At 66.4% G+C, this 56379-nt stretch carries 55 protein-coding genes (1 of these 55 only partly in view); 32 read left to right on the top strand and 23 right to left on the bottom strand.

The window, feature by feature from the left end:
• The 3 genes in view from uraH (AC3FKG_RS26280) to AC3FKG_RS26270 are tightly spaced (at most 30 nt apart) and all read right to left on the bottom strand, a layout consistent with a single transcriptional unit that may run on beyond the window.
• A protein-coding gene (gene uraH, locus AC3FKG_RS26280) for a hydroxyisourate hydrolase (RefSeq protein ID WP_483710013.1) crosses the window boundary here: on the bottom strand, positions 1–46 show its 5' end (the start). Its footprint begins 290 nt before the window's first position; only the first 46 of its 336 coding nucleotides appear in the window; its start codon is at positions 44–46; the stop codon falls past the left edge of the window.
• A 30-nt stretch (positions 47–76) separates the two neighbouring features.
• Complete coding sequence (uraH, locus tag AC3FKG_RS26275) at positions 77–583, bottom strand: hydroxyisourate hydrolase (protein WP_483710015.1); 507 nt, start codon at positions 581–583, stop codon at positions 77–79.
• A 1-nt stretch (position 584) separates the two neighbouring features.
• Complete coding sequence (locus AC3FKG_RS26270) at positions 585–1925, bottom strand: MFS transporter (RefSeq protein WP_483710017.1); 1341 nt, start codon at positions 1923–1925, stop codon at positions 585–587.
• Positions 1926–2340: 415 nt separating this feature from the next.
• Between AC3FKG_RS26270 and AC3FKG_RS26265 the strand changes: the two genes are divergently transcribed.
• The 9 genes from AC3FKG_RS26265 (at position 2341) to AC3FKG_RS26225 (ending at position 12196) form a co-directional block, all read left to right on the top strand.
• Positions 2341–3288 (top strand): LysR family transcriptional regulator, encoded by a 948-nt coding sequence (locus AC3FKG_RS26265; RefSeq protein ID WP_483710019.1) that lies wholly within the window; start codon positions 2341–2343, stop codon positions 3286–3288.
• A gap of 129 nt (positions 3289–3417) precedes the next feature.
• The gene (gene uraD / locus AC3FKG_RS26260; RefSeq protein ID WP_488744526.1) at positions 3418–3945 is read left to right on the top strand and encodes a 2-oxo-4-hydroxy-4-carboxy-5-ureidoimidazoline decarboxylase; all 528 of its coding nucleotides are present in this window, start codon (positions 3418–3420) and stop codon (positions 3943–3945) included.
• 433 nt (positions 3946–4378) lie between these two features.
• Positions 4379–5593: a DUF4382 domain-containing protein gene (locus tag AC3FKG_RS26255; RefSeq protein WP_483710022.1), complete on the top strand. Its 1215-nt coding sequence runs from the start codon at positions 4379–4381 to the stop codon at positions 5591–5593.
• 138 nt (positions 5594–5731) lie between these two features.
• Positions 5732–6664: a DUF72 domain-containing protein gene (locus AC3FKG_RS26250; RefSeq protein WP_488744525.1), complete on the top strand. Its 933-nt coding sequence runs from the start codon at positions 5732–5734 to the stop codon at positions 6662–6664.
• A gap of 36 nt (positions 6665–6700) precedes the next feature.
• Positions 6701–8119, top strand: coding sequence for an ATP-dependent RNA helicase DbpA (gene dbpA / locus AC3FKG_RS26245; protein WP_488744524.1), 1419 nt, complete (start codon positions 6701–6703; stop codon positions 8117–8119).
• A gap of 149 nt (positions 8120–8268) precedes the next feature.
• Complete coding sequence (locus AC3FKG_RS26240) at positions 8269–8709, top strand: CBS domain-containing protein (protein WP_483710028.1); 441 nt, start codon at positions 8269–8271, stop codon at positions 8707–8709.
• 336 nt (positions 8710–9045) lie between these two features.
• Positions 9046–10536, top strand: coding sequence for an MDR family MFS transporter (locus tag AC3FKG_RS26235; RefSeq protein ID WP_483711575.1), 1491 nt, complete (start codon positions 9046–9048; stop codon positions 10534–10536).
• 91 nt (positions 10537–10627) lie between these two features.
• The gene (locus tag AC3FKG_RS26230) at positions 10628–11269 is read left to right on the top strand and encodes a glutathione peroxidase (RefSeq protein WP_483710030.1); all 642 of its coding nucleotides are present in this window, start codon (positions 10628–10630) and stop codon (positions 11267–11269) included.
• A gap of 135 nt (positions 11270–11404) precedes the next feature.
• Complete coding sequence (locus AC3FKG_RS26225) at positions 11405–12196, top strand: oxygen-binding di-iron domain-containing protein (RefSeq protein WP_483710032.1); 792 nt, start codon at positions 11405–11407, stop codon at positions 12194–12196.
• Here AC3FKG_RS26225 and gstA read toward each other — a convergent pair whose 3' ends face one another.
• From gstA to AC3FKG_RS26195, 6 genes are all read right to left on the bottom strand, one after another.
• Positions 12197–12823, bottom strand: a complete 627-nt coding sequence (gene gstA, locus AC3FKG_RS26220) for a glutathione transferase GstA (protein ID WP_488744523.1) — start codon at positions 12821–12823, stop codon at positions 12197–12199.
• A 122-nt stretch (positions 12824–12945) separates the two neighbouring features.
• Positions 12946–13683, bottom strand: a complete 738-nt coding sequence (locus tag AC3FKG_RS26215; protein ID WP_483710035.1) for an aspartate/glutamate racemase family protein — start codon at positions 13681–13683, stop codon at positions 12946–12948.
• Between the two features lie 35 nt (positions 13684–13718).
• On the bottom strand, positions 13719–15140 hold the full coding sequence (gene hydA / locus AC3FKG_RS26210) for a dihydropyrimidinase (protein WP_483710036.1): 1422 nt from the start codon (positions 15138–15140) through the stop codon (positions 13719–13721).
• Between the two features lie 31 nt (positions 15141–15171).
• Positions 15172–15900 (bottom strand): maleate cis-trans isomerase family protein, encoded by a 729-nt coding sequence (locus AC3FKG_RS26205; protein ID WP_488744522.1) that lies wholly within the window; start codon positions 15898–15900, stop codon positions 15172–15174.
• A 65-nt stretch (positions 15901–15965) separates the two neighbouring features.
• Positions 15966–17162, bottom strand: coding sequence for a serine hydrolase domain-containing protein (locus AC3FKG_RS26200; RefSeq protein ID WP_488744521.1), 1197 nt, complete (start codon positions 17160–17162; stop codon positions 15966–15968).
• Positions 17163–17251: 89 nt separating this feature from the next.
• Positions 17252–18550 (bottom strand): MFS transporter, encoded by a 1299-nt coding sequence (locus AC3FKG_RS26195; RefSeq protein WP_483710042.1) that lies wholly within the window; start codon positions 18548–18550, stop codon positions 17252–17254.
• Between the two features lie 180 nt (positions 18551–18730).
• Between AC3FKG_RS26195 and AC3FKG_RS26190 the strand changes: the two genes are divergently transcribed.
• From AC3FKG_RS26190 to AC3FKG_RS26180, 3 genes are all read left to right on the top strand, one after another.
• Positions 18731–19468 carry a GntR family transcriptional regulator gene (locus AC3FKG_RS26190; RefSeq protein WP_483710044.1) on the top strand — a complete coding sequence of 246 codons (738 nt, stop codon included), beginning with the start codon at positions 18731–18733 and terminating at the stop codon, positions 19466–19468.
• Positions 19465–20307, top strand: a complete 843-nt coding sequence (locus AC3FKG_RS26185; protein WP_483710046.1) for a fumarylacetoacetate hydrolase family protein — start codon at positions 19465–19467, stop codon at positions 20305–20307. The genes AC3FKG_RS26190 and AC3FKG_RS26185 overlap by 4 nt, the downstream gene beginning before the upstream one ends.
• Positions 20308–20659: 352 nt before the next feature.
• Complete coding sequence (locus tag AC3FKG_RS26180; RefSeq protein WP_483710048.1) at positions 20660–21883, top strand: M20 aminoacylase family protein; 1224 nt, start codon at positions 20660–20662, stop codon at positions 21881–21883.
• A gap of 6 nt (positions 21884–21889) precedes the next feature.
• Here the strand turns inward: AC3FKG_RS26180 and AC3FKG_RS26175 are convergent, their stop codons facing one another.
• Positions 21890–22717: an AraC family transcriptional regulator gene (locus AC3FKG_RS26175; RefSeq protein ID WP_483710049.1), complete on the bottom strand. Its 828-nt coding sequence runs from the start codon at positions 22715–22717 to the stop codon at positions 21890–21892.
• 127 nt (positions 22718–22844) lie between these two features.
• On the opposite strand from AC3FKG_RS26175, the gene AC3FKG_RS26170 reads away from it, so the two are divergent.
• From AC3FKG_RS26170 to AC3FKG_RS26160, 3 genes are all read left to right on the top strand, one after another.
• A complete protein-coding gene (locus tag AC3FKG_RS26170) occupies positions 22845–24077 on the top strand; it encodes an MFS transporter (protein ID WP_483710050.1) in 1233 nt (410 codons plus the stop codon).
• A gap of 116 nt (positions 24078–24193) precedes the next feature.
• A complete protein-coding gene (locus tag AC3FKG_RS26165) occupies positions 24194–24706 on the top strand; it encodes a hypothetical protein (protein WP_488744520.1) in 513 nt (170 codons plus the stop codon).
• Position 24707: 1 nt separating this feature from the next.
• Positions 24708–26102, top strand: coding sequence for a GAF domain-containing protein (locus AC3FKG_RS26160; RefSeq protein ID WP_488744519.1), 1395 nt, complete (start codon positions 24708–24710; stop codon positions 26100–26102).
• Here AC3FKG_RS26160 and AC3FKG_RS26155 read toward each other — a convergent pair whose 3' ends face one another.
• Both AC3FKG_RS26155 and AC3FKG_RS26150 read right to left on the bottom strand, forming a co-directional pair.
• Positions 26103–26858 carry a hemerythrin domain-containing protein gene (locus AC3FKG_RS26155; protein ID WP_488744518.1) on the bottom strand — a complete coding sequence of 252 codons (756 nt, stop codon included), beginning with the start codon at positions 26856–26858 and terminating at the stop codon, positions 26103–26105.
• Positions 26859–27041: 183 nt separating this feature from the next.
• On the bottom strand, positions 27042–27398 hold the full coding sequence (locus tag AC3FKG_RS26150; RefSeq protein WP_483711585.1) for a hypothetical protein: 357 nt from the start codon (positions 27396–27398) through the stop codon (positions 27042–27044).
• Between AC3FKG_RS26150 and AC3FKG_RS26145 the strand changes: the two genes are divergently transcribed.
• Both AC3FKG_RS26145 and AC3FKG_RS26140 read left to right on the top strand, forming a co-directional pair.
• On the top strand, positions 27298–27501 hold the full coding sequence (locus tag AC3FKG_RS26145) for a hypothetical protein (RefSeq protein ID WP_483711576.1): 204 nt from the start codon (positions 27298–27300) through the stop codon (positions 27499–27501). The two genes, AC3FKG_RS26150 and AC3FKG_RS26145, sit on opposite strands and share 101 nt — an antisense overlap.
• A gap of 83 nt (positions 27502–27584) precedes the next feature.
• Positions 27585–28568: a Bug family tripartite tricarboxylate transporter substrate binding protein gene (locus AC3FKG_RS26140; RefSeq protein ID WP_488744517.1), complete on the top strand. Its 984-nt coding sequence runs from the start codon at positions 27585–27587 to the stop codon at positions 28566–28568.
• Here the strand turns inward: AC3FKG_RS26140 and AC3FKG_RS26135 are convergent.
• A complete protein-coding gene (locus AC3FKG_RS26135) occupies positions 28555–29259 on the bottom strand; it encodes a response regulator transcription factor (RefSeq protein ID WP_488744516.1) in 705 nt (234 codons plus the stop codon). The two genes, AC3FKG_RS26140 and AC3FKG_RS26135, sit on opposite strands and share 14 nt — an antisense overlap.
• A 212-nt stretch (positions 29260–29471) precedes the next feature.
• Between AC3FKG_RS26135 and AC3FKG_RS26130 the strand changes: the two genes are divergently transcribed.
• Complete coding sequence (locus tag AC3FKG_RS26130; RefSeq protein ID WP_483710058.1) at positions 29472–30179, top strand: response regulator transcription factor; 708 nt, start codon at positions 29472–29474, stop codon at positions 30177–30179.
• Between the two features lie 81 nt (positions 30180–30260).
• Here AC3FKG_RS26130 and AC3FKG_RS26125 read toward each other — a convergent pair whose 3' ends face one another.
• The 4 genes from AC3FKG_RS26125 to minC all read right to left on the bottom strand — a co-directional run bounded on the left by AC3FKG_RS26125 (position 30261) and on the right by minC (position 33604).
• Positions 30261–31349 (bottom strand): porin, encoded by a 1089-nt coding sequence (locus tag AC3FKG_RS26125; RefSeq protein ID WP_483710060.1) that lies wholly within the window; start codon positions 31347–31349, stop codon positions 30261–30263.
• Positions 31350–31641: 292 nt separating this feature from the next.
• On the bottom strand, positions 31642–31896 hold the full coding sequence (minE, locus tag AC3FKG_RS26120; protein WP_006164360.1) for a cell division topological specificity factor MinE: 255 nt from the start codon (positions 31894–31896) through the stop codon (positions 31642–31644).
• A gap of 24 nt (positions 31897–31920) precedes the next feature.
• The gene (gene minD, locus AC3FKG_RS26115) at positions 31921–32736 is read right to left on the bottom strand and encodes a septum site-determining protein MinD (protein WP_483710063.1); all 816 of its coding nucleotides are present in this window, start codon (positions 32734–32736) and stop codon (positions 31921–31923) included.
• Between the two features lie 67 nt (positions 32737–32803).
• Positions 32804–33604, bottom strand: coding sequence for a septum site-determining protein MinC (gene minC / locus AC3FKG_RS26110; RefSeq protein ID WP_483710065.1), 801 nt, complete (start codon positions 33602–33604; stop codon positions 32804–32806).
• 198 nt (positions 33605–33802) lie between these two features.
• Between minC and AC3FKG_RS26105 the strand changes: the two genes are divergently transcribed.
• The 4 genes from AC3FKG_RS26105 (at position 33803) to AC3FKG_RS26090 (ending at position 39204) form a co-directional block, all read left to right on the top strand.
• Complete coding sequence (locus tag AC3FKG_RS26105) at positions 33803–34774, top strand: magnesium and cobalt transport protein CorA (RefSeq protein WP_483710067.1); 972 nt, start codon at positions 33803–33805, stop codon at positions 34772–34774.
• Positions 34775–35006: 232 nt separating this feature from the next.
• Complete coding sequence (locus AC3FKG_RS26100) at positions 35007–35678, top strand: tetratricopeptide repeat protein (protein WP_483711577.1); 672 nt, start codon at positions 35007–35009, stop codon at positions 35676–35678.
• Positions 35675–38296, top strand: coding sequence for a circularly permuted type 2 ATP-grasp protein (locus AC3FKG_RS26095; protein WP_488744515.1), 2622 nt, complete (start codon positions 35675–35677; stop codon positions 38294–38296). Before AC3FKG_RS26100 ends, AC3FKG_RS26095 begins: the two co-directional genes overlap by 4 nt.
• Complete coding sequence (locus AC3FKG_RS26090) at positions 38293–39204, top strand: transglutaminase family protein (RefSeq protein WP_488744514.1); 912 nt, start codon at positions 38293–38295, stop codon at positions 39202–39204. The genes AC3FKG_RS26095 and AC3FKG_RS26090 overlap by 4 nt, the downstream gene beginning before the upstream one ends.
• A 63-nt stretch (positions 39205–39267) precedes the next feature.
• On the opposite strand, the gene gatB is transcribed toward AC3FKG_RS26090, so the two are convergent.
• The 5 genes from gatB to gatC all read right to left on the bottom strand — a co-directional run bounded on the left by gatB (position 39268) and on the right by gatC (position 44232).
• Positions 39268–40725, bottom strand: coding sequence for an Asp-tRNA(Asn)/Glu-tRNA(Gln) amidotransferase subunit GatB (gene gatB, locus AC3FKG_RS26085; protein WP_488744513.1), 1458 nt, complete (start codon positions 40723–40725; stop codon positions 39268–39270).
• Positions 40726–40809: 84 nt separating this feature from the next.
• Entirely contained in the window at positions 40810–41892 is a 1083-nt protein-coding gene (locus AC3FKG_RS26080; protein ID WP_483710072.1) for a dienelactone hydrolase family protein, read from the bottom strand.
• A gap of 9 nt (positions 41893–41901) precedes the next feature.
• Positions 41902–42366 (bottom strand): hypothetical protein, encoded by a 465-nt coding sequence (locus AC3FKG_RS26075; protein ID WP_483710073.1) that lies wholly within the window; start codon positions 42364–42366, stop codon positions 41902–41904.
• A complete protein-coding gene (gene gatA / locus AC3FKG_RS26070; protein WP_483710074.1) occupies positions 42363–43868 on the bottom strand; it encodes an Asp-tRNA(Asn)/Glu-tRNA(Gln) amidotransferase subunit GatA in 1506 nt (501 codons plus the stop codon). Before gatA ends, AC3FKG_RS26075 begins: the two co-directional genes overlap by 4 nt.
• A 64-nt stretch (positions 43869–43932) precedes the next feature.
• The gene (gene gatC, locus AC3FKG_RS26065) at positions 43933–44232 is read right to left on the bottom strand and encodes an Asp-tRNA(Asn)/Glu-tRNA(Gln) amidotransferase subunit GatC (protein WP_483710075.1); all 300 of its coding nucleotides are present in this window, start codon (positions 44230–44232) and stop codon (positions 43933–43935) included.
• A gap of 622 nt (positions 44233–44854) precedes the next feature.
• On the opposite strand from gatC, the gene AC3FKG_RS26060 reads away from it, so the two are divergent.
• The 7 genes from AC3FKG_RS26060 (at position 44855) to xerC (ending at position 52919) form a co-directional block, all read left to right on the top strand.
• On the top strand, positions 44855–45898 hold the full coding sequence (locus AC3FKG_RS26060; RefSeq protein ID WP_483710076.1) for a rod shape-determining protein: 1044 nt from the start codon (positions 44855–44857) through the stop codon (positions 45896–45898).
• A 211-nt stretch (positions 45899–46109) separates the two neighbouring features.
• A complete protein-coding gene (gene mreC / locus AC3FKG_RS26055) occupies positions 46110–47075 on the top strand; it encodes a rod shape-determining protein MreC (RefSeq protein WP_483710077.1) in 966 nt (321 codons plus the stop codon).
• The gene (gene mreD / locus AC3FKG_RS26050; RefSeq protein ID WP_224082885.1) at positions 47075–47587 is read left to right on the top strand and encodes a rod shape-determining protein MreD; all 513 of its coding nucleotides are present in this window, start codon (positions 47075–47077) and stop codon (positions 47585–47587) included. Before mreC ends, mreD begins: the two co-directional genes overlap by 1 nt.
• A gap of 31 nt (positions 47588–47618) precedes the next feature.
• Positions 47619–49928: a penicillin-binding protein 2 gene (gene mrdA / locus AC3FKG_RS26045; protein ID WP_488744512.1), complete on the top strand. Its 2310-nt coding sequence runs from the start codon at positions 47619–47621 to the stop codon at positions 49926–49928.
• A gap of 11 nt (positions 49929–49939) precedes the next feature.
• Entirely contained in the window at positions 49940–51082 is a 1143-nt protein-coding gene (rodA, locus tag AC3FKG_RS26040) for a rod shape-determining protein RodA (protein ID WP_483710079.1), read from the top strand.
• An 83-nt stretch (positions 51083–51165) separates the two neighbouring features.
• The gene (locus tag AC3FKG_RS26035) at positions 51166–51837 is read left to right on the top strand and encodes a DUF484 family protein (protein ID WP_483710080.1); all 672 of its coding nucleotides are present in this window, start codon (positions 51166–51168) and stop codon (positions 51835–51837) included.
• Positions 51838–51872: 35 nt separating this feature from the next.
• Positions 51873–52919, top strand: coding sequence for a tyrosine recombinase XerC (gene xerC, locus AC3FKG_RS26030; protein WP_488744511.1), 1047 nt, complete (start codon positions 51873–51875; stop codon positions 52917–52919).
• A 4-nt stretch (positions 52920–52923) separates the two neighbouring features.
• Here xerC and AC3FKG_RS26025 read toward each other — a convergent pair whose 3' ends face one another.
• On the bottom strand, positions 52924–53883 hold the full coding sequence (locus tag AC3FKG_RS26025; protein ID WP_488744510.1) for a transcriptional regulator GcvA: 960 nt from the start codon (positions 53881–53883) through the stop codon (positions 52924–52926).
• Between the two features lie 203 nt (positions 53884–54086).
• On the opposite strand from AC3FKG_RS26025, the gene AC3FKG_RS26020 reads away from it, so the two are divergent.
• From AC3FKG_RS26020 to lipA, 3 genes are all read left to right on the top strand, one after another.
• Positions 54087–54455, top strand: coding sequence for a DUF2917 domain-containing protein (locus AC3FKG_RS26020; protein WP_483710084.1), 369 nt, complete (start codon positions 54087–54089; stop codon positions 54453–54455).
• Between the two features lie 165 nt (positions 54456–54620).
• Entirely contained in the window at positions 54621–55331 is a 711-nt protein-coding gene (lipB, locus tag AC3FKG_RS26015; protein WP_483710085.1) for a lipoyl(octanoyl) transferase LipB, read from the top strand.
• A 49-nt stretch (positions 55332–55380) separates the two neighbouring features.
• Positions 55381–56376 (top strand): lipoyl synthase, encoded by a 996-nt coding sequence (gene lipA / locus AC3FKG_RS26010; protein WP_483710086.1) that lies wholly within the window; start codon positions 55381–55383, stop codon positions 56374–56376.
• Positions 56377–56379: the final 3 nt, after the last annotated feature.

The following is a 56379-nucleotide window of genomic DNA, read 5'->3' as shown; positions in this document are numbered from 1 at the left end:
GCCTGCCGAGCGATACGTCGAGTACGTGAGTACTGATGCCTGCCATGTCGGTCTCCTTGTCAGCAAACGGGCCGCATCAGCTGCCGCGATAGTAGTTGTAGCTCCACGGCCCGAACAGGACGGGCAGGTGGATGCGCTGGCTCGCGTCCGTCACGCGAAAGCGCAGAGGGATCTTCGACAGGAACAGCGGCTGCGGCAGGTTGGCCTTGCGCGCGGCGAAATATTCGTCCACGTGCAGCAGCAGTTCGTAGGTGCCCGTGCGGTAGGTGTCGCCGATCAGCAGCGGCGGTTCACTGCGGCCGTTGGCGGCCAGCGTGACAGTCTGCATGTGGCGCGGCTGGCCGTTGTCGATGCGGTACATGTCGACGCGCATGCCGGCGGCGGGCGTGCCGTGCCAGGTATCGAGCGCGTGCATGGTCAGGCGCGGACTCAGGCCGCCTTGCTGCACGGGGCCGGTGGTCTGGTTGGGCGCGGTCTCGGCCAGCGCGTTGCCGGCCAGCAGCGCGCCGCCGCCCAGCGTCAGGGATTGCAGCGCGAAGCGGCGGCGGCTGGCGTCGAAGTCGGGATCTTGCTGGTCGCGCATATCAGGCTCCACGCTTGTTGGCGAGCTGGCGGATGCCGAACACCACCAGCACCGCAGCCGCGATTTCGATGACGGCCACCACGTACAGGCCGGTGGTGACCTTGCCCGTGGCGGTCTTGATCAGGCCCATCGCATACGGCGCGCCGAAGCCGGCCAGGTTCGAGACGGAGTTGATCAGTGCCACGCCCACCGCAGCGGCGCTCCCGGCCAGGTAGCGGTTAGGCAGCTGCCAGAAAACGGGAATCGCGCTCATGGTGCCAACCAGCGAGGCCGTCATGGCGAGCAGGGCGATCACCGGCGACAGCGCGTTCATGCCGAGCAGAATCGCGAGCACAGCCATGGCCCCGCCACCAACCAGCGCCGCGGTGCTGAAGTGCCAGCGCACTTCATTGCGGCGATCGGAGTGTGCGCCGTTGGCGATCATGCCGATGGCGCCGCACAGGTAGGCCACCGCGGCAATCCAGCCGACCGCCATCGGTGTGGTGAAGCCCACGTCCTTGATGATGGTCGGGATCCAGAATGTCAGCGTCGAGTTGGCGCACAGCAGGCAGAAGTAGATCGCGATCAGCAGCCACACCTTCGGGTTGGTGAACACGCTGCGCCAGTCGTGGCCGCGTTCGCCCATGGCGGCGTTGTCGCGCTTGAGGGCGTCGAGCACCACGCGTTTTTCATTGTCGGTCAGCCACTTGGCCTGCTCGGGCTTGTCGGTCATGTAGAACCAGGCAAAGATGCCGGCCAGCACGGACGGAATCCCTTCGATGATGAACAGCCACTGCCAGCCGTGCATGCCATGCACGCCGCCCATCGATGTCATGATCCAGCCGGCCAGCGGGCCGCCGAGCACGCCGGCGATGGCCGATGCCGACATGAACGTGCCGAATGCGCGCGCGCGGCGTTCCGACGGATACCAGTAGGTCAGGTAGAGAATCACGCCGGGATAGAAGCCCGCTTCGAACGCGCCGAGCAGGAAGCGCAGCGTGTAGAACTGCAGGGGCGTGGAGACATGGGTCTGCAGCATGCAAATCACGCCCCAGCAGATCGTGATGCGCATGATGGTCTTCTTGGCGCCGATTTTCTGCAGCAGCATGTTGGACGGCACTTCGAACAGGAAGTAGCCGATGAAGAAGATGCCGGCGCCCAGGCCGTACACCGCTTCGCTGAACTGCAGCGAATCGAGCATCTGCAGCTTGGCGAAGCCGATGTTCACGCGGTCCAGCCACGCCAGCACCCACAGCACGCCCAGGAAGGGCAGCAGGCGCCAGGAGACCTTGCGGTAGACGCTGGCTTCAGCGTCGTCCGCTGTGCCGGCGAAGATCGGCACGCCTTGCTTCGTAATGGACATGGTGTCTCCTGTCTCGTCAGTTTGCGTCGTGCGGCCCGGCTGCCTGAGAGGCGATGCGGCGGGCGCCGTCGTTTGGTTGGAAGCAAGTATAGGAACGCGCTGACAGGGGGGAACGGGAGGGCTGGTATAGGCCCTATATCAGCATCGATATGGAGCGCAAGGCCTTGTGCGGCGCGGGTTTGCGGGCGATCCGGCGTCAGGTTGGCGGGATTATGGATTACCCTATGCCGGCCCCGTTCCACGCACGCGCTCACAATCACTGTCGTTCCCGCGAAGGCGGGAACCCAGCGGCTTGTCCTCGGCGAGGACCTTGAAAGTCACTGGGCTCCCGCCTTCGCGGGGACGACAAGCGGCGATAATGCGACGATTGCGTCGCCGGCTGCGCCCGGCTGCCATCCTCGCCCAGGACTCCATCATGATCCGCGCCGACGATCCCTTCGATACCTACCTGCTGCGCGTGCTGTGCATCCTGATTGCCGAGCAGAGCGTCTCGCGCACGGCCATCCGCCTGAACCAGTCGCAGCCGGCGATCAGCTCGGCGCTCAAGCGGCTGCGCGTAATCTTCAACGACCCGCTGCTCACGCGCGAAAAGAACGTGATGGTGCCCACCGAGCGCGCCTTGCAGATCGCGCGCAACGCGCAGGCCGCGCTCAGTGCGCTGGACAACCTGCTGGTGTCGGATGACCGCTTCGATCCCGCCACCACCGAGCAGACCTTCACCGTGGCGATGCCGGACTACCTCGCGCCGCCATTCTTTGCGCACGTGGTGCGCGAATTCCGCCGCGCGGCGCCGCATGCGCGCCTGGTGGCCGTGCCGCTGAGCGCGAGCTTCGACTACGAACAGGCCTTGTCGGAAGGCACGGCGGATATCGTCATCGGCAACTGGCCCAACCCGCCGGAACACCTGCACCTGTCCGTGCTGCTGGAGGACGAGGTGGTCTGCATGGTGGCGCAGGACAGCGTGCACAACCAGCCAGGCAAGTTCACCGCGCAGGCCTATCTCGGTGCAGCGCATATCGTGCCCACGCCCTATTCGCGCGACCAGCGCGGGCTGGTCGATTCGGGACTCAGCACCATGCGCGTGCACCGCGACAACCGCGTGAGCTGCCCGTATTTCAATCTTGCACCGAGTCTGATTCCTGGCACCGATCTGATCCTGACCACGGGGCGCCACTTTGCCAACTATCACGCGCAGCAGGTGCCGGTAGCCGTGCTGAGGCCGCCGATCGAGTTTCCGTTCATGCGCTTCTATCAGCTATGGCATCCGTCGCGCCACCGCTCTGCGGCACATATGTGGCTGCGCGGCATGCTGACGGCAGCCTCGCAAGCGTTGCGCAATCTGCGCGACATGCCGGCAGCGTAGCGGTATCGGATTCTGTTATGCGACCTATAGGGTGGCGGGCCTCGCCGCTGCCCGGAGCGCTTCCTATACTCGGCCCGTATTCAACGTCCATGCCTTGCCGACGCGGCGGGTTTTACGGGAGAGCAGTCCATGTCACAGTCAATCGATCTCGCGCCGGTCAACGCGCTGGACCAGGCCGGCTTCGAGCGCGTGTTCGGCAGCGTGTTCGAGCACTTTCCGCAGGCGGCGGCAGGGGCCTGGGCACAGCGCCCGTTTGCATCGGTGGCGGCGCTGCATGACGCGATGATGGATGTGGTGCGCAAGCTCGACGACAAGGGCCAGCGCGATTTCCTGAACCTGCACCCGCTGCTGTCCGGCGCGAACATCCGCGCGGGCACGATGACGGCGGACTCGAATGCGGAACAGAAGAGTGCGGGGCTCGATGCGATGTCGGCGCAGCAGGAAGCATCGCTCGATAACATGAACCAAGCCTATCTCGCGCGTCATGGTTTTCCGTTCATCGTCTGCGTGCGCCACTACACGCGTGAGGGCATCTTCGCTGCGCTGGAGCGCCGCGTGGACCGCAGCACGCCAGTGGAACTGGACGAGGCGCTGGCGCAGATCGCGGCGATTACACGCGGGCGCCTGAACGCGCGGCTGACGGCCCTGGTGTCCTGATCCCGGCTGCGTGCGCGTGCAGGCCGGCGGCGCACGCCCACTGGCCCCTGCCATCCTTCGACACGATGCGAGATTCGTCGTGCGTCGCTGTCGTGAATGCATGCATTCACGAATCGATCCGATGCTCCCTGGCATCGCGCCGAGTCGCTTCTTGCGTGACGATGCGCTGCCATGCAACCGCCGTTGCCATGCAGTGTCCGTCGTCTGTCCGGCCAAGCCGCGCCGAAGCTTCACGTTGATCGCGGCGCAGCAAATGTTTCGCTGCACTGCGTCGCGCGCGCTCGCACACGTCGTCTTGGCGCAGGCGACGTTTGGCTGATCGAACATGCAGACAAGGCGTCGTTCCTTTACAACCCATTACAAAGACTTACAACGCTTGTGCGGTTTGCAACATATTCTCCGGTTAGCTTCCAACAACAAGCGGAGACATACCGTGTCTGACTTTTCCAAATCCTGTTCTTACAGCGCATTGCGCATCGTCGCACTGGCCGGGGCCCTGGGGCTGGCAGCGTGCGGCGGCGGTGGTGGTGATGATTCAGGTGGTGGTGGCCAGGGAACGCTGAAGGTCTCGATGACCGACGCGCCGGCCTGCGGCTTCGACCATGTCTTCGTGACCGTGAACCGGGTGCGCGTGCATACCAGCGCCAATGCCGATCCGGGCGCCAGCGGCTGGGTCAACATCGACGTAACGCCGGCGCGCAAAATCGACCTGCTGTCGCTGACCAACGGCGTGCTGTCCACACTGGGCCAGACCGCGTTGCCGGCCGGTAACTATCAGCAGATCCGGCTGGTGCTCGACGCGAACAATGGGGCCGGCTCGGCGGCGCTGGCCAACTCCGTCGTACCGACCGGCGCTAGCGAGCAGACGCTGGATACACCGAGCGCGGTGCAATCCGGCATCAAGATCAACCGTCCGTTCACGGTAGCATCGGGCACGCTGACCGACCTGGTGCTGGACTTCGACGCTTGCAAGTCCGTGGTGAAACGTGGCAACGGCAGCTATGGCTTGAAGCCGGTCGTGACGGCAATCCCCATGGTGGTCAGCGGTGCCGTGACCGGCGTGGTGAGTTCGGCCCCGGGCGCCAGCGTCTATGCCGAGCGCAACGGCGTGGTGGTGAAGGCGACGGTGGCGGATGCCAACGGTAACTTCACGCTCTCGCCGATCGAGCAGAGCAGCACTGCCGGTCCGGTCGATGTGGTGGTGGTGCCGGGCTCGGCCAATGGCCGCGGCACGGGCATCGTGCGCAGCGTGCCGGTCGTGGCGGGCGGCAGTACCGCGATCTCGACGGCGGGCTCGCCGATGTCGCTGCCGACGTCGGCGTACCGAAAGGTTTCGGGCACGGTGTCGCCGGCATCTGCCGACGTGACGCTGCGCGCGCTGCAACTGGTCAGCGGCGGCACCTTCGAGATTGCCGCAACCGCGGCCGCCAGCGATACCGGTGCCTACAGCTTCTTCCCAGCTGCGCCGGCGCTGCCGGTGGCGGCCCCGGTGATTGGCACGTACCAGGCTGCGTTGCCGATCCCGCTGCAGCCGGACGGCGCCGCGGGCGGCAAGTACAGCGTGCAGGCCACCAGCGCGGCAGGGGTGGTGAAATCGCAGCCGGTGGATGTCAACACCGCCGACGTGATCCAGGACTTCTCGTTCTGATTGGACCGGTTCAACCGGGGGAGCCGGGAGCGGGCGCTTGCCTGCGCCCGGCTTTGTTTCGACTGGTGCCGCCTTCTCATTTCCGCCGGCTGCGGTTTCCCGCTAGACTTCGATTCTCGCGCCCAGGGAGATCGCGCCATGGCAGCACGCACAATGGGCAAGTCCGCATCCACACCGGCCAAGCCGGTTGCCTCCGCACCGCAGCCCGCCTCGCGGCGCAAGACCGGGGCCGATACCCTGATACGTCTGATACGCGTCGGCATCGGCGGATGGAGCTACGCGCCGTGGCGCGACAATTTCTATCCCGACGGCCTCGCGCAGTCGCGTGAGCTGGAATACGCCAGCCGGCACCTGACGGCCATCGAGATCAACAGCACCTATCACGGCACCCAGAAGCGCGCGTCGTTCGCCAAATGGCGCGACGAAACGCCCGATGATTTCGTGTTCTCGGTGAAGGCCTCGCGCTTTGCCACCAACCGCCGCGTGCTGGCGGAATCGGGCGAATCGATCGCGCGCTTTATCGATTCCGGCATCGCGGAGCTTGGCTCGAAGCTCGGGCCGCTGGTCTGGCAGTTCGCCCCGACCAAGCAGTTCGACGCCGGGGATTTCGAAGCCTTCCTGCAATTGCTGCCGGATTCCGTGGAAGGCGTGAAGCTGCGCCACGTGCTGGAAGTCCGGCATGACAGTTTCGCGGTGCCCGAATACCTGAAGCTCGCGCGCAAATACAAGGCCGCCACGGTCTATACCGACTCGGCGAAGTTTCCATCGATCGCGGACCTGACCACGGATTTTGTCTACGCGCGCCTGATGGAAAGCAGCGAGAAGCTGCCGACCGGCTACGGGCCGAAGGCGCTCGACGCGTGGGCCGGACACGCGCAGACCTGGGCCGCGGGCAAGGCGCCGGCTGAACTGGAGCAGGTGGAAGACAAGCAGCCAGCGGCGAAAAAACGCGAAGTCTTCATCTTCTTCATCAACGGCGCCAAGGAACGCGCCCCGGCGGCCGCGCAGGCATTGCTGTCGCGCCTGGGCTGGGCGCCGCAGGAACCGGTGCCGGTGAAAAAGCGCGCCTGAGGGCGGTCGACCGAAACCCCGTTGCTACAATCCGGCATGAACGAAAACTCCCAAACGCCGCAAGCCGGCGCCCCCGCCGCGGATTTCTCCGCCCTGCCGCTGTCGCCGGCCATGCTTGCCACGCTCGCCCAGCTTGGCTATGACGAGATGACGCCGATCCAGGCCGCCAGCCTGCCGTTGACGCTCGCCGGACACGACCTGATCGCCCAGGCCAAGACCGGCAGCGGCAAGACCGCCGCGTTTGCGTTGGCCCTGCTCCACCGGCTGGACACGCGCCGCTTCGACGTGCAGGCCATGGTGCTGTGTCCCACACGCGAACTGGCCGACCAGGTCACGCAGGAAATCCGCCGCCTGGCGCGCGCCGAAGAGAACATCAAGGTGCTGACGCTGTGCGGTGGCTCGCCAATGCGCCCGCAGGTCGACAGCCTGGTCCATGGCGCGCATGTGGTGGTGGGCACGCCGGGCCGCATCCTCGACCATATCGACCGCGGCAGCCTGGAGCTGTCGGCGATCAACACGCTGGTGCTCGACGAAGCGGACCGCATGCTCGACATGGGCTTCTTCGACGATATCGCTTACGTCGCCAGCCGCTGTCCGAGCGAGCGCCAGACGCTGCTGTTCTCGGCGACTTATCCGCCCGGGATCGACAAGCTGACGCAGAAGTTCCTGCGCAAGCCGCGGGAGGTCAAGCTGGCCGAGCGGCACGACAGCACCAGCATCCGCCAGTATTTCTATGAGGTCGAGGAAGGCGAGCGGCTGAACGCCGTGGGGCGCCTGCTCGACCATTTCCGTCCGGCCAGCACGCTGGCATTCTGCAATACCAAGGCGCGCTGCCGTGATCTGGTGGACCTGCTGCGCGCGCAGGGTTTCCAGGCGCTGGCCTTGCACGGCGACCTGGAGCAGCGCGACCGCGACCAGGTGCTGGTGCAGTTCGCCAACGGCAGCTGCTCGGTGCTGGTGGCCACTGACGTGGCCGCGCGCGGGCTCGATATCGCGCAACTGGGCGCAGTGATCAACGTGGAAGTCACGCCGGACCCCGAAATCCATATCCACCGCGTCGGCCGCACTGGCCGTGCCGGTGAAGAGGGCTGGGCCTTCAGCCTGGTCAGCATGGACGAGATGGGGCGCGTCGGCAACCTGGAGCAGCACCACGGCGGCGAGTTCGAATGGCATCCGCTGGCCGAACTGCAGCCGGCCAGCAATGAACGGCTGCTGCCCTCCATGGTGACCCTGCAGATGCTCGGCGGGCGCAAGGAAAAGATCCGTCCGGGCGATATCCTGGGCGCGCTGACGGGCGAGGCCGGCTTTACCAAGGAGCAGATCGGCAAGATCAACGTGATGGAGATGTCGACCTACATCGCGGTGGATCGCTCCATCGGCAAGGAAGCGGTGCGCCGGCTCAATGCCGGGAAGGTCAAAGGCAAGAAGGTGAAGGTGAGGATGCTGACGGAGTGAGGCCTCCACGGGCGACCGCATAGTTTCCCTCAGATCCCGCTTCGCGAAGATTCGTGTAAGTCACCCTGTCAGGGCGCACTATCCTTTGCTAATCTGATGGACATGGCATCTCTGCCGCAGCGCATGATCGACAGAAGAAGGAGTGGGTGATGACAACCGCACGCCAGGTCGTAGAGTCCAAGCCGACTCAAGCCATCTTCAGCATTCCGCCCACGGCGACGGTATATGCCGCGCTGCAGTTGATGGCGGAAAAGGGCATCGGCGCCGTGCTCGTGATGGAGCACGGCAAGATCGTGGGGATCCTCAGCGAGCGCGACTATGCGCGCAAGGTCATCCTGATGCAGCGTTCGTCACGCGATACGCTGGTGCGCGACATCATGACATCGTCGGTCATCTATGTGAGTGGCGACCAGACCACCGACGAATGCATGGCGCTGATGACCAAGCATCGCATGCGCCACTTGCCGGTGATGAATGGCGAGGATTTGCTCGGCATGCTGTCGATTGGTGACCTGGTGAAGGACATCATCTCCGAGCAGCAATTCATCATCGAGCAGCTCGAGCACTATATCCACGGCGGCAGCCGCTAGCTGCCGGACGCAACCAAGGTGGTGCGCTCTGCGCGCACCACCGTTGCCTCTGCCCGTTCCTGAGCGTTTCAGCCTCGTTGTTGCACGGGCGCCGCACGCCATATGCGAGTCGCGCATATAATTATGCGTTTGCTGAATTCGTGAATCCGGCCATCCACCGCGGCGTCTGAACGCTGCGCGCCTGGACTTCCGGCCGGTGCCAGTCCCCCTGCTTTGTTGACCGCCTGCGGCCATCTCGCCGCGCGCTGCTGTTGTCCGCCCATGTCATCGCTTACCCCGGCCAGTCAGGCCAACGCTTCCATTCCCCTTGCCCCGGCCATTGATCACCACGCCATCATGCGCGTGATCGGCGGCATCGTGCTGTGCATCCTGCTGGCGGCGCTGGACCAGACCGTCGTCATCCCGGCCGTGCCGGCGATCGCCAATGACCTGAACGGTTTCGGGCACCTGTCTTGGATCGTGACGGCGTACCTGATTACCTCGACCGTCGCCACGCCGCTGTACGGCAAGCTGTCCGACAGCTTCGGACGGCGCCGGCTGCTGATGGTGGCGATCACGCTGTTTATCCTGGCCTCGGTCGCGTGCGCCATGGCGCAGTCGCTGGGGCAGCTGATCCTGTTCCGCGCGCTGCAGGGGATCGGCGGCGGCGGACTGATGTCGCTCGCGCAGGCGGCCATTGCCGACGTGGTGGCACCGCGCCAGCGCGGGCGCTACCAGGGTTATCTGGCGACGGTGTGGGCGGTGGCTTCCATCGCCGGGCCGCTGGTGGGCGGCTGGGTGTCCGACAACCTGTCGTGGCGCTGGCTGTTCTGGATCAACCTGCCGCTGGGCGGGCTGGCGATGGTGATGTGCTACCGCGGCCTGGCCATGCTGCCCGTGCGCGGCGGCCGTGCGCGCGTGGACTGGCTCGGGGCGCTGCTGCTGGCCGTGGCCATCGTCGCGTTCCTGCTGGCGATGAGCTGGGGCGGCGACGTGTTCGACTGGCTGTCGCCGCAGCTTGGCCTGCTGGCCTTGCTGACCGTGGGCGCCGTCGCCGCGCTGGCCTGGCAGGAGCGCCGCGCCGCCGATCCGATGCTGCCGCCGCGGCTGTTCGCCAACCGTGCCTATGTGATGGGCGTGGCGGCTTCGGCGCTGGCCGCGCTGAATATCTTCCTGTGTATTTTTGCCCTGCCCCTGCATTTCCAGCTCATGCGCGGCGCCGATGCGTCGATGTCGGGCCTGCTGGTGATGCCGTTCCTGCTGGCCACCGTGGCGGGCAACTTCATCGTGGCGTGGCTGGCGCCGCGCGTGGGCCGCATGCGCGGCATCCTGACGGCCGGTTTCGTGGCTGGCATGCTGGGGCTCGCCGTGCTGGCGCTCTCCACGTCCGCCGTGCCGCTGGCGGTGGTGCTGCTCGCAATGGCCGTGGGCGGCGTCGGACTGGGCATGGTCATGGTCGGTACGCTGATGAGCGTGCAGAACGTGCTGGAGCGCCGCGACACCGGCGCCGGCACCGGCGCCCTGCTGGTGCTGCGCTCGCTCGGCAGCGCGCTGGGCGGCGCGTTGGCCGGCACGCTGCTGACGCTGGAGTTTCGTCACGCCACGGCCGCCGCCGGGCTGACGCAGGCGCTGGACCTGGGTGCGCTGCGACACGGCAGCGAAGCATTCGCGCAGCTCTCGCCGATGGTGCGGCAGGTGCTTGCCGCGGGCGTCGAATCGGGCTTCCAGCTGATCTTCGCCGTGGGCGCCGTGGCCGCGCTGCTGGCACTCGGCATCGTGCGCTGCATGCCGGACCTGGAGCTGCGCGGCAGCGTCACTGAACACGCCGCCACGCTGGCCATGGACTGAGCCGTCGCCGGCGGCAAGGCGGCCAACGGCGTAAACTATGGCGTACCCGATACAGCGAGACACCCCCGCATATAGAGACAGGAGACATCGCATGAACCGCCGTCAGACCGCCCTTGCCGCTGCATTCCTGCACCCTTCCGCACTGGCTGCGGCACTGGCGCTTGCCGCCGCCAGTGCCGCGCTCCTGCCGCACCCGGCGCGTGCCGCTGACAGGTCCGCCGCTATCCCGGCCGCTGCGCCGGCCGGCAACTGCCCGGCCTCGCTCAATTTCCAGTTCCCGCGCCTGCAGGACGAGGCGCCGCAAAACCTCTGCCAGTACGCCGGCAAGGTGGTGCTGGTAGTCAACACCGCGAGCTATTGCGGCTTCACGCCGCAGTACGAAGGGCTCGAAGCGCTCTATTCCAGGTATCGCGACCGCGGGCTGGTGGTGCTGGGATTCCCGTCCAATGACTTCTCGCAGGAGCCGGGGTCGTCCAAGGAGATCGCGGATTTTTGCTACAACACCTACGGCGTCAAGTTCCCGATGCTCGGCAAGTCGCACGTTCGCGGCGGCGATGTCAATCCGATGTACGCGATGCTGGCGAAGGAAACCGGTACCGCGCCGAAATGGAACTTCTACAAGTACCTGATCGACCGCAGGGGCAATGTCGTGGCCAGCTACAACAGCATGACCACGCCCGACGACAAGCAGTTCGTGGCGAAGATCGAGCAGTTGCTGTCCAGCCAGCGCTGAATCGACCGAACCTGTCTTTCGCCTGCGACAGCCCGGCCATGGCCGGGCAGTTTTGCCTGGAGAAATTGACCTGCATCAAGCTCCCATCGCCGCCGGCTGATTAACGTCGCCGCTTTCAGACGGCGGAACCAGACGATGGGCATCACCCTGTACGACGCAGACGGACACACCTGCCTGATGTTTGCCGACCTGGTCGAAGAGGCGCATGGCGAGGTGGTGCAGACCAACCAGTTCCTGGTGGTGGACCACGGCCACGGCGCGCTGATCGATCCGGGCGGCAACATGACCTACAGCGAGCTGTACCTGGCTATCGGCCGCTACTTTCCGCCAAAGCAGCTCGATTACGTGCTGGCTTCGCACGCGGATCCGGATATCGTCGCTTCGGTCGGCCGCTGGCTGACCGGGTCGGACTGCAAGGTGCTGATTTCCCGGGTCTGGGCGCGCTTCCTTCCGCATTTCTGCCAGGCTGGCAAGACCGCTGGCCGCATCGTGACCATCCCCGATGCCGGCGCGCATATCCCGCTGGGCCGGAGTTCGCTGATTGCCCTGCCGGCGCACTTCCTGCATTCCGAGGGCAATTTCCAGTTCTACGATCCGGTCAGCAAGATCCTGTTCTCGGGAGACCTGGGCGCGGCCATGACGAGTGCCGGCGAGGCCGGCACCACCGTCACGGATTTCGATGCCCACGCGCCGCGCATGCTGCCGTTCCACCAGCGCTACATGAGCGGCAACCGCGCCTGCCGGCTATGGGCGGCCATGGCGCGCACGCTCGATATCGAATGGATCGTGCCGCAGCACGGGCCGTCGTTTCGCGGCAAGGCCATGGTGGCGCGCTTCATCGACTGGGTCGAGAACCTGCAGTGCGGGCTGGACCTGCTTACCTCCAATCACTATCGCGTGCCGCCAGCGCGCGCCACGATGGACTGATCAGCCGCGGAGCAGGCCTTCCGCGCGCATGGCTTCCTGCACGGCGGGGCGCGCGGCGACGCGCGCGAGGTATTGCTGCAGCGATGGGTATGCCGTCAGCGGCATCATCAGCATGCGTGCCCAGCCCAGAATCGTGAAGCAGTAGGCATCGGCCACGGTAAAGGTGCTGCCGGTCAGGTACTCGCTGGATTGCAGGTGGCGGTCGAGTTCGGCGAAGCGCAGCTGCAGCCTGGCCTTGCACACCTGCGCGGTGCTGTCGGCGGTTTCCTTGTGCCACAGCCACGGGCTGAACACCTTGTGCAATTCCGTGGAGACCAGCGTGAGCCAACTGATGGCTTCCAGCCGTTCTCGCGTGCCTGCAGCCGGCAGCAGCCTGCTTTCGGGCACCAGATCGGCGACGTACTGCAGCAGCGCGGCCACTTCGCTGTGGCGCGAGCCGTCGTCGAGCTGCAACAGGGGCACGTAGCCGCGGGGATGGATCGCGTAGAAATCGTCGCTGCCGTTCTCGGCTTCCACCAGCTTGTGGTGGACCAGGTCGACCCTGGCGAGCGTGACCGGCAGTCCCGCTTCACGCAGGGCGATGTGGACCGCCATCGAGCAGGCGCCGGGGGAATAGTAGAGCTTCATCAGGGTGTCCTATGTCGCGTTGGGCCACGGCGTGATGCAGTGGCCGTGCACGCAGTCTAGGACTTGCACGGGTGGCAGGCAATGCGCAGGGGCGTGCCCCTGCGCATTCGCACCGGGTGCGCTCAGGCGAGCAATTGCGAGAGCGCTGCCGGCAGGCCGGCATTGGGCTTGCGCGGCGGCCGCGCGAAGCTGCCTTCGCGCGTGGTGCCGGCCTGCAGCGCGACCAGCGATTCGCAATGGCGCACGGCGCTGCTGACGCCATCGACGACCGGCACTGGAATGCGGCCCTTGAGCGAACGCGCCAAGCCAGCGAGCGGCGCGCCGGCGACGATGATGACGTCAGCGCCATCTTCGCGCACGGCCTGCAGGCTGAGTTCTTCCAGCCGCGCGGCATGGTCTTCCTGCACACTGCCGATATCGCGCAGCGGTTCCTGCAGCGAACGAATGCTTGCGAGCCGCGACGAGAGCCCGTTGCTTGCCACGCATTCGCGATACCACGCCTCGATGCGATGCGAAATCGCGATGATCGAGAAGCGTTGGCCCAGCAGGCAGGCGCTGGCCAGTGCGGCCTCGGTCATGCCGACCACGGGCACGTCGAACAGCTCCTTGAGTCCGGCCAGGCCCGGGTCGCCGAAGGCGGCGACGACCAGGCCGTCGAACTTGCCGGCATGCTCGGCGGCGGCGCACGCGGTCGCGTAGCCGCCCACCAGCGCTTCAAAGCGCGTTTCGATATAGGCCACGCCGAACTGCGCAGTGGCCATGGTGATGTTCGTCTCGGGCGCGGCAGTGCGCAGCGCTTCCGCGTGGATCAGGTCGGTGACCGACTCGCTGATGTTGGGGTTGACGATCAGGAGATTCATGATGGGTTTGCGATGGATTCCGCGATGTGTTCGGTTCAGACCTCGGGTTGCCCGGCTTCCAGGAACCTGCCGCGTCCGGCCGCGGGCTCCAGGTACTCGCCGTTGCGCACCAGCATGTCGCCGCGCGAGAAAGCGGTCACGGGCCAGCCCGTCACTTCGATGCCTTCATACGGCGTGTAGTCGACCGCGTGATGCAGCGCGTCGTTGGTGATGCGCACCTTGCGCGCGGGATCCCACAGCACGATGTCCGCATCGGCGCCGACCGCGATGGTGCCCTTGCGCGGATACAGGCCATAGATCTTGGCCGGACGGTACGAAGTCAGCTCGACGAACTGGTGCAGCGACAGCTTGCCGCGCGCCACGCCGTCGAACAGCAGCGGCAGGCGCGTTTCAATACCCGGCACGCCATTGGGAATGTGGTCGAACGCATGCTCGGTGCTGCCGCCCAGCTTCTTGCCTTCCGGATCGTCGTAATTGAACGGCGCATGGTCCGACGAGAACACGCTGAATACGCCGTTGACCAGCGCGCGCCACACGGCGGCCTGGTTCTCCGGATCGCGCGGCGGTGGGCTGCAGACGCACTTGGCGCCTTCATAGCCGTCATCGCCGGGCAGGCCCATGTCGTCGGCGGTGAGGTACAGGTACTGCGGGCAGGTCTCGGCCAGGATCTTCAGTCCACGGCCCTGCGCCCAGCGGATTTGCTCGATCGCTTCCTTGCCCGACACATGCACGATCAGGATCGGCACATCGACCAGTTCGGCGAACGTGATGGCGCGATGCGTGGCCTCGCGCTCGACCGGCGCCGGACGCGCCAGGCCGTGGAAGCGGGGCGCGATGCGGCCTTCGCCGGTGAGCTTGTCGGTCAGCCACGAGATGCAATCAGAGTTCTCGGCATGGACCATCACGAGCGCCTTGTGTTCGCGCGCGACGTCGAGCACCTCCAGCATTTCGCGGTCCGACAGCTTCAGGTCGTCATAGGTCATGTAGACCTTGAACGAGGTGTAGCCCTGGCGGATCAGCGCGGGCAGCTCGTCCTGCAGCACGGCGGGCGTCGGGTCGGCCACGATCAGGTGGAACGCGTAGTCGATCACGGCGCGGCCTTCGGCGCGGCTGTGGTAATCGGCGACGGCTGCCTTGAGCGAATGGCCCTTTTCCTGCGCGGCGAACGGGATCACCGTGGTGGTGCCGCCGCACACGGCCGCGCGCGTGCCGGTGAAGAAGTCATCGGCCATGCGCATGCCGTCGGGCATGGGCTGGTCCAGGTGGCAGTGGCCGTCGACGCCGCCGGGCAGCGCGAGCAGGCCGGTGGCGTCGATTTCGCGGTTGCCTTGCGGCAGGCCCTGGCCGAGCGCGACGATGCGGCCGTCGCGCACGCCGATATCGCACTGGAAGCGGTCGGAAGCGGTGACCACGTCGGCATTGCGGATCACGAGGTCGAGGTTGTTGTCTGCGGGCATGGTCATCACTCCGGTTCGTTGACTCGCTGCCTTACTGGACTTCGCGGAACAGCTGGCCCCAGCCGGTCAGCGCGCGCGTATCCACGCCGGCCAGGCGCAGCGACTTCCACACCACGGTGGAGATGGTGTCGTACACGGGAATGCCGGTCTCGGCTTCCAGCGCTTCCACCAGGTGCGCCGCGCGCAGGTTGGTGCAGAACGTGGTGATGGCCTGCGGCGCGTCCTTGGCGAGTTCGCGCACCATGGTGCGGATAGTGTCCTCTTCGACCTCGGCGAAGCTGTAGTTCACGTGCAGGTCCAGATGGCGCTCGGCCGAGCAATCGAAGCCGCTGCGCTGGTAGTTGGCGACGATGCGTTGCTGAACGTCGTCGAGGTACGGCGTGGCCAGCCCGAAGCGGCGCGCACCGGTCTTTTCCAGGATCTCGTTGAGCGCCAGCACCGACGTGGTGGCGGGAATGCCCGTGGCTTCGGTGATCTGCTTGCACAGTGCCTCGTCCTTGTCGAAGCCGAGCCAGCCCGACGACGTGCCATTCCACGCGATCACGTCGACGCGCGCATCGGCCAGCAGGCGCGCGGCGCCCAGGATCTTCTCGAGGTCGAACTGGCCCAGCGCCTGGTCGCGCAGCGAGATCTCGGTGACGGTGAAGCGAGAGAAATGCGCGCTTACGTTTGGCAGGCCGCTGACCATCGCGCTGGTGATCGGTTCGAGCGCGGTGTTGGAGGACGGCGTCAGCATGCCGAGGCGGATTTGCTTGGTCATTGCAGTAGTTCTCAGGAATGGTGCGGGCGCCGTCGTGCGCGGCGCTCCGTTGTTTATTTTTGGGCTTACTGTTCGGGCTTGTCGTTGAAGGCGAGGGCGGTGCCGGGCACGCGCGGGCTGGTGCGTGCCAATTCGAGCTCCTTGCGCAGCGCTGCCTGTCGCGCGGCATCCGGGTGCACGGCGTTGCCGGCCTGCAGCGCGGGCAGCACGTAGTCGTTCACCATGCGGCGGTACAGGTCGAGGTAGGCTGCGTCGCGCAGGCCGCCTTGCGTGGACATGATGCTGTTCATCACGATGACCGCGTTCTGCTTCGGCAGCACGGTGATGAACTGGCCCTTGTAGCCCATGGCGCTGAATTCGCGCTCGCTCTTCACGATGTTGTTGACCCAGCAGTAGAAGCCATAGTCTGGCGCCGGTCCGGACGGCGTGGTCATGCGTGCGACCCAGGATGCCGGCACGACCTGCTGGCCGTTCCAGCGGCCCTGGTTCAGCATCAGCAGGCCGAGCCTCGCCATGTCGATGGAGCGCAGGCGCAGGCCCCAGCCGCCGGAGACCGCGCCCTTGCCATCGGCACCGTCCCAGCGGTAGTGCTGCATGCCGAGCGGCTTGAACAGGCGTTGCTCGGCATATTGCTGCTCGGGCAGTCCGGTGACCTGGCTGATGGTGGCGCCGACCAGCACGGGATTGACGTCGATGTAGTCGAACTCGGTGCCGGGCGCGACGCGTACGCTGGCGGAGGCCGCGACCTTGAGCCGGTCGGGCACGCCGTAGTAGAGCGTGTCAGTGCCTTCGACGAGCTTGTACGACAGCCCGCTCGACATCGACATCAGGTGGCGCAGCTGGATCGCCTGCTTGTTGGCAAGCGCCGGCGCAAGGTCGGGGCGCGCGGCGGCAAGGCGTGCGGCCGGCGCGTCCTCGGCGTTGAGCTTGCCGTCTCCGACCAGCGTGCCTACCAGCAGGGCGCTGATGAATTTGGTGACGGAATACAACTCATGGTTGTAGTCGCGCGAGAGGCCGTCGCCGTAGCGCTCGAACACGAGCTTGCCGTCCTTGATGACGAGCAGGCTGCGCACGTCGAGCTTGTCGCGGCGGATCCATTCGGACAAGGCCACGAGCTTCGCCGAGTCGACGCCGACAGCCTCGGGTTGCGCGGCCGGAATGCCATCGGCGCTTGCACGGGCGGGTGCCGCCGGGGCGGCGTGGACCTGCAGGGCGCCGACGGCAAGCACGGCGGCGGCCAGCATGCGGGGGATGCGAGTCATGATATGTCTCCTCCTCCTCGCCGCGCCGTCCGTTGGACGGACGCCTGCGCGACGGGTGCGGATATGGCTTTCTTAGGGACCGGTGCGGGTCAGACCGGAATCTTCGTCTCGTAGTCAATCGAGGTGGAGGCCAGCAGCAGGCCCACGCCGGCCGCCGCGAAGAACATCAGTGCCAGGAAGTAGGAGCCCGTGGCCTGCACGATCAGGCCGACGATGATCGGCACGCTGATGCCGGCGATATTGCCGCCCAGGTTCATCAGGCCGCCCAGGAAGCCAATCTTGTTGCGCGTGCCCAGCATCGACGGCACGGACCAGAACAGGCCGCACCAGCGCAGGAAGAACATGGTGGAGGAGAGCAGCGCCACCACGGCCACCGCATTGGCGACATAGGCCACCGAGAAGATCGACACGGTGGCGACCACGGCCGCGATACCGAACAGCGTGCGCATCACCACGTTGGGGCGGCCGCCGGCTTCCTTCCACTTGTCGGCGATCCAGCCACCGACGAGTTCGCCCACGAAGCCGCTCATGAAGATAAGGAAGCTCGCGCCGCCCATCGTCTTCAGGTCAAAGCCGCGTGCCTTGCTCAGGTAGGTCGGCATCCAGGTCAGCAGGCCGTAGAACACGGCGTTGAAGCACATCCAGCTGATGGCCATGCACCACACCGAGCGGTACTTGAAGAAGTCGAGCGAACGGCCGGACAGGTTGGTCGGCTCGGTGCTGTGTTCGCGTGCGTGGGCTTCCTCGATGTGACGTGCTTCGAGTTCATTGACGCCGCTGTGTTCGCGCGGGGAATTGCGGATGTACCACCAGGCCACGAAGCCGGCCAGCACGGTGCCGACGCCGGCGACCACGAACGACATGCGCCACGAGCCGAGTTCGCTGATGAGTCCGGCGATGATGAGCGAGCCGAGCGCCGCGCCCAGCGGCGCGCCGCCGTCCAGCAGCGTGGCACCGCGGCCGCGTTCGTTCTGCGTCATCCAGATGGCATTGAGTTTGCCGCCGGCCGGATAGATCGGCGCTTCTGAGGCGCCCAGCCCGAGTCGGGTCAGCAGCAGCGCGGTGGCGTTGGTACAGACCGCCGCGATGGCCTGGAAGAAACCCCAGAACACGGTGGCGCAGGCAATCACGATGCGCGGCTTGTACTTGTCGGCCAGCATCCCGCCCGGGATCTGCATGAATGCATAGGTCCAGAAGAAGGAACTGAGGATCAGCCCCTGCATGGCGGGGCTGAGGTCGAACTCCTTGGCGATCAGCGGCATGGCGACCGACAGCGACGCGCGGTCGATGTAGTTGATCGCGACGAGCATCAGCATCATCAGGAAGATTTTCCAGCGCACGCTGCTGCGCGTGGCCGTGAGGGTGCCGGCTTGGCTTGTCGTTTGCATGACGGGGGTGTCTCCTTACTCCAGGTCCTTCAATTGAGGCGTTTGTAGTCTGTGTCGCGCAACTGGATCGGAGTATAGGATACGTAATCTGTAATTACAACTCACGTAAGTCATTGATTTTGTGTAGATGCAATTGCACAATTGTGGGTGTGATAGCCTTCGGTTGGTGCAAATTTCCCCATGCTGGTGACGTCCGTGACACAAACGCTTCCGAAAACTGCCCGTCTGCGCACTTTGGGCATGTCCGCCGAAATCGCGGCGCGCCTGCGCACGATGATCGAAGAGGGCGAACTTCCGCCCGGCGAGCGCATCGACGAGCGGGCCTTCTGCGAGGCGTTCGATGTCTCGAAGACGCCGCTGCGCGAGGCCCTCAAGGTGCTGGTGGCCGAAGGTCTGGTGCTGCACCGGCAGTACATTGGCTACCGCGTCGCGCCGCTGGATCTTGACGAACTGCGTTCGACTTTCGAAACGCTGCACGGCCTGGAGGCGACCGCTGGCGAGCTGGCCGCTCAGCGCCTGGACGATGCCGCGCAGGCCAGGCTGGAGCGCCGCCACCAGGCCATGATCGACGCGCACGAGGCGGGGCGGCGCACCGACTATTTCCGTATCAACCAGGAAATCCACCAGCTCATCATCGACGGTGCCGCCAACCCGGTGCTGGCGGCGGTCTATGCCGCGCTGATGAGCAAGGTGCACCGCGCCCGCGGCGCCGCCAACGCGGATATGCTGCGCTGGCAGGAGTCGCATGAGGAACATGAGGAAATCATGGCGGCGCTGCGAGAGCCGGGCCGGCCGCGCCTGGCTCAAGTGCTGCGCCGGCATTCCGAGAACACCGCCAACGAAGTGATGACCGTCGTCGCGCGCTCGCTCGCGGGGGTAGCCGACCGGCAGAACAATCCATCCAAGGGAAAACAATGAAACTGGTGAGAACTGGCCAGCCCGGCGCCGAGCGCCCGGGCCTGATCGATGCGCAGGGCAAGGTGCGCGACCTGTCCGGCGTGGTAGGGGACATCACCGCCTCGCAGCTGTCGCCGGATGCGCTCGCACGACTGGCTCAGGTCGATGCGGCCACGCTGCCGGTCGTGGAGGGCACGCGCTTTGGCGTGCCCTGGACCGGCATCGGCAAGATCATCGCGATCGGCCTGAACTATGCGGACCATGCGGCCGAAGCAGGCATGCCGATCCCGGCGGAACCGATCGTCTTCCTCAAGGCCAACAGCTCGCTCAACGGCCCCGATGACGATGTGATGCTGCCTTACGGATCGGTGAAGTCCGACTGGGAGGTGGAGCTGGGCGTGGTGATCGGCAGCACCGCACGCAATGTCTCGCGTGAAGACGCGCTGAGCCATGTGGCCGGTTACTGCGTGGTGAACGACGTCTCTGAGCGCGAATTCCAGATCGAGCGCGGCGGCACGTGGGACAAGGGCAAGGGCTGCGACACGTTCTGCCCGGTCGGCCCGTGGCTGGTCACGCGCGACGAAGTGCCCGATCCGCAGGCGCTGGGCCTGTGGCTGGAGGTCAATGGCGAACGTGTGCAGAAAGGCAGCACGGCGACCATGGTCTTTGACGTGGCCACGGTGGTCAGCTACGTCAGCCGCTTCATGACGCTGCAACCCGGCGACCTGATCGCCACGGGCACGCCGCCGGGCGTGGGCATGGGCTTCAAGCCGCCGCGTTTCCTGAAGGCGGGCGACACGATGCGGCTGGGCATTGAAGGGCTGGGCGTGCAGGGGCAAAAGGTGGTGGCGTACGAGTGATGTGCCGATTGTGTTCCCTCTCCTCTCATGGGGAGAGGGGTGGTTAAGGCACCACGCTTGACCCTGCGCCAGCCTTCCCCACCAACCCCTCTCCCGCAAGCGGGAGAGGGAGCACGCAAGAGGCGCGGCGTAGACCTCCTCAAGGTTCCCGGCAGAAACCCTTTCATACAAAGCGTCGGGTTTCCATACAAAGCGTGCCGCGCGAGCAACAGTCCCGGTGTCGAAAAGGGCCCGATTACAGGGATTTACATGAAATCCCCGGCATGACGGTTGCGTTGCGATTTCTAAGTGAAATACTGGTTATAAGGACGGCGCATCTGACCGTCCACAGTCTTCGCCAGAAAATCAAGCCATGTCCGAGCACGCCCCCGAGATCGAGACTTACCTTGGTACCACCCTGAAGCGCCGCTTCTGCGCGCTGGCCGACACCCTGGACAGCCGCGCCGAACTCGAAGCCATCCGGCGCAACATCCACCAGAACCCCGAACTCGCTTTTGACGAAGTCCGTACCTCCGGGCTCGTCGCCAGTCTCCTGGAGAGCTGGGGCTACGCGGTGACGCGTGGTGTCGGCGGCACGGGCCTGGTGGGCACGCTGAAGTCGGGCACCGGGGGACGCAGCATCGGTATCCGCGCGGACATGGACGCGCTGCCTATCCACGAGCGCACCGGCCTGCCATATGCGAGCGCGAACGAGGGCCGCATGCATGCGTGCGGCCACGACGGCCACACCGCCATCCTGCTGGGCGCAGCCAAGCAACTGGCCCGCACCCGCAACTTCAACGGCACCGTTCACATGATCTTCCAGCCGGCCGAGGAAATCGGCGCTGGCGGCGGGGCCGAGCGCATGCTGGCCGATGGCCTGTTCGAACGCTTCCCATGCGACGCCATCTTCGGCCTGCACAACCACCCGGGCGTGGAGCAGGGCCATTTCCTGTTCCGCTCGGGCCCGTTCATGGCGGCCTGCGACACGGTCACCATCACCATCCGCGGCAAGGGGGGCCATGCCGCGCGGCCGCATCAGTCAGTGGACCCGATCCTGGTGGCGGGCAGCCTGGTGATGGCGCTGCAGTCGGTGGTATCGCGCTATGTCGACCCGAACGAAACCGCCGTGGTCACCATCGGCACGCTGCACGCGGGCCACGCGCCGAATGTGATCCCGGACAGCGCGCGCATGGAAATCAGCGTGCGTTCGTTCAGCCCGGAAGTACGGGCCTCGCTGGAGGCTCGCATCCGCCAGCTCGCGATCGCGCAGGCCGACGGCTACGGCGCCGTGGCGGAGGTGAACTATGTACACGGCTACCCGGTGCTGATCAACAGCGAACGGGAAACCGAATTCGCGCGGCAGATCGCCGAGGAACTGGTCGGCGCCGAGAAGGTGGTCACGCAGGCCGCGCGCATTACCGGCAGCGAGGACTTCGCCTACTACCTGCAGCAGCGGCCCGGATGCTTCGTGCGCCTGGGCAATGGCGCCAACCAGCCCTTGCTGCACAACCCGGGCTACGACTTCAACGACGAAAACCTGACGGTTGGCGCGGCGTACTGGACGAGGCTTGTGGAGCGTTACCTGTCCCGGTAATCGGGTTCATCGAAAAAACGCGCTTGGCGGTACGCCGAACTGCCGCTTGAACATCGTCGCAAACGCGCTCGGGCTCTCGTAGCCGAGATCGAGCGCCACATCCACCACCTTGCTGCCCGCGGCCAGTCGCTCCAGCGCCGCCAGCAACCGCGCCTGCTGCCGCCACTGCCCGAACGTCATCCCGGTTTCCCGTGCGAAGCGGCGCTGGATGGTCTTCGGATCGACCCCGAGCCGTTCGCCCCAGCCGGCCAGCGTCAATGAGGTATCGGGCGCGGCGATGATGGCATCGCAGATCTGGCGCAGTCCGGCATCGGCCGGATGCGGCAGGTGCAGCGGCAGCGTCGGCACCAGCACCACCTCGTCGAGCAGCAGGCGCATCAGCCGCCCGTCGCGCGAATCGGCGGAGTAGGGCAGCGGCACGTCGATCGCGGCCAGGATCAGTTCGCGCAGCAGCGGCGAGATGCCAAGCACGGTGCAGCGCCGCGGCAGGTCCGGCGCCGCGTCGGGACGGATATAGGCGGTGCGCATCCGTACCTGCCCCACCATGCGGATCCAGTGCTGCGTGCCGCCGGGCATCCACATGCCGCGCGTGGGCGGCACGATCCACTGGCCCTCGTCGGTCGAGACGACCATCACGCCGTGGACCGCGTGGATCAGCTGCGCGTGCGGGTGCTGATGCCGGGATGTGACGTCGCCAGGCTGGTAATCCGCCGCCATCGCCGTGACCGGCATGGGACTGCGATCAAAGTGCACGTATCGCGGCGGATTGGTGTACGTGTCTCCCAGGGCCTGGGTTGCCGCCGGTGCCGGCTTCCACACACGTAACGGTGACATGTCCTTTTCTCCAAGGTTATGGACCCATTCTCGCAGGACAGGCGGTCGAGGGCCAGATAGCATCGCGTTTCTTACTGTCCCGACGAGCGCCCCCAGCGGTTCGTCATCCGTCCTGTCGAAACCGCCAATGAGCACAACCATCGACTCCAAGGCCGCCGCTGCCGGTGTCCATCCCGAGCCATCCGCCGAACGCACGGGCTTTCGCGTCCTGTCCGCGATCAGCTTCGCCCACTTCCTCAACGACATGATCCAGTCGTTGATCCTGGCGATCTATCCGATGCTGAAGGGCGGCTTCAACCTGAGCTTCGTGCAGATCGGCCTGCTGACCATGACCTACCAGGTCACGGCATCGCTGCTGCAGCCGGTGGTCGGCCTTTACACCGACAAGCATCCCAAGCCGCATTCGCTGGCCATTGGCATGGGCTTTACGCTGGCCGGGCTGCTGTTGTTGTCTGTCGCGCCGACCTACGGCGTGCTGCTGGTGGCCGCGGCGCTGGTGGGCACCGGTTCGTCGATCTTCCACCCGGAGTCGTCGCGCGTGGCGCGCATGGCGTCGGGCGGCCAGCACGGGCTGGCGCAGTCGATCTTCCAGGTCGGCGGCAACGGCGGCAGCGCCATGGGGCCGCTATTGGCGGCGGGCATCGTCCACAAGCAGGCCAGCGTGGCGTGGTTCTCGCTGGCGGCGCTGCTGGCCATCGCGGTGCTGTGGAAGATCGGCGGCTGGTATGCGCAGCAGCTCGCGCACCGCGCGCGCAAGGGCAAGGCGGCCGGTGCCACGGCCAGCCCGGTGCCGACGCGCGTGGTGGTGCGGTCCATGGTGGTCCTGCTGGTGCTGGTGTTCTCCAAGTACTTCTACATGGCGAGCCTCACCACCTACTACACCTTCTACCTGATGGAGAAGTTCGGCCTGGCGCGCCAGAGCGCGCAGGTCTACCTGTTCGTATTCCTGTTTGCGGTGGCGGCGGGCACCATCCTGGGCGGCCCGATCGGCGACCGCATCGGCCGCAAGCGCGTGATCTGGGCCTCGATCCTCGGCGTGGCGCCGTTCACGCTGGTGCTGCCGCACGTCGGCCTGTTCTGGACCGGCGTGCTGACCTTCGTCATCGGCTTTATCCTGGCGTCGGCCTTCTCGGCAATCCTGGTGTTCGCGCAAGAGCTGATTCCTGGCAAGGTGGGCATGGTCTCGGGCCTGTTCTTCGGGCTCGCCTTCGGCATGGGCGGCATCGGCGCCGCGGTGCTGGGCGGGCTGGCCGACACGCACGGCATCCAGGCCGTCTACCGGCTGTGCGCGTACCTGCCGCTGCTGGGCCTGCTGGCGGTGTTCCTGCCAGACCTTGGCGGCCGGCGCAAGACTGCCTGACGCGCGCCAGCGCACACAGCGCCATTGCGCCCCGCCCTGGCGGGGCGTTTTAACTGGTACCGGCGTCTCCTACACTGGGGACTATGCCTGCGCGCCGGCCATCCCTACCCACGCCAATGTCAGCTTCGCCACCGTCGGCGCTTGCCGCGTTGCGTGCGGACGGCCAGGCCGCCGTGCTCGATCGCCGCGTATCGGTGATCGCCGCAACGCGCGACGCCGCACGGATACCGCACCTGATGCGCGCGGTCGGCTATCGCATCGATGATGACGACGCCTGCGTGACCGTGTTCCTGTGCCGCCCGCAGTCGCTGCAGGTGTTGGCCGACATCGCCGCCAACCAGTCGATCGCCGTGGTCTTCAGCGAACCGAGCACGCACCGCACGCTGCAACTCAAGGGTTTTGACGCGCGCGAAACGCCGCTGCAGCCTGGCGATTGCGCGCGCGTGGCCGCCTACCGCGAGGCGCTTGGCGAGGAGATCAGCCTGATCGGCCACGAGGCCGCGCTCGCCCATGCCTTCCTGGGGTGCCCGGACGACGAACTTGCCGCCGTCAGCTTTACCCCGACGCAGGCGTTCCAGCAGACGCCGGGGGCGCAGGCCGGGCAGGCACTCAGCCCGGCAACGATCTGAGATGGCAACGACGCGCGCCCCAATGAAGGCCCCGCTGACCGCGGCCGATATCCGTGATTGCCTCGAAGGCGTGATTCCCGCCGTGATGGCCACCTGCGCCGCGGACGGCACGCCCAACGTCGCGTATCTCTCGCACGTGCAATATGTCGATCCGCAGCATGTCGCGCTGTCGTTCCAGTTCTTCAACAAGACGCGCGAGAACGTGCTGGCCAACCCGGTCGGCACGGTGCTGATGATCCATCCGGACACGGCGGCCATGATCCGCCTGACCGTGCATTACCTGCGCACCGAAACCGCGGGTCCGCTGTTCGAGCATATGAAGGCCCGGCTCGCCGGCATTGCCTCGCATTCGGGCATGGAGAACGTGTTCCGGCTGCACGGCGCGGATGTGTATCGGGTTTCGTTGATCGAGACCGTGCCGGGCGGCGGGCGCCTGAGCGAGCCTCCCGGCCAGGTTCGCTGGCAACGGCTCGGCGCACTGCGCTGCATGACGGAAAGACTGGCATCCTGCACCGAGACCGGCCAGCTCTTTGACGTGGCGATGGCGGGGCTGGCGGCGGACTTCGGCATCGACCACGCCATGCTGCTGATGCACGATGCCAGCGCCGGACGGCTCTATACGGTCGCCAGCCACGGCTACGTGGCCTCCGGCGTGGGGTCCGAGATCGCGCTGGGGGACGGCGTGATCGGCGTCGCCGCGCGCGAGCGCACGCCGATCCGCATCATCCACATGACCTCGGACCGCAGCTACAGCCGCGCCATGCGCGACAGCGTGATCGACACCGGTTTGTCGGCACGGCTGGATACCGAGATTCCGCTGCCGGGCCTGACGGCGCCGGGCAGCCAGCTGGCGGTTCCGGTGTGCGCCGGCAACACGTTGCTTGGCGTATTGTTCGTCGAAAGCGAGCGGGAACTGCGCTTCACCTATGAGGATGAGGACGCGCTGGTGGTGCTGGCCGGGCAGCTCGGGCAGGCCATGCGCGGGCTGCAGGCCAGCGCTGACGCCGCAGCCGATGAAGCCGCCGCGGCGTCCGTCCCCGGCGATGCGCCGCCACGCGAGCCGCAACCCGTGCTGGTGCGCTACTTCGAGGCCGACAGCAGCGTCTTCCTCGACGACGACTACCTGATCAAGGGCGTGGCCGGCGCGATCTTCCGGCGCCTGGTCTGCGACTACCTGCACGCCGGGCGCGAGGCCTTCACCAACCGCGAACTGCGGCTCGATCCCGCGCTGGGCCTGCCGGACATCAGCGACAACCTTGAAGCCCGGCTGGTGCTGCTGGCGCGCCGGCTGGTCGAGCGCGACGCCAGCGTGCGCATCGAGCGCACCGGCCGCGGCCGCTTCGCCTTGCGCGTGACGCGGCCGCTGCGGATCGAGCATGTAGAGCGAAGCGGCTGATCAGCCCGCGGCCCACGCCGCCTGGGACGGGCCGGCGGGCAGGCCCAGCGCGCGCGTCAGCTTCATCCAGTCCGGCATCGGCAGCAGCGTGCGGCAGACATCGAGCAGGCCGGTGAAGGCTTCCGCCGGCGCGTTGTCGCGGATGCCGGCCAGCATCAGCGCGCGCTCGGCGGGCGTGACGTTCGGCAGCATCCAGCGCGCGATCATGCCGACCGTCTCCTGCGGCAGCGACGCCACGATGCGGTTTTCCACGTCGAGCAGCTCGGCGTCGGTATGGCTGGCCCACAGCACGGCGTTGTGCCGGGTTTCCTCGAAGTGCATGTGCTCGTAGTTCTCGGCCACGAACAGCGACAACTGGCGGTACAGCTCGCGGACGGCATCGGCGCGCGCCACCGGGATGGTGGCGGCGACCCGGTCGGCCAGCGCGAGCAGCGCGCGGATCTCGGCCATATGGGTGACGTGCTCGTGGGCGATGCGCGCCGTGGAGCCCGGCACGCGCGCTTCCATGGCGGCGTGCACGTAGTCGTTTTCCTTGTGCAGGTGCTGTTCGCATGCCGACAGCAGATCGCGTACCTGACTCAGCGTGCCGCGCAGCTCGGCCTCGTCGTCGGTGTCGGTGCGGCCGACGCGCAACAGCGTGTCGGCCATGAAGGCGCGCAGCGCCTTGTGGATGCGAGCGTAGATATCGAAGCGCGGCGCTTGGTGCGCCTGTTGATGGGATTGCGCGAAGCCGAGGGTGTTGCCAGTGACTGCCATGATGAACCTGTCTCCTTCAGGGCACCTGCGGTGCCGGGCGGCCTGCGATGGGCAAGTCCGGCGCCAGTGGCAATCCGGATCGCGGCGCCATCAGGCCGGTGCTGGCCGCCGCATGCAAGGCAGTCTAGAAAGCGGCGGGACGGCAGGTTCGTAAAAGTTCGCTCAGGAAATCTTAACTGTTCCTTAAAGCGCGGAATTGAGCGATTGCGTGCGAATGCCGGTGAAGATCGCGCTTTCGACCGGTGCGCATGCGCGCGAATCGCATGGATCGCGATGGATGTGGTCTATATGGCGCAAAACAACGCGAATGCGGGCGGCGTGCGGCAGGGCGCGCAGCATGCGGACGTTTTGCGGCATCATGGCGGGCATGACGTCCGCCGTACCTTCGCTTCCTGCTTCTCCGTCCACCGCTGTTCCTGCCTGCGAGCGCTGCCTGGCTTTGGCGGCGGATCCGCGGCGCCGCGAACCGCCGTCCTGCCTGGCGCTGCGCAATACCGCACCGCAGGCCGGCCAGAGCCAGGCTGGCGTTCCGTACAGCATGCTTACGTTCTGCTGCCGCGACTGCGGCACGGTGTGGCGTCTCTACGACCGTGCCAACGAACTGTTCGTGTCCTGGGTGCCCGAACACCCGCTGGTACGCTGAGACGCAGGCCCCGCCAGCCGATCGGCTAAGATAACGCGCGATGCGGCCCCGCGCCGCGCGCCCTTCCATCTCCCCCATCTGTCATGGCTTTTCATTCCCGCTTGCCCGTGCTGGCTGCGCTTGGCGCCGCCAGCCTGATGGCTGCAGCGTTGCCCGCCGCCGCCGATTCCTACCCCAGCCGCCCGATCCGCATGATCGTCGCCTATCCCACGGGCGGCATCAGCGATACCGTGGCCCGTGCGCTCGGCGAGCGGCTCTCTGCCCAGATGGGGACTTCGGTGGTGGTCGAGAACAAGGCCGGCGCCGGCGGCAGCATCGGCATCGATGCCGTGGCCAAGGCCGCGCCGGATGGCTACACGCTCGGCTTTGCGTCGACCAGCCCGCTCACGCTCAATCCGCACGTGGGGCACGTCAACTATGACCCGCAGCGCGATGTGGCGCCCGTCATGAGCGTGATGTACTCGCCGGTGCTGATCGTCGCCACGAAGAGCTTCGCCGGCAAGACCTTCCAGGACCTGGTGGCGCAGGGCAAGGCCAAGCCGGGTTCGGTGCGCTGGGCAACCTCGGGCCTCGGCACGGTCGGGCACGTCGTGCTGGAGCAGGTGAAGGCCGGGTCGAAGGCCGAGCTGACGCTGATTCCGTACAAGGGCGCCGGCCAGCAGATGAACGACGCGCTTGGCGGCCAGTTCGAGGTCATGAGCACCAATGCCAGCCCCATGCTGACCCAGCACATGCAGGCCGGACGGCTGCGCCCGCTCGCCGTGGGCGCGCCCAGGCGCCTCGAAAGCATGGCCAGTGTGCCCACGCTCGCTGAACTGGGCTACCCGAAGGCGAACCTGACTTCGACCTTCGGCATTTTCGCCCCGGGCAAGACGCCGCCGGCGATCATCGACAAGCTCAACGCCGAACTCAACAAGGCCCTCGGCGAGCCGGAGGTGCGCGAGCGCCTGCTCAAGGGCGGCGAAGTGCCTACCGGCGGCACGGCCGCGCAGTTCGCCAAGGCCATCCACGAGGAATCCGTCGACAACGCGCGCATCGTCAAGGAAGCCGGCATCAAGGCCGACTGACGTCTTGCGCCACCGGGTCCAGCCGGTTCCCGAGGCCATAGACGGCGCACAGCCGCACGCCGTTGTGCGGCCACAGTGCCAGCTTGGTGCGCACGCGCGACAGATGGCTGTCGACGGTGCGCGAAGCCGCCTCGACGTGATAGCGCCAGACCTCGTTCACCATGGTCTGGCGCAGCACCAGCGAGCCTAGGTTCCGGAACAGCAGCACGGCCAGGTCGAATTCCTTGGGCGCCAGCGCCACCGGCCGTCCGTGGACCCACACACGGCGATCGGCCGTGGCGAAGCGGAAGGCGCCGTGTTGCAGGTCGCAGGCATGCTCGCCGCCCGGGCCGGCGCGGCGCAGCAGCGCCATCACTCTTGCAGCGAGTTCCGCCATGCCGACGGGTTTGCGCAGATAGGCGTCGGCGCCTTCGCCAAAGCAGGCCGCGATATGCCTGTCGTCGTCGCTGTCTCCGAGCAGCATCACCGGCAGCTCGTGGCCGAGCGTGCGGCGCACCCATGACAACACGTCCAGCGCGGAAATGCCCGGCGCATCGCTGTCCAGCAACAGCATGTCGAAGGTGCCGCCGTGCAGCGCCTGGATCAGCGAGCGGCCGTGAATGTAGCGCGTGCACTGGTGCCCGTTGAGGCGAAGGGTCTGGTCAATGCCGATGGCCCGCGTCGGGTCGGCCTCCAATACGGCAATTCTCACGTCGTCTCTCCTGGCGCTGCCGAATCGGGGGAAGTCCGGCGGGGATGCCTGGCCGGCGCAATGGCCGGCACGGCAATGGCCCATGGTAGGGACGCGCGTCTGCGGCCAGAAGTAAACGATTGTTGACGGGCCGTTTTGAGGGCCGTCCTATTCTGACGTCCCGGTCCGAGGTTTCTAATTCCATCACGCGCAAACGCTGAGGAACAGAGACCATGAGAAAGACCATCGCCTCGCTGGAAGCCGATCCCGTCCATGCGGCGCTGATCCGCAGGATCGTCAATGAAGCCGGCTACGAATGCGTGAGCTTCAGCCAGAGCCGGCGCCTGCTGCTGGCCTTGCATGACAAGGCTTTCGACCTGCTCCTGATCGACTGGCAGATGCCGGGCATGTCCGGTGCCGAGGTGCTGGGCTGGTTGCGCGGCAACCTGGACCGGCGCATCCCGGTCATGTTCCTTTCCGCGCGCGATGCCGAGGCCGACGCGGTCAGCGCGCTGATGGCCGGCGCGGACGACTACATCGTCAAGCCGGTCCGGGCCGCCGAACTATCGGCGCGCATCGGCGCCGTACTGCGCCGCGCCTGTCCCGCGGATTTCGCGCGCAACACGCCGTTGCGCCTGGCCGGGTACGTGTTCGATTGCGCCGCGCGGCAGGCGACCTTCCACGGGCATCCGGTCTGCCTGACGCCAAAGGAATTCGACCTGGCGGTGCTGCTGTTCCGCAACGAAGGGCGCATCGTCACGCGCGACCACATCATTGCCACCGTCTGGGGCCGCGAGATCTCGCCGCTGTCGCGCACCATCGACACGCATGTGTCGCGCGTGCGCAGCAAGCTGGGATTGCATGCCGCGAACGGACTCCGGCTGACGCCGGTCTATACACATGGATACCGTCTGGAGCTGGCGGAAAGTGAAGCGGCCTGAAGCCGCAGAGCATTGCGGCCGGCAATAAAAAAGGCACCCGAAGGTGCCTTTCTGCCAGACATTCAACCGATCGGGAAACGATCAGAAAATGTGGCGGATACCAGCGGCCACGCCCAGCTGGTTGTTGGCGCCCGGCAGCTCTGTCGTCGCGCCGCCGGAGACGTGGTTGTAATCCATGGTGCCATACACCTGGGTACGCTTGGACAGCGAGTACTCGGCCAGCAGCACGCCAGCGTAACGGTGGCCGCCGTTGCCAGCGATACCGTTCTTGTTCTCGATGTAGTCGTAATAGAACGCACCGGTCACTGCCAGGGCCGGGGTGGCCTGGTAGGTGGTGCCGACGTAGCCGAGGTGATCCTTGCGCGGGTTGTTCACTGCACCGGCAGTAATCAGGGTCTGAGCGCCACCAGTGGTCGATCCGGCCGACTGGTTCATGAAACCGTTGTCGATCACGCCAGTGCGATCCTTGCCGCCGAGATAGCCCAGGAAGATCTTGGCCGGGCCGATGCTGTACTTACCGGCAGCACCGAACATTTGCTGACGCTCGCCAGCCTGGTTGCGGATTTCCTGGTACACGCCGCCGATGCCGAACGGGCCATAGGTGTAAGCGGCGCGGGCACCCCAGTACTGGTTGGAGCTCATGCTGCCGGCGGTTTCGCCGAAGCCGTAGCTGGCGCCGACGTCCAGGCCGCCAAACTTGCCGCCGTAGCTGACCACGTTGTTGTTGCGGAACTGGGTCAGGAAGAACGGCCAGGCGTTGGCGGTGTAGTTACCGATGGTCAGCGGATCGTAGTCGCCGAAGAAATTAAAGCCTTCGGTGTACTGGCGGCCCAGCTTGACAGCGCCGAAGTCACCGCTCAGGCCAACGTAGGCTTGACGATTGAACAGCGTGTTGGCCGAGTTGAGCTTGCCGGTGTCGAGGCTGTAGCCATTTTCGAGCTGGAAGATCGCCTTCAGGTTGTTGCCCAGCGCTTCGCTGCCCTTCAGGCCCCAGCGGCTTTGCGTGACGGCGCCGTCGGTCAGTTCAGTCTTGCCGTGGCCCGATGCATCTGCGTGCGTGGTGTAGCGTACGCTGACGTCGGCAATGCCGTACAGCGTGACGGAAGTCTGTGCAAACGCGGAACCTGCCAGCAGGCTGCCGGCGGCGAGGACGATGGCCGATTTCTTCATGGTGCTCCTTTTCTGTTCTGTTCTGGTCTCCGCCGGATCACGGCGGGGCACGGGATCACGTTTCCTGTGAACGCCGCGAAAATTTAACAAAACGTCAGAACGAAGGACACAATTACGCGCTGGAGGCCGAATTCGAGCAGGATTTTGGTGCAAATCCGTTGTCTGGCCGCTACACAATACCGTGTTGGTGCGCTGCACCAGCATCAGACGCTAATTGGTAGTGCGGGGAGGGCGTGAAGCGGCACCGGCACCCCTTGTGGAAAGAGGCGCCGGTGGCAGGGCAAGGGGGGAATCAGCCCTGGGGAATCTCGATCTTGACTTCGAGCACTTCCAGGTTGTCCTGGCGCTCCAGGCTGACGCGCAGATCCTGGTCGCTGATCTTGACGTACTTGGAGATCACCGCCACCAGCTCGCGCTGCAGTGCCGGCAGGTAGTCCGCCGGGGCCGAATGGCCTGTGCGTTCATGGGCCAGGATGATCTGCAGCCGCTCTTTGGCGACCGAGGCCGATTTCTTCTTTTCCCCCAGCAGGAAGGACAGGATCGACATGGGGATGAGTCCTCCGTATTGGTTTTACTTGTTGCCGAAGATGCGCGACAGCAGGCCGGGCTTCTGGTAGTCGGTGAAACGCATCGGCTTGTCCTTGCCCAGGAAGCGGTCCACCACGTCGCCGTACGCGTCCGCCACGTCGCTGCCTTCCAGGTGGATGGCGGGCGTGCCCTGGTTGGACGCGTGCAGCACGGCTTCCGATTCGGGGACTACGCCGATCAGCTTGATGCGCAGGATTTCCTGGATGTCGGTCAGCGACAGCATCTCGCCGCCGTGCACGCGCTTGGGGTTGTAGCGGGTGATCAGCAGGTGTTCCTTGATCGGCTCGCCGCCTTCGCTGGCGCGCTTGGTCTTCGAGGCCAGGATGCCCAGGATGCGGTCGGAGTCGCGCACCGAAGACACTTCCGGGTTGGTCACGATCAGCGCTTCGTCGGCGAAATACATGGCCATCAGCGCGCCCGATTCGATACCGGCCGGCGAGTCGCAGACGATGTACTCGAAGTCCATCTCGACCAGGCCCTTGATCACCTTCTCGACGCCGTCCTTGGTCAGTGCGTCCTTGTCGCGCGTCTGCGAGGCCGGCAGGATGAACAGGTTCTCGCACTTCTTGTCCTTGATCAGGGCCTGGCGCAGGTTGGCTTCGCCCTGCACCACGTTGATCAGGTCATACACCACGCGGCGCTCGCAACCCATGATCAGGTCGAGGTTGCGCAGGCCGACGTCGAAGTCGATCACGGCAGTCTTGTGGCCGCGCAGGGCCAGGCCCGCGGCAAAGCTGGCGCTGGTGGTGGTCTTGCCGACGCCTCCCTTGCCGGAGGTCACAACGATGATTTTTGCCATGGCTCTTTGGTCCGTAATTAGGTTGAAGCTTGCGCTGCAGTGATTCGGTTCGGGGCTGGTCGCCGGCTCATCGGAACCGGATGGCTTCCAGGATCAGCTTTTCATCGGCCAGGCGAACCTGGGCGGTCTTGCCGAGTACGTCGGCCGGCAGCGTCTGCTCGGCCGTCCGATAGATCCCGGCAATGGAAATCAGTTCAGGCTCCATGCACGTGCTGAAGATGCGTGCGCTGGTGTTGCCCTTCACGCCCGCCAGCGCGCGGCCTCGCAGCGGGGCATAGACATGGATGTTGCCCTCGGCGATGACCTCGGCGCCGTAGCTGACCACGTCCATGATGACCACGTCGCCTTGCGCGTAGACTTGCTGGCCCGAGCGCAGCGGCTTGTCGATCAGGACGGTCTGGGTCTGCTGGATGGCGGCCTTGACGGCGGCGTCGGCGGCGGACTGGGCGGCCGTGCGGGCCGCTTCCTCGCGCGCGGCCTGCTCGGCAGCGGCCTCTGCGGCAGCGCGGTCGGCCGCCTCGGCGGTTTCCGCCGGTTCACGCAGGCCGCGGCGGCTCTGGCTGTCGAGCAGCGGCAGGCCGAAGCGCTGCACCCACTCGTGCTGCGCCGGGCGTGCGACCACGCCAATGGCACGGGCCTTGAGCGTCGCCAGCGTGCCGATCACGGTGTCGAGCGAGACTGCATCGTCACTTTCAAGCGCGCGCAGGTCCAGCGCAATCACGTCATTGGAAAAGAAATCGGGAGTGGCTTCGAACCGGGAGAGCAGGTCGTCTCGCAGTGCAGCCATGTCGGCGGTCTGGAGCGCGAGAAGGAGGGCGTCTACATTGCCACTGCGCAGCTCGAAGCGTGGCGATTTCTTCTGTGACATAGCCGGGTGACCGTGGAAATGCCACATTCTAACTGCGGTTTCGGTGCGAACTGTAACAAATAGGCCGACTTTGTCCCTAAGTGCCGCACGCAATCCATCGGAGGCCCACAAGTGGCGCCAGCGCCAGCGCGGCTAACCCCGTCCGACAGATGCCATGACGCCTTGTTACGATTGCGCCATCTGCGGAATGGAGCTGTCATGGGCGCAATCGTCAATTGTGTGGCTTACCGGGCGGGCAAGCGGCTCGGTACCGTCGGCATCGAAGAGATCCCTGAAGCATTGAGCGTCCCGGACACCTTCGTCTGGCTGGGTTTGCATGAGCCCGACCTGGCTTTGCTGCGCCAGGTCCAGCAATCCTTCGGACTGCACGACCTGGCGGTCGAGGATGCGCTCGATGCACACCAGCGGCCCAAGCTGGAGGCGTATGGCGACTCGGTCTTCGTCGTGCTCAACACCGCGCAGCTGGTCGAGGACGAGGTCGTGGTCGGCGAAACCCATCTGTTCGTCGGGCCGAACTATGTGGTGTCGGTCCGGCATGGCGCCAGCAGCACCTACGCGCCGGTGCGCGAGCGCTGCGAGCATGACCCGCAGGGCCTGGCCAACGGTCCTGGCTATGTGTTGTACGCGCTGATGGACTTCGTGGTCGACCACTACCTGCCCATCGTCACGCGCCTGGAGGACACCTTCGCCGAACTGGAGCAGGGCATCTTCCGCGACGAGTTCGACCGCGCCGCAATCGAGCGCCTGTACCAGATCAAGCGGCAGGTGCTGCGCCTGCGCAATGCGGTGAACCCGGTCGAGGATATCTGCAGCCAGCTCATCCGGCTGCACGAAGACCTCGTGCCCAAGGAATTGCGCGCCTATTTCCGCGACATCGAAGACCACGCGAGCCGCCTCGTGCGCACGCTCGATGTCGTGCGCGAGATGCTGACCACGGCGGTGCAGGTCAACCTGGCCCTGGTCACCGTGGGGCAGAACGAGGTGGTCAAGCGGCTCGCTGGCTGGGGCGCCATCCTGGCGATCCCGACGGTGGTGTTCAGCCTCTACGGCATGAATTTCTCGTTCATGCCCGAGCTGAAATTCCACTACGCGTACCCGGTCGTGATCGGCACGACGGCCGTGGCGTGCGCCGCGCTATGGCGCCGGCTACATCGCGCCGGATGGATCTGATGGGCCATTTTTATTCTCAGAAAGAATTTTGTAATCCAATTTTTTCTTAAATTCATTATTCGAACGAATAATAAGGCCCCTGTCATCGGCTTCCGGCACGCATCGCCGCCTCCTACACTGGATTCAAGAATGCCCAGCGCATCCGGAGTCCGCCATGCCACTAGCCCGCCCCTCGCTTTGGCCCGCAGCAGCAGCCGGCCCGGTGACTCGTCGTCCGCTGGCCGTTGCGGTGATGGCCATCATGCTGGCGGCCTGGCCCGCCTCCCCCCTCCACGCCGCGACCGCGCCTGTGCAGCCAGCTCAGGCGCAGACGCGCGAGGCGCTCGCGGCTTACGAGTCCGGAGCGTTCGATGCCGCACTGCGCGGCTTTGCCGCCGCCGCGCGCGACGGCAACCGGCTGGCCCAGTTCAATTACGCGATGATGCTGCTGCGCGGCGAAGGCACGCCTGCCAGGCCGCAAGAGGCCTTGACCTGGCTGCGCAAGGCAGCCGACAACCAGATGACGCACGCGCAGTTCACCCTCGGTGACCTGTACGAGCGCGGCGAACTGGTGCCGCGTTCGCTGGAAGAGGCCAACCGCTGGTACGAACGCGCCGCGCAGGGCGGCCACGTGCAGGCGCAGATGGCGCTGGCCACCAACTATTTCACCGGCCGCGGCCTGCCGCGCGACTATGCCAAGGCGTTCGAGTGGTACAGCCGCGCCGCCAGCGCGGGCGACGGGGGGGCCCAGTACATCGTCGGCAGCTACTATGAGCGCGGCGAGCCCGGCGTGGTGGGCAAGGACATCGAACAGGCCAAGATCTGGTATGCGCGCTCGGCGGCGCATGGCGATCCGGGCGCATTGGCCAAGCTGCGCTCGCTGCTCGAGGAGACCGTGCGCGCGAAGGCCGGCGGTACGATGTGAGCGGCCCCCGCAAGGGGACGAGTCTCGCCCCCCACGCCCCGGCGCCGATTGCCCCCGCCGTTGGCCTGGCACAGCCGGTCCCGGCGGGACACCTCGATGAATTGCGGTTGCCCGACGGTTCGCTGCGCGAGGCGTGGGCGCGCTTCTTCGCCGTCGTGGGCGAGCCTGGCGCTGACGTGCTGGCTCCGCGCGCGGCGGCCATGGCGCGGCAGATCCGCGACAACGGCGTGACCTACAACGTCTATGCCGACCATGGCGCGGCGCGCGCCTGGCCGCTGGAACTGTTTCCGTTCCTGGTGACCGATCAGGACTGGCAAGTCATCGAGCGGGGCGCCGCGCAGCGCGCGACGCTGGCCAATGCGATCGTGGCCGATATCTATGGCGAACAGACGCTGCTGTCGCGCGGACTGTTGCCGCCGGGGCTGGTCTACGGGCATCCGGGCTACCTGCATCCGCTGCGCGGCTACCGGCCGCCGGGCGGCAGCTTCCTGCAGATCGTCGCGGTGGACCTGGTGCACACCGAAGGTGGCTGGACCGTCATGGCGCATCGCACCGATACGCCTTCGGGCATGGGCTACGCGCTCGAAAACCGCCTCATCATCTCCAGCCTGTTCACCGATGCCTTCCGCGGCCTGCACGTGCGCCGCCTGCCGCCGGCGTTCGCGCAACTGGTGTCGACGCTCGCGCATGCGCCGCTGGCCGCGGCGACAGAGACTGGCAGCGGTACGGCCGCTTCCGGCACGGGCCACCACATCGTGCTGCTTACGCCCGGCCCCTACAGCGAGACCTATTTCGAGCACACGTTTCTTGCGCGCTACCTTGGCATCACGCTGGTGGAAGGCAAGGACCTGACCGTGCGCAATGACGTGGTCTACCTGAAGACCTTCGGCGGACTCGAACGCGTGGACGTGGTGCTGCGGCGCCTGGACGATATCTTTTGCGATCCGCTCGAACTGCGCCACGACTCCACGCTGGGCGTGCCGGGGCTGCTGGAGGCGATGCGCGCGGGCAACGTCATGGTGTCCAACGTGCCCGGCTCCGGCTTCCTGGAAACACCGGCGATTCACGGCTTCCTGCCCGCCATTGCCGAAGCGTTGCTGGGCGAGCGGCTGTGGCTGCCCGGTGTGCCGAGCTGGTGGTGCGGAGAAGACGCCGCGCGGCAGCAAGCGCTGGCCACGCTGACGGAAGCCTTCGTGATGCCGACCTATCCACGCCGCGCCGATCTCACCGACGAGCCCGTGCTGGGCATGGAACTGGGCCTGCAGGCGCTGGACGGCTGGCGCGAGCGCATTGCCCGCATGCCCGACCGCTACACCTTGCAGCCGCCGCTGCCGCTATCGCACACGCCATGCTGGGAAGGCGACCGGATCGGCTCGCGCGCGGCCATGCTGCGCGTATTTGCCGTGGCGGACGGCAATGGCGGCTGGCAGGTCATGGCGGGCGGCTTCAGCCGGCTCGCGGCACCGGGGCTGGAATCGGTGTCGATGCAGCTCGGCGGCACGAGTGCCGATACATGGGTGCTTTCCGGCCAGCCGGTGCCGCCCGCACCGTTGGCCACCCGCGCCGGGCTCGCCGTACCGACACCCGCGCGGGCGCTGGCGGTTTCGAGCCGCGCGGCCGAGAACCTGTTCTGGGCCGGGCGCTACGCCGAACGCGCCGAGAACAACGTGAGGCTGTGCCGGCAGATCCTCGGCTCGATCGAAAGCAGCGACGATACCGATGACGGCACCCTATCGATGCTGGGCCGCCTCGCGCAACTGGCGGGCCTGGTGCCGGCCGGGGCGCCGCAGCCGGACGTATCGCTGAGCCGGTTCGAGCACAGCCTGGTGGCCACGCTGGCGGACGCGCGCGCCGGCACGGGTCTCGCGCGGAACCTCGCCGCGCACGCGGCCACCGCCAGCGAGATCCGCAACCGCCTGTCCAACGACCACTGGCGCACCATCCTGGCCGCGCGCAACGATTTCGGCGACGCCATGACGCAAGCGACGCTGGCTGCCGCCGACGGCGGCGCCGTCAGCTACGACCGCGCGCGTGTTCTGGCCGCGCTCGAGCATCTGGCGATGCAGCTTGGCGCCATCAACGGCGCGCAAGGCGACCGCATGTCGCGCGACGAAGCGTGGCGACTGGTTTTCATCGGCCGCCATATCGAACGCCTGTCCACCATGAGCGGCTTCTTGCTGGCCGCGATCGACACCGGCGCGCTGCGCTCGCGCAGCGGCTTCGATCTGTTGCTGCACCTGTTCGATTGCACGCTGACGTACCGCTCGCTTTATCCGGGCCGCACCGACCTGGCGGCGTTGGTCGACCTGCTCGTGCTGGAGCCGGCCAATCCGCGCGGCCTCTACGGTTTGCTGGAGCGTCTGCGCGGCAAGCTGGCGCAGCTGGCGCCGGGCGGCAGCGCACAGGCGCGTGTGCCGCTCGCGGAACTGCTGCCCGCGCCGAGCGCGCTGCCAACGCGCGCGGCATTGTGCGAGTCCCTATGCGACGGGGAGGGCGATGCAGCCAATTTGTCGGCGTTGTGCAGTCAGTTCATCGAGCGCATGGCGCGCGTATCGGACGAGATCGGCGCGCGCTACTTCAGCCATGCAGCCGCCAACCCCGACGCCGACATTCCGTGAACGACGCCGTGAGCTCTCCTGCCGGAAACAGCACGCTGAGCGTGCTGCATACCACCACCTATCGCTATTCGCAGCCGGTCGAGCACGCGCAGCAGCGTGCCGTCGTCACGCCGCCTGACTTGCCGTGGCAGGCCGTCACCGAGCACGACACCCGCCTCGAGCCGGCGCCTACGCACGAGCATGGGCGAACCGACGCGTTTGGGAATCGCGTGCTGCATTACATGCTCGACGTGCCGCACACACAGATGCAATTGACCTGTTCCAGCACCGTGGTACTGACGCCGCGCTGGCGGGCGCTGAAGGTGTCCGCGTCCGCACCGTGGGAGACGGTCGCTCAGTCGCTGCGTTTTCACGCGGGCCAGCCGTTCGAGCCGGCCACGCAATTCGTCTTCGCTTCGCCCAATATCGCGCTGCATCCGGCGCTGCTTGAATACGCGTTGCCAAGCTTTGGCGCGGGTGTGCCAGTCGTCGCCGGCGCGATGGATTTGATGCGGCGCATTCACGAAGATTTCACCTATCACAGCGAATCCACCGAGGTGGATACACCGGCCATGCAGGCCTTCGCGCAGCGCAGCGGCGTGTGCCAGGATTATGCGCAGGTCATGATTGGTTGCCTGCGCTCCGTGGGGCTCGCGGCGCGCTATGTCAGCGGCTATCTGTGCACCGAGCCGCCACCCGGCGAGCCGCGGCTGACTGGCGCCGATGCTTCGCATGCGTGGGTGTCGGTGTATTGCCCGGTGGTGGGCTGGGTGGATCTTGATCCGACCAACAATGTGCTGGCGGATACGCGTCACGTTACGCTGGCGCTAGGCCGCGATTACAGCGATGTGCCGTTGCTGCATGGCGTGATCGTGGGCGGGGGCGCCCATCGGGTGGAGGTGGCCGTGACTGTGAGGCCGATGGAGTGACCGGAAGGGGAGGCGCTCGTTTCGCCGGTGTAGCCGGCGAAACATGAGGCACCTTCAAAACGCTTAGCCGAGCTTCTTCTTCAGCAGCTCATTCACCTGCGCCGGATTCGCCTTCCCCTTGGTCGCCTTCATCGCTTGCCCGACGAGCGCATTGAAGGCCTTTTCCTTGCCTGACCGGAACTCTTCCACCGACTTGGCATTGGCAGCCAGCACGTCATCGATGATTTTTTCCAGTTCACCGGTATCGGACATCTGCTTCAGCCCCTTGGCGGCAATGATCGCGTCCGCATCGCCATCCGATTCGCCAGCCCACATGGCAGGGAAGACATCCTTCTTGGCGGTGTTGTTGGACACCGTGCCGTCAGCGATGCGCGCCAGCAATTTGGCCAGTTGCGCCGGCTTGACCGGCGCCGCATCGATGCTCATGCCTTCGCGATTCAATTGCGAAGCGACATCCCCCATCAGCCAGTTGGCCGCAGGCTTGGCATTGGCCGCACCGGCTTCGGTCACGACCGCTTCGTAGTAACCGGCCAGCGCCTTGGTGGCAGTCAGCGTGCTGGCATCATAGGCCGACAGGCCATACTGCGAAACGAAGCGCGCCTGGATCGCCGCCGGCAGCTCCGGCAGTTCGCCGCGCACGCGCTCGATCCACGCCGCGTCGATTTCCAGCGGCATCAGGTCAGGGTCAGGGAAATAGCGATAGTCGTGCGCATCTTCCTTGGTGCGCATGGCACGCGTTTCGCCGGTATCCGGATCAAACAGCACCGTGGCCTGCTGGATCTTGCGGCCGTCTTCGATCTCGTTGATCTGCCACTGCACTTCGTATTCGATCGCCTGCTGCAAAAAGCGGAACGAGTTCAGGTTCTTGATCTCGCGGCGCGTGCCGAATTCCTTCTGCCCGACCGGGCGCACCGACACGTTGGCGTCGCAGCGGAAGCTGCCTTCCTGCATATTGCCGTCGCAGATCCCCAGCCACACCACCAGCGAGTGCAGGGCCTTGGCGTAGGCCACGGCTTCGGCAGCGCTGCGCATGTCCGGCTCGGTCACGATTTCCAGCAGCGGCGTGCCGGCGCGGTTCAGGTCGATGCCGGTCATGCCGGCGAAGTCCTCGTGCAGCGACTTGCCCGCATCTTCTTCCAGGTGGGCGCGCGTCAGTTGCACGGTCTTTTCATAGACCTCGCCCTTCTTGCCTTCGACCTGGATGGTGATCGTGCCGCCCTGCACGACGGGGATCTCGTACTGGCTGATCTGGTAGCCCTTGGGCAGGTCAGGGTAGAAGTAGTTCTTGCGCGCGAAGATGCTGCGCGGCGCGATGGTGGCGCCGATCGCCAGGCCGAACTGGATCGCGCGTTCCACCGCGCCCTTGTTGAGCACCGGCAGTACGCCCGGCAGCGCGAGATCCACCGGCGAGGCCTGTGTGTTGGGCTCGGCGCCGAAGGCGGTGGAGGTCCCGGAGAAAATCTTGGAGGCCGTCGAAAGCTGCGTGTGCGTTTCGAGGCCGATCACCACTTCCCATTGCATGGCGGTATTCCTGTTCGGTTCTTGGGTTCTGTCTGTTGCAAAGGGCCGGCGCAGGCGCCGGACCCGAGTGTCTGTGTGGCGCGCTCAGGGGTCGGGGCTGGCGAGCCAGGAATCAAGCTGGGCCATGGCGGCCACGCGCGCCACGGCATCGCCGCCGACGGTCACGCCGCGGCCGGCGCGCGCGCCGCCAGGCCCGTCGCGGCGCACCTGCAATTCGCTGGTGCCATCAAAGCCGTGGTACGCGCCGGGGTAGATCTCCAGCCGGAAACGCGCGCCTGGCTGGCGCGCCAGCACCGCGTTCTGCAGCATCGCGCAGCGTGTGGCCGGCGTCCAGTCGTCGGCCCCGCCGATCATCAGCAATACCGGTGCGCGCAGCCGGAAATTGTGCTGCTGCACCGCCCGCTTGCAGGCCGGATAAAACGCCACGGCACGTTCCACTTGCGGCGTGTTGGCCGGCCACGGACGGCTTGCATCGACCGTGGCCAGCACCGCCTGCGCGCCGTTGGACCAGCCCAGCAGCACGATGCGCGTGGCGTCGATGCCGGGCTGGCGCGCCACCCAGCGCAGTGCCGTCAGCGCGTCGGTGCGGCGCATGCGTTCATCCACGCCCCGGGTCTCGGCCGAATCGCCGCAGCCTGGCAGCTTGCCATGCGCCGACTCGCTGTCGGGCATCAGCACCGCGTAGCCACGCTCGGTCAGCCACTGTGCGTAATCGCGATAGCGCGGTTGCAGCGCGGACGCGGCATTGGTGTCGCCGCCAGTGCTGCCCACATGGCCCGCGTCCGCGCGCACGGTTTCCGGGCTCGCACCGATCAGTCCGCTGCAGCCATGCAGCGCGATCACCACCGGCAGCGGCTGGGTGCGCGGCGTGCTGCCTTCGCGCGGCACGAACCAGTAGGCGTTAAGCGGCGGTGCGCCCTGATCGCCCGGCAACTGCACGCGCAGTGCCGGCGTGACGGGCCTGACGGCCGGCGCAGTGCGCGTGGTGGCACCGGGCGCGAGCGCGGTGAGCGGCGCGGTATTGGCCGGCTGCACCAGTGCCGGCGTCGGCGGCGCGGGCGTGTGCGCGAAGACGGCGCCAGCCAGAAGCATGCCGGCTGCACCGGCAACGCACGTGGCGAGCCGGTGCAGACGATGCAGGCAGTAGCTGGCGGGCGTGGCGGTCATCAGGCGGCCTCAGCGGGTTTGCGCGCAGGCGCCGGTGCCGGGCTCGAACATCACCGGCCACGCCTGTTCGTAAATGCCGGGCGTGCAGCGCTGCGCGCAGTTGGCATGCGCCAGCGTGACGCGGCGCGGATCTTGCCAGATCATCAGCTCGCAGCCGCTGCCGTCGTTGGCGCGCAGCTCGATTTGCGGCTTCTTCTTGGTCTGGCGGAAATCGGCCAGGTTGAACGTGCACGAGCCACGCTTGCCGACCCACAGCTTCCACGAGAGCTGCTGCACGCTGTTGTCGGACACGCGCAACTGGGCGTCCTCGCGGAAGCCGTCTTCCTCGGTGCGGCGGCAGTCGCCGACGATGTCGATATCGCGGGCCGCGATCGGCGTCGGCTTGCCGAGGATCGGCAACTGGATGCAGCCAGCCACCACCGCGGCCAGGGCCGCGGCGATGATCAGGCGGAAGACTTGCGCAAGCCGTTTCATGCCTTGGCGGGACGGCGCAGGTGCCAGTCGGTGGCCTGCTGGAACGCGTGCGCGGTCTGGAGCAGCTGCGCTTCGTCGAAGTAGTTGCCGATCAGCTGCAGGCCGACCGGCATATTGCCTTCGCCGAAGCCGCACGGCACGCTCATGCCGGGCAGGCCGGCCAGGCTGGTCGACAGCGTGAAGATGTCGGCCAGGTACATCTGCACCGGGTCGGAGGTCTTTTCGCCGAGCTTCCACGCCACCGTCGGCGCGACCGGGCCCATGATCACGTCGCACTGGGCAAAGGCGCGCTGGAAGTCGTCGGCGATGATGCGGCGGATCTTCTGGGCCTGCAGGTAGTAGGCGTCGTAGTAGCCGTGCGACAGCACGTAGGCGCCCACCATGATGCGGCGCTTGACCTCGGTGCCGAAGCCTTCGGCGCGGGTCTTCTTGTACATGTCGAGCAGGTCGCGGTACTCGGCCGCGCGGTGGCCGTAGCGCACGCCGTCGAAGCGCGACAGGTTCGACGACGCCTCGGCCGGCGCGATCACGTAGTACACGGGGATCGACAGCTCGGTCTTGGGCAGCGACACCTCGACCAGCGTGGCGCCGAGCTGCTCGTACTGCCGCAGCGCGGCGCGCACGGTCTCTTCCACGTCGGGCGACAGGCCCTTGCCGAAGTACTCGCGCGGCAGGCCGATGCGCAGGCCCGCCAGCGGCTGGCTTTCCGAGGCGCCGGCGCGCGCGCGGCCCAGGTGGCGGGTGAAGTCCTCATCCACGCCGCCTTGCTCGGGCGGGATGCTGGTCGAATCCTTCGGGTCGAAGCCGGCCATGGCGTTGAGCAGCAGGGCGCAGTCCTCCGCGGTGTGGGCCATCGGGCCGCCCTGGTCCAGCGACGACGCGAAGGCGATCATGCCGTAGCGCGACACGCGGCCATAGGTCGGCTTGATGCCGGTGATGCCCGAGAACGACGACGGCTGGCGGATCGAGCCGCCGGTGTCGGTGCCGGTCGCGGCCGGCGCCAGGCCGGCGGCCACGGCAGCGGCCGAGCCGCCCGACGAGCCGCCCGGGACGCGCTCGGTGTCCCACGGGTTGCGCACGGCGCCAAAGAACGAGTTCTCGTTGGACGAGCCCATCGCGAACTCGTCCATATTGGTCTTGCCTAGCGTGACCATGCCGGCGGCGGCCATGCGCTCGACCACGGTGGCGTCGAACGGGCTTTCGTAGTTGGCCAGCATCTTCGAGCCGGCCGTCGCGCGCCAGCCACGCGTGACGAACACGTCCTTGTGGGCCAGCGGCACGCCGGTCAGCAGCGTGGCATCGCCGCGGGCGCGGCGCGCATCGGCTTCGCGCGCCTGGGCCAGCGTGCGTTCGGCGTCGACATGGGTGAAGGCGTTCAGCGCGCCGGCCTGCTCGATGCGGGCCAGGTAGGTGCGGGCGAGTTCCTCGGCGGAGACGGTGCGCGCGGCCAGGGCATCGGCAAGCTGGCGCAGGGAGGTCACGGAATCAGCGGAAAAGGGCATGACAGTCGGTTGGCATCAGGGGTGGCGTGCGTCGGTGCGGTGCGGTCGGGACATCCGGCCGGGGTCATTCAATGACCTTGGGCACCAGGTAGAGGCCATCCTGGGTGGCCGGCGCGGGGCGCTGGTAGTCTTCGCGCCGGTCGCTTTCGGTCACGGCGTCTTCGCGCAGGCGCTGGGCCATGTCGCGCACGGTGGCCAGCGGGTGGGCCAGGGGCTCGATGCCGGTGGTGTCAACCGCCTGCATCTGCTCGACCAGCGAGAAGAAGTTATTGAGCTGCGCAAGCGTCTGGGACGCCTCTTCATCGGTGGTTTCGATGCGGGCCAGATGGGCGATGCGCTTGACGTCGGATAGGTCGAGGGCCATGGCGAGGTGGATAGTTCGGGTGCAAAAAGGCGCTTGCGGCACAGGCGCCGGAGGCATGCGGCGGGTGCGTCGCGCGGCCGGGGCAGGTGCCGGAGGGGCGCCCCGGGGTCGTCGGATCAGCTGTGGTTTTCAGGCCGTAAACGCCCGATTCAGCAGGAATTATAAGGTATCATTGCGTGCCTCCCGACCTTTGGCAGCGTCTACGCCACATGACCGCCGGCGTTATCTCGCGGGTGCGCAAATTGCCACTTTTTCGACGTAAGCTTTGCTGCCGTCAAACGTGCTTCGGACTGCACTGGCCACGTGCCGTGCACTGCCCGAGGCGCGATGGTCTGGGTCCCTCTGATTAGCCCTCCGCTGCATTGCTGATCTTCAGCAAACTCGCATCGACGTGGTCTTTTCGCGAACTTTTTCGTGAGGTCTAATCAAAGGTTCCCGTAAGAGTGGTGCGCGACAGCGCACTGCGGCGGTTTGCCGGCGCCCCCCGCGAGGGGGCGGATGGCCGACTAGCCGGCGCCCGGGAAGCCTCGACCTTACCCGCATGAACATATATTGTGGCCGGCCCGCAGGCGGTGCCGGCCACTTCGCCTACCCGCGAACCCAACAGAAAACAGGATTCCTGATGTTCGGATTTCTCCGCAGCTACTTCTCCAACGACCTCGCCATCGACCTCGGCACCGCCAACACGCTGATCTATATGCGCGACAAGGGCATCGTCCTGGACGAGCCTTCGGTCGTGGCCATCCGCCAGGAAGGCGGACCCAACGCCAAGAAGACCATCCAGGCGGTGGGCAAGGAAGCCAAGCAGATGCTGGGCAAGGTGCCGGGCAATATCGAGGCGATCCGCCCGATGAAGGACGGCGTGATCGCCGACTTCACCGTGACCGAGCAGATGCTCAAGCAGTTCATCAAAATGGTGCATGACACCAAGCTGCTGCGTCCGAGCCCGCGCATCATCATCTGCGTGCCGTGCGGTTCGACCCAGGTCGAGCGTCGCGCCATCCGCGAATCGGCGCTGGGCGCCGGCGCCAGCCAGGTGTACCTGATCGAGGAGCCGATGTCGGCCGCGATCGGCGCCGGCCTGCCGGTGTCGGAGCCGTCGGGCTCGATGGTGGTGGACATCGGCGGCGGCACCACCGAGGTGGGCATCATCTCGCTGGGCGGCATGGTCTACAAGGGTTCGGTGCGCGTCGGCGGCGACAAGTTCGACGAGGCCATCGTCAACTACATCCGCCGCAACTACGGCATGCTGATCGGCGAACAGACCGCCGAAGCCATCAAGAAGGAAATCGGCTCGGCTTTCCCGGGTTCCGAAGTCCGCGAGATGGAAGTCAAGGGCCGCAACCTGTCCGAAGGCATCCCGCGTGCCTTCACGGTGTCGTCCAACGAAATCCTCGAAGCGCTGACCGATCCGCTCAACCAGATTGTCTCGGCCGTCAAGATCGCGCTGGAACAGACTCCGCCCGAACTGGGCGCCGACATTGCCGAGCGCGGCATGATGCTGACCGGCGGCGGCGCGCTGCTGCGCGACCTGGACCGCCTGCTGGCCGAGGAAACCGGCTTGCCGGTGCTGGTCGCCGAAGACCCGCTGACCTGCGTGGTGCGCGGTTCCGGCATGGCGCTGGAACGCATGGACAAGCTGGGCGGCATCTTCTCGTACGAGTAAGGCCACCGGATTGCACGCGGCGATGCACCGCCTGCCGGATCTCCTGATCAGGGCTGCGGGGCAACGCCGCGTCCGCGGGTACGCTCCCGCGGAAACGATTGCCGCCTCCGCGCTGTCCGGCCGGGGCGGCAATGTCTTTGCGCTTTCGGTCTTGCTTCCGCTTCCGCTTCCGCATTCGTCTTCCATCCCGTCAACGCCCGCGCCCGGCTAAATGGATTACTCTCCACCGCCGCTTTTCAAGCAAGGGACTTCGGCCGTCGCGCGCCTGGTCCTGTACGTGGCCATCGCGCTGGCGCTGCTGATCGTCGATGCGCGCTTCAATGCGCTCAGCGTCGTGCGCCAGGTGGCCGCCACGGTGCTGATGCCCATCGAGCGCGTCGTGCTGGTGCCGCGCGATGCGCTGCGCGCCGTGTTCGACTACGCGCAATCGTCCGCCGCGCTGGCCAGCGAAAACCGTGAACTGCGCCTCGGCGCCGTGCAGCAGGCCGAAGCCTCGGTGCGCCAGGCGCAGCTCGAAGCCGAGAACAACCAGTTGCGCAAGCTGCTGAGCCTGCAGCAGCAGTCGGCCACGCCGGTCACGGCGGCGGAAATCCTCTACGACGCGCGCGATCCGTATTCGCAGCGCATCGTGATCGACAAGGGCAGCCAGCAAGGGCTGCGCGCCGGCTACCCGGTGATCGACGAACGCGGCGTGGTGGGTCAGGTGACGCGGGTCTCGCCGTTCCAGTCCGAAGTCACGCTGCTGACCGACAAGGACCTGGCGATTCCCGTGCAGGTGGTACGCAATGGCTTGCGCAGCGTGGCCTTCGGCGGCGCGCGCGCCGGCCAGCTTGACCTGCGCTTCATGGCCGCGGCGGCCGACTTGCAGCAGGGCGACCTGCTCGTGACATCCGGACTGGACGGCACTTACCCGCCTGGCCTGCCGGTGGCAAAGATCACGCATGTCGAGCGCAAGGCCGATACCGCCTTCTCGCGCGTGTGGTGCGAACCGGTGGCGGGCGTGCGTGCGCACCGCCAGCTGCTGGTGGTGCGCTACGACTCGGCCATGCCGCCGCGCGAAGCGGCCGAGGACAAGCCCGATGCGCCCGCCAAGGGGGCCCGCTCGGCCGCCGCGCGTGCCGCGGCAGCCAGCGCCGCGGCGGCCAAGGCTGCCCCCGCCGCCAAGGAGGCTCAATAGTGACCAATCCACAGTACCTGCTGCGCCCGGTGAACCCCGCGTTCATCGCGTTCAGCTTTGTCATGGCGTTCCTGTTCAACCTGATGCCGTGGGGCACCACCTTGTGGATCCCCGACATGGTGGCGCTGGTGCTGGTGTTCTGGAACATCCACCAGCCGCGCAAGGTCGGCATGGGCGTGGCGTTCGCACTGGGCCTGCTGATGGACGTGCATGACGCGCGCCTGCTGGGCGAGCATGCGGTGGCCTATACGCTGCTGGCCTATTTCGCCATCACCATCCACCGCCGCGTGCTGTGGTTCACGGTCTACACGCAGGCGCTGCACGTGCTGCCGCTGCTGTTCGTCGCGCACGCGGTGCCGGTGGTGATCCGCCTGGCCATGGGCGCGCCGCTGCCGGGCTGGCCGCTGCTGCTGGCGCCCGGCATCGAAGCGCTGCTCTGGCCGATGGCTACCGCCGTGCTGCTCGCACCGCAGCGCCGCTCGGTCGACGTCGACGAAACGCGTCCGATCTGAGCGCGATAAACGTATCCAACCCGGCAGTACCATGACCGAAATCCGCAACGTCGAACTGGAAATCGGCCGCTTTCGCCTCCGCGTAGCGGCCGCGGCGCTGTTCACGGTGATCTGCTTCGGGCTGCTGTTCACGCGCTTCCTCTGGCTGCAGTGGTACAAGCATGACCAGTATTCGGCCAAGGCCGAGGACAACCGCATCTCCGTGGCGCCGATCGAGCCCAACCGCGGCATCATCATGGACCGCAACGGCATCGTGCTGGCGCGCAACTACTCGGCCTACACGCTCGAGATCACGCCGTCCAAGCTGACCGATACGCTCGACAACACCATTGAAGCGCTGTCGTCGCTGGTCGACATCCAGCCGCGCGACCGCCGCCGCTTCAAGCGTCTGCAGGAAGAGTCGCGCAGCTTCGAAAGCCTGCCGATTCGCAGCCAGCTGACGGACCAGGAGGTGGCGCGCTTCTCCGCGCAGCGTTTCCGCTTCCCCGGCGTGGATGTACGCGCGCGGCTGTTCAGGCAGTATCCGCTCGGCGAATCGGCATCGCACGTGATCGGCTATCTGGGCCGCATCTCGCAGCGCGACCAGGAGCGCATCGAGGCCATGGACGAGGCCAACGACGCCGATGGCGCCAAGTACGACCCGCGCAAGGACGCCGACAACTACAAGGGCTCGAACTACATCGGCAAGATCGGCCTGGAGCAGAGCTACGAAACCGAGCTGCATGGGTTGACCGGTTTCGAGGAAGTGGAAGTGAGCGCGGGCGGCCGGCCCATCCGCACGCTGTCGACCTCGCCCGCCACGCCGGGCAATAACCTGATCCTGTCGCTCGATATCCGCCTGCAGCAACTGGCCGAGGAACTGTTCGGCGACCGCCGCGGCGCGCTGGTGGCGATCGAGCCTTCCACCGGCGACATCCTGGCCTTCGTGTCCAAGCCGACCTTCGACCCGAACCTGTTCGTCGAAGGCATCGACAGCAACACCTGGAGCGAGCTCAACAATTCGCCCGACAAGCCGCTGCTGAACCGCCCGCTTCGGGGTACATATCCGCCGGGCTCGACCTACAAGCCGTTCATGGCGCTGGCGGCGCTCACTACCGGCAAGCGCACCGCTGCCTGGGGCATGCATGACCCAGGCTCGTTCACGCTCGGCAACCATACCTTCCGCGACGACAAGCCGGGCGGCCACGGCTGGGTCGACATGCAGGCCTCGATCGTGCAGTCGTGCGACACCTACTACTATGCGCTGGCGCGCGACATGGGCGTCAATGCCATCCATGACTTCATGAAGCCGCTGGGCTTCGGCCAGATCACGGGCATCGACATCGAGGGCGAAAGCCGCGGCATCCTTCCATCCATGGAATGGAAGCGCAAGGCCTACCGCAAGCCCGAGCAACAGAAGTGGTATGACGGCGAAACCATTTCACTGGGCATCGGCCAGGGCTACAACAGCTTCACGATCCTGCAGCTCGCCAACGCGATCTCGATCATCGTCAATAACGGCGCGGCGATGAAGCCGCACCTGGTCAAGGCCGTGGAGGACTCGGTCACGCGCAAGCGCACGCTGACGGTGCCCAAGGAAAGCTACCGGCTCGACTTCAAGCAGGCCGACATCGACGTGATCAAGCGCGCGATGGTCGCGGTGACGCACTCGGGCACCGCCGCGCGCGTGTTCGCCGGTGCGGCCTATGAGTCGGCCGGCAAGACCGGTACGGCCCAGACCTACACGCTCGGCAAGAACGAAAAGTACAACCACCACGCGCTGGACGAGCGCAAGCGCGACCATTCGCTCTACACCGCTTTCGCGCCTGCCGACAACCCGAAGATCGCGCTGGCGCTGATCGTCGAGAACGCGGGCTTCGGCGCTGCGGTGGCGGCCCCGATCGCGCGCAAGGTGATGGACTATTACCTGCTCGGCAAATGGCCGGCGGAACTGGAGGCCTCGGCGCCGCCGCCGGCCGAGCGGCCACCGGTCGATACGGCCAGCGTCTTCACCACCGGCAACACAGCGAGCATCGCCAGCGCGACGGTGATGTCGAGCGGTGCCAGTGCCAGTGCCAGTGCCGTGGCGGCCAGCGCGGTTGGTGCCGCTTCCGTGGCGTCGGCGGCGCCGGCGTCCGCGGTGGCGGGCGCCTCCGCGGCCGTGGCGCTCGACCCCGCCGCGATCGCGCCGGCTTCGGCCGTCGAGACGCTGGACGAGCGCATGCTGCAGGCGCTGGGCCACAGCAAGCCCAAGCCCGTGGCACCGGCCTCCGCGGCCGCCGCCGCCAAGGCGCCCGCGCCCAAACCACGCGTCAAGCCCGTAGCCGCCACGCCGGCGACGGGCGCCGACGTCACCCGTTGAAGGAGACGCGCATGGACAAGCGTCGCGTCCTGTCGCTGATCAAGACAGCGTTCACCGGCTTCGACAAGCCGCTCGCTCTGATCGTGTTCCTGTTGTTCGCCACCGGCATCGTGGCCCTGTACTCGGCCGCCATCGACATGCCGGGCCGGGTCGAAGACCAGCTGCGCAATATCCTGCTGTCGTACGTGGTGATGCTGGTGATCGCTTACCTTCCCACGCAAACGCTGATGCGCGTGGCGGTGCCGATCTATACCATCGGCGTGGCGCTGCTGATCGCGGTGGCCATGTTCGGCCTGATCCGCAAGGGCGCGCGCCGCTGGCTCTACGTGGGCATGGTGATCCAGCCGTCCGAGATCATGAAGATTTCCATGCCGCTGATGCTGGCCTGGTACTTCCAGAAGCGCGAGGGCGTGGTCCGATGGTATGACTTCGCGGTGGCGCTGGTGCTGCTGCTGATCCCGGTCGGCCTGATCGCCAAGCAGCCCGACCTGGGCACCGCGCTGCTGGTGATGGCGGCGGGCATCTACGTGATCTACTTTGCCGGCCTGACCTGGCGCATCATTCTGCCGCTGATGGCGATGCTGGTGGTGGCGGTCTCGCTGCTGATCACGTTCCAGAACGACATCTGCGCACCCGGCGTGACCTGGCCGGTCCTGCATGACTACCAGCAGCATCGCGTGTGCACGCTGCTGGACCCGACCACCGACCCGCTCGGCAAGGGCTTTCACACGATCCAGTCGATCATCGCGATCGGCTCGGGCGGCGTCGAGGGCAAGGGCTGGCTCAAGGGCACCCAGACCCACCTGGAATTCATCCCGGAGAAGCACACCGACTTTATTTTCGCGGTGTATTCGGAGGAGTTCGGCCTGATCGGCAATGCCGTCCTGCTGGTGCTGTACCTGCTGCTGATCTTCCGCGGCCTGTTCATTGCCGCCAACGCGCCGACGCTGTTCTCGCGGCTGCTGGCCGGCTCCATCACGCTGATCTTCTTCACCTATGCCTTCGTCAACATGGGCATGGTGAGCGGCATCCTGCCCGTGGTGGGCGTGCCGCTGCCGCTGATGAGCTACGGCGGCACGGCGCTGGTGACGCTGGGCGCGGGCATCGGCATCCTGATGGCGATTTCCCGACAGAAACGGCTGATCCAGACGTAATACAGAGGGACGATGGCCCAGGGCGGGGCGCCGGCGCCCCGCTTTGCTAAACTGCCATGCAAAATTCTCTCGGTTCGAAGCCCATGAACGCCCAAGACGTCGCCGCCTACCTGCAGAGCAATCCCCAGTTCTTCGAAGACCATGCCGAGCTGCTCGCCACCGTGCAGCTGACCAGCCCGCACAGCCACCGTGCGGTGTCGCTGCAGGAACGGCAGATGGAAATCCTGCGTGAAAAGAACAAGGTACTGGAACTGCGCCTGGCCGACCTGATGCGCCACGGGCACGACAATGACCGCACCCAGCAGCGCATGCATGCCTGGCAAATGCGGCTGATGGGCGAGCCGGACTCCCACGCGCTGCCCTATGCCGTGCAGGACGGCCTGCAGCAGGTGTTCGATGTGCCCGCCGTGGCGCTCAAGCTGTGGGATGTGGCTGAGCAGTATGCCCATATGGAAGTGGCGCAGGGCGCCAGCGATGACCTGCAACTGTTCTCCGAAGGCCTGCGCGCGCCGTACTGTGGCGCCAACGCGGGTTTCGAGGCGGCCGGCCTGCTGGAACTCGACGAAGTCGCATCGCTCGCCATGGTGGCCTTGCGTCCGCCCGTGCGCACCGCCGGCGAGGTGCCGGGCGCGGCCTTCGGCCTGCTGGTGCTGGGCTCGCCCGATCCGCGCCGTTTCCTCGAGGGCATGGGCACGGCCTACCTGACGCAGATCGGCGAAGTGGCCGGTGCCGCGCTGAATCGCCTGCGCGAGTGAATTCCAGCGGGCCGCGTCGTCCACGCCTTGCTTCCATGACCCACGATCCGACCAAGGTCTCAGCGGCGGATACGGAGCCGCCGGCGGCCGACCCCGTCATCGCGCAATATCTGGCCTGGCTGCAAGGCAGCCGCAAGCTTGCCGAACACACCATCAGCAGTTATCGCCGCGACCTGACCGCGCTGCAGGCGCACGCCGCCAGGCACGCGCCGGGCTTTGCGCTGCTGGCGCTGCAGACGCGCCATATCCGCGCCTTTGCCGCGCGCCTGCATGGCGCAGGCCTGGCAGGCACCACGATTGCCCGCACCTTGTCCGCCTGGCGCGGCTTCTATCTTTGGGCGGCGCAGCACGGCCTGGGCGTCCAGGCCAATCCCGTGGATGGCGTGCGCGCGCCGCGTTCCCGTCACCGGTTGCCCAAGGCGCTATCCGTCGAGCATGCCGTGGCGCTGGTCTCGCATTCCGCGGGGACCGATGCCGCCGCGCTGCGCGACCAGGCCGTGTGGGAGTTGTTCTATTCAAGCGGATTGCGCTTGTCGGAACTGGTGCAGCTCGACGCCCGCTATGAAAAGCGCGATGGCTATGAATCGGCCGGCTGGATCGATATGTCCGGCGCCGAGCTGACCGTGACCGGCAAGGGCTCGCGCCGGCGCACGTTGCCGGTCGGCAGCAAGGCGATGGACGCGTTGCGCGGGTGGCTTGCCGTGCGCGAGCAGCTATTGCGGCCGGGTGCCGCGCCCGAGGATGCGTCCGCACTGTTCCTCGGTGCGCGCGGACACCGGCTGTCGATGCGCGTGGTGCAGTTGCGGCTCAAGGAGCAGGCGATTCGTGCCGGCGTGCCAGCCGACGTGCATCCGCATATGCTGAGGCATTCGTTTGCGACGCATATGCTGCAATCGTCGGGCGACCTGCGGGCGGTACAGGAGTTGCTCGGGCATGCCAGCATCTCCACGACGCAGATCTACACCTCGCTGGACTTCCAGCATCTGGCCAAGGTCTATGACAAGGCCCATCCGCGGGCCGGAAGGGCGGCGTCGGCAAAGGACAAGGACGACAATGACAAGGCGTCGCCCGTGAAGGACTGAGTTCTCAATCCGCCCACTGCGCCAGCACTTCCCGGAACCGTTCGATCTCCGGCAACAGCCAACCTCGAAACGCCTGCACTTTCGGCGAATCCAGCGCCCCGGGCGCGCACACGAAATACAGCAGCCACGGGCATGGAATGCTGACATCGAACAACCGCACCACGCGGCCGGACAGCAGGTCGTTGTAAGCGAGCGAAGAGCGGATCAGTGTGACGCCCTGGCCCTCGGCCGCTGCCTGCAGCAACAGCGACGAATCTTCGAGCAATAGCCCCTTGCGCGGCTCGGGCCAGTCCAGCCCTGCGGCTTCGAACCATGGCTTCCACGGGTCGCCTTCGCCGCGCAGCAAGTTCAGGCCGGCCAGGTCGGCGGGCCGCTCCGGCAGGCGTCCGCCGTTGAAGGCGGGGCTGCAGACCGGAAAGAACACATCATCGAGCAGCTTTTCCACGTACAGGCCCGGATAGTCGCCAGTGCCCATGCGCAACGCGATATCGACCTCTTCCTGGCCAAAATCCACGAGCGTATTCGACGACAGCAGCTCGACGTCCAGCTCCGGATGCCGTTCGATAAAGCTGCCAATGCGCGGCATGAGCCAGCGCGCGGCGAATGACGGCATGGTGCTGATCGTCAGCCGTTTGTCGCGGTTGCCGGACTGCAGCACGCGCGTGGCATCGGCGATCTGCAGCAGGGCATCGCGGATGCGCTCGGCGTAAAGGCGCCCGGCCGGTGTCAGCGCCACGCGCTTGCCGTGGCGCTCGAACAGCGGCATCGCAAGTTCCTCTTCCAGCGCGCGGATCTGGTGGCTGACCGCGCCGTGCGTGACGAACAGTTCCGTCGCCGCGCGCGAAAAGCTCTCGTGCCGGGCCGCCGCTTCGAACGCGCGCAACGCTGTCAGCGCCGGCAGGCGCGGCAATTCGCGGTGCCAGCCACGCGGCATATCCCTTTCCCATGCACCTTTCCATGCCATGACATGCTCCGCTTTGTGAATTTGGCTAACAAGAACCTTAAAAATATATCGTTTTGCCAGTGCCCGGGCAATCACTAGAATTCAGTTCACCGGCGCCCCATTGCCATGACGAATCGAAGTGTACTGGCGGGAAAACCAGGCCAGTACCGGTCATGTGGCAAAACCCGGCAAGCGTGCCGAGGCCGGCGGACAGGAGATCCATCATGCAAGCTCTGCTCACAACGACAGTTTTCACACTGAATCCCGGCGAAGTCACGGCGCTGTCCATGCATGCGGCACAGCGCCTCCATGTGGAAGATGCCGCCGGCACCGACCTGTGGATTACCCGCGAAGGCGATTCCGAGGACTACTGGCTGCGTTGTGGCGCGAGCCTGCTGCTGCGGCGTGGCGATGAAGTGGTCTTGAGCATCGATCCGCGGGCCCGCCGTGCCGTGCGGCTGGCGTTGATCGCCGAGGCGCGCCGCCCGGCGCTGACGCTTGCGGATGTCCCCCACCTCGTGTATCGCAGCTTGCGGCGCCTGGTTCGAGGCACGGAATGGACGCCGGGCGACGACCACGCCAAGGCCGCGTGACGCGATGGGCGGAGAGACGTCGGAAGCCCATGCGCTAAGGCTTCGCCTGGTCTGGTCGAGGCCGGGCGATGAAACCGGCAGCGCGGACACCCGGCCGGACTGACTAATTCCCCATGAACGTGGCGGGGGCCGGCGTAAGCCGGCCCTTTTCGTTACACTCTCGCCATGCATCCGATTCAAGTCTTCGAGCGGGGCCGCGAGGATTACCAGCCCTGCTTCGACGCGATGCGCGCCTTCACTGCCGCGCGCACGCCCGAGACGCCCGACCAGATCTGGCTGGTCGAGCATCCGCCGGTCTACACGCTGGGCCAGGCGGGCGATCCCGCGCACCTGCTGGCGCCGGATGCGCATATCCCGATGGTGCAGATCGACCGTGGTGGACAGATCACTTACCACGGCCCCGGCCAGGTGGTGGCTTATCTGTTGCTCGATCTCAAGCGTCGCAAACTGATGGTGCGCGAGCTGGTGAACGACATCGAGCAGGCCGTGCTGGACACGCTTGCCGCGTATAATCTCGCGGCTGAGCGCAAGTCCGGCGCCCCCGGCATTTACCTGTCGGACGGGCCGCACCGGGGCGCGAAGATTGCCGCACTCGGGCTCAAGATCCGCAATGGCTGCAGCTATCACGGCGTCAGCCTGAACGTGCAGATGGATCTGGCGCCGTTCCTGCGCATCAATCCGTGCGGCTATGCCGGACTGGAAACGGTCGACATGGCCACTGCCGGTGGACACTGGCAGGACCAGCCCGTGACCGCCGCACAACAAACTGACATCGCGCGACGCCTGGCGGCGGCATTGTGCGAGGTGCTGGCAGCGCGCGAGGCCCGTGCGCTGGCGGCCGACAAGACTGCCGCCACGCCGGCCCTGGCCTCTTAGTGACAAGCTGACAAGCGAATTGCACGCCGTTGCGCGTGCGGAGAAATTTATGAGCGACGCCCTGATCGCCTCCTCCAGCGAAGCCCCGCAATCCCCCGCGGAGCAGTACGATCCGACCCGCAAGCAGAAGTCTGCCGACAAGACCGCGCGCATCCCCATCAAGATCGTGCCGGCCGAAAAGCTCAAGAAGCCGGACTGGATCCGCGTGAAGGCCGCCACCGGCAACTCGCGCTTCTACGAGATCAAGGACATCCTGCGCGCCAACAACCTGGTGACGGTGTGCGAGGAAGCGAGCTGCCCGAACATCGGCGAATGCTTCGGCAAGGGCACGGCCACGTTCATGATCATGGGCGACAAGTGCACGCGCCGCTGCCCGTTCTGCGACGTCGGCCACGGCCGCCCCGATCCGCTCGACGTGAACGAGCCGGGCAACCTGGCGCGCACGATCGCCCAGCTCAAGCTGAACTACGTGGTGATCACCAGCGTCGACCGCGACGACCTGCGCGACGGCGGCGCCCAGCACTACGTGGACTGCATCAGCCAGACCCGCGAACTGTCGCCGGTGACCCGCATCGAAGTGCTCGTCCCTGACTTCCGCGGCCGCCTGGACAAGGCGCTGGACATCCTGCAGGGCTGCCCGCCGGATGTGATGAACCACAACATGGAAACCGTGCCGCGCCTGTACAAGCAGGCCCGCCCGGGCGCCGACTACGCGCACTCGCTCACGCTGCTGAAGGAATTCAAGCGCCGCAACCCGAACGTGGCGACCAAGTCCGGCCTGATGGTCGGCCTGGGCGAGACCGACGAGGAAATCCTCGAAGTCATGCGCGACATGCGCGCGCACGACATCGACATGCTGACCATCGGCCAGTACCTGGCGCCGTCGAACCACCACCTGCCGGTGCTGCGCTACGTGCATCCCGACACCTTCAGGATGTTCGAGGAAGAGGCCTACAAGATGGGCTTCACGCATGCCGCCGTGGGCGCGATGGTGCGCAGTTCGTACCACGCCGACCAGCAGGCGCATCAAGCCGGGTTTGCCTGAGCG

The organism is Cupriavidus sp. 22TCCZM04-2 (genome assembly GCF_057798895.1).
Note: the sequence above shows the minus strand (reverse complement) of the source record. Positions and strands in the feature narration are given on the sequence as shown.

Bases quoted from the DNA above. Each gene is read 5' to 3' on its own strand.
- AC3FKG_RS26265 (WP_483710019.1), top strand. From the start codon at position 2,341: ATGATCCGCGCCGACGATCCCTTCGATACCTACCTGCTGCGCGTGCTG.
- AC3FKG_RS26200 (WP_488744521.1), bottom strand. From the start codon at position 17,162: ATGACTCGCATCCCCCGCATGCTGGCCGCCGCCGTGCTTGCCGTCGGC.
- AC3FKG_RS26250 (WP_488744525.1), top strand. From the start codon at position 5,732: ATGGCAGCACGCACAATGGGCAAGTCCGCATCCACACCGGCCAAGCCG.
- AC3FKG_RS26235 (WP_483711575.1), top strand. From the start codon at position 9,046: ATGCGCGTGATCGGCGGCATCGTGCTGTGCATCCTGCTGGCGGCGCTG.
- hydA (WP_483710036.1), bottom strand. From the start codon at position 15,140: ATGCCCGCAGACAACAACCTCGACCTCGTGATCCGCAATGCCGACGTG.
- AC3FKG_RS26075 (WP_483710073.1), bottom strand. From the start codon at position 42,366: ATGAAACGGCTTGCGCAAGTCTTCCGCCTGATCATCGCCGCGGCCCTG.
- AC3FKG_RS26205 (WP_488744522.1), bottom strand. From the start codon at position 15,900: ATGACCAAGCAAATCCGCCTCGGCATGCTGACGCCGTCCTCCAACACC.
- AC3FKG_RS26125 (WP_483710060.1), bottom strand. From the start codon at position 31,349: ATGAAGAAATCGGCCATCGTCCTCGCCGCCGGCAGCCTGCTGGCAGGT.
- gatC (WP_483710075.1), bottom strand. From the start codon at position 44,232: ATGGCCCTCGACCTATCCGACGTCAAGCGCATCGCCCATCTGGCCCGC.
- AC3FKG_RS26270 (WP_483710017.1), bottom strand. From the start codon at position 1,925: ATGTCCATTACGAAGCAAGGCGTGCCGATCTTCGCCGGCACAGCGGAC.
- gatA (WP_483710074.1), bottom strand. From the start codon at position 43,868: ATGCCCTTTTCCGCTGATTCCGTGACCTCCCTGCGCCAGCTTGCCGAT.
- AC3FKG_RS26100 (WP_483711577.1), top strand. From the start codon at position 35,007: ATGGCCATCATGCTGGCGGCCTGGCCCGCCTCCCCCCTCCACGCCGCG.
- minC (WP_483710065.1), bottom strand. From the start codon at position 33,604: ATGTCACAGAAGAAATCGCCACGCTTCGAGCTGCGCAGTGGCAATGTA.
- AC3FKG_RS26060 (WP_483710076.1), top strand. From the start codon at position 44,855: ATGTTCGGATTTCTCCGCAGCTACTTCTCCAACGACCTCGCCATCGAC.
- uraH (WP_483710015.1), bottom strand. From the start codon at position 583: ATGCGCGACCAGCAAGATCCCGACTTCGACGCCAGCCGCCGCCGCTTC.
- gstA (WP_488744523.1), bottom strand. From the start codon at position 12,823: ATGAAGCTCTACTATTCCCCCGGCGCCTGCTCGATGGCGGTCCACATC.
- AC3FKG_RS26165 (WP_488744520.1), top strand. From the start codon at position 24,194: ATGTCAGCTTCGCCACCGTCGGCGCTTGCCGCGTTGCGTGCGGACGGC.
- AC3FKG_RS26180 (WP_483710048.1), top strand. From the start codon at position 20,660: ATGTCCGAGCACGCCCCCGAGATCGAGACTTACCTTGGTACCACCCTG.
- mreC (WP_483710077.1), top strand. From the start codon at position 46,110: ATGGATTACTCTCCACCGCCGCTTTTCAAGCAAGGGACTTCGGCCGTC.
- gatB (WP_488744513.1), bottom strand. From the start codon at position 40,725: ATGCAATGGGAAGTGGTGATCGGCCTCGAAACGCACACGCAGCTTTCG.
- AC3FKG_RS26195 (WP_483710042.1), bottom strand. From the start codon at position 18,550: ATGCAAACGACAAGCCAAGCCGGCACCCTCACGGCCACGCGCAGCAGC.
- AC3FKG_RS26185 (WP_483710046.1), top strand. From the start codon at position 19,465: ATGAAACTGGTGAGAACTGGCCAGCCCGGCGCCGAGCGCCCGGGCCTG.
- dbpA (WP_488744524.1), top strand. From the start codon at position 6,701: ATGAACGAAAACTCCCAAACGCCGCAAGCCGGCGCCCCCGCCGCGGAT.
- AC3FKG_RS26035 (WP_483710080.1), top strand. From the start codon at position 51,166: ATGAACGCCCAAGACGTCGCCGCCTACCTGCAGAGCAATCCCCAGTTC.
- AC3FKG_RS26240 (WP_483710028.1), top strand. From the start codon at position 8,269: ATGACAACCGCACGCCAGGTCGTAGAGTCCAAGCCGACTCAAGCCATC.
- minD (WP_483710063.1), bottom strand. From the start codon at position 32,736: ATGGCAAAAATCATCGTTGTGACCTCCGGCAAGGGAGGCGTCGGCAAG.
- rodA (WP_483710079.1), top strand. From the start codon at position 49,940: ATGGACAAGCGTCGCGTCCTGTCGCTGATCAAGACAGCGTTCACCGGC.
- uraD (WP_488744526.1), top strand. From the start codon at position 3,418: ATGTCACAGTCAATCGATCTCGCGCCGGTCAACGCGCTGGACCAGGCC.
- AC3FKG_RS26020 (WP_483710084.1), top strand. From the start codon at position 54,087: ATGCAAGCTCTGCTCACAACGACAGTTTTCACACTGAATCCCGGCGAA.
- xerC (WP_488744511.1), top strand. From the start codon at position 51,873: ATGACCCACGATCCGACCAAGGTCTCAGCGGCGGATACGGAGCCGCCG.
- AC3FKG_RS26175 (WP_483710049.1), bottom strand. From the start codon at position 22,717: ATGTCACCGTTACGTGTGTGGAAGCCGGCACCGGCGGCAACCCAGGCC.
- mrdA (WP_488744512.1), top strand. From the start codon at position 47,619: ATGACCGAAATCCGCAACGTCGAACTGGAAATCGGCCGCTTTCGCCTC.
- AC3FKG_RS26170 (WP_483710050.1), top strand. From the start codon at position 22,845: ATGAGCACAACCATCGACTCCAAGGCCGCCGCTGCCGGTGTCCATCCC.
- AC3FKG_RS26140 (WP_488744517.1), top strand. From the start codon at position 27,585: ATGGCTTTTCATTCCCGCTTGCCCGTGCTGGCTGCGCTTGGCGCCGCC.
- AC3FKG_RS26025 (WP_488744510.1), bottom strand. From the start codon at position 53,883: ATGGCATGGAAAGGTGCATGGGAAAGGGATATGCCGCGTGGCTGGCAC.
- AC3FKG_RS26190 (WP_483710044.1), top strand. From the start codon at position 18,731: ATGCTGGTGACGTCCGTGACACAAACGCTTCCGAAAACTGCCCGTCTG.
- lipA (WP_483710086.1), top strand. From the start codon at position 55,381: ATGAGCGACGCCCTGATCGCCTCCTCCAGCGAAGCCCCGCAATCCCCC.
- AC3FKG_RS26130 (WP_483710058.1), top strand. From the start codon at position 29,472: ATGAGAAAGACCATCGCCTCGCTGGAAGCCGATCCCGTCCATGCGGCG.
- minE (WP_006164360.1), bottom strand. From the start codon at position 31,896: ATGTCGATCCTGTCCTTCCTGCTGGGGGAAAAGAAGAAATCGGCCTCG.
- AC3FKG_RS26105 (WP_483710067.1), top strand. From the start codon at position 33,803: ATGGGCGCAATCGTCAATTGTGTGGCTTACCGGGCGGGCAAGCGGCTC.
- AC3FKG_RS26225 (WP_483710032.1), top strand. From the start codon at position 11,405: ATGGGCATCACCCTGTACGACGCAGACGGACACACCTGCCTGATGTTT.
- AC3FKG_RS26215 (WP_483710035.1), bottom strand. From the start codon at position 13,683: ATGAATCTCCTGATCGTCAACCCCAACATCAGCGAGTCGGTCACCGAC.
- AC3FKG_RS26150 (WP_483711585.1), bottom strand. From the start codon at position 27,398: ATGCTGTACGGAACGCCAGCCTGGCTCTGGCCGGCCTGCGGTGCGGTA.
- AC3FKG_RS26080 (WP_483710072.1), bottom strand. From the start codon at position 41,892: ATGACCGCCACGCCCGCCAGCTACTGCCTGCATCGTCTGCACCGGCTC.
- lipB (WP_483710085.1), top strand. From the start codon at position 54,621: ATGCATCCGATTCAAGTCTTCGAGCGGGGCCGCGAGGATTACCAGCCC.
- AC3FKG_RS26155 (WP_488744518.1), bottom strand. From the start codon at position 26,858: ATGGCAGTCACTGGCAACACCCTCGGCTTCGCGCAATCCCATCAACAG.
- AC3FKG_RS26230 (WP_483710030.1), top strand. From the start codon at position 10,628: ATGAACCGCCGTCAGACCGCCCTTGCCGCTGCATTCCTGCACCCTTCC.
- AC3FKG_RS26160 (WP_488744519.1), top strand. From the start codon at position 24,708: ATGGCAACGACGCGCGCCCCAATGAAGGCCCCGCTGACCGCGGCCGAT.